The 57,671-nt window shown below is 61.6% G+C and carries 51 protein-coding genes (2 of these 51 only partly in view); 25 read left to right on the top strand and 26 right to left on the bottom strand.

Annotated features, from left to right (window positions below; translation table 11 throughout):
* A protein-coding gene (locus AC1DWA_RS11080) for a ClC family H(+)/Cl(-) exchange transporter (protein ID WP_477846041.1) crosses the window boundary here: on the top strand, positions 1–1,040 show its 3' portion. 283 nt of this gene lie to the left of the window's left edge; the window shows 1,040 of its 1,323 coding nt (coding positions 284–1,323); the start codon falls outside the window, past its left edge; the stop codon is at positions 1,038–1,040.
* A 124-nt stretch (positions 1,041–1,164) separates the two neighbouring features.
* Here the strand turns inward: AC1DWA_RS11080 and AC1DWA_RS11075 are convergent, their stop codons facing one another.
* From AC1DWA_RS11075 to AC1DWA_RS11065, 3 genes are all read right to left on the bottom strand, one after another.
* Positions 1,165–2,352: a 4-hydroxybenzoate 3-monooxygenase gene (locus tag AC1DWA_RS11075; RefSeq protein ID WP_477846030.1), complete on the bottom strand. Its 1,188-nt coding sequence runs from the start codon at positions 2,350–2,352 to the stop codon at positions 1,165–1,167.
* Positions 2,353–2,451: 99 nt separating this feature from the next.
* Positions 2,452–3,204 (bottom strand): IclR family transcriptional regulator, encoded by a 753-nt coding sequence (locus tag AC1DWA_RS11070; RefSeq protein ID WP_019745792.1) that lies wholly within the window; start codon positions 3,202–3,204, stop codon positions 2,452–2,454.
* 79 nt (positions 3,205–3,283) lie between these two features.
* On the bottom strand, positions 3,284–4,651 hold the full coding sequence (locus AC1DWA_RS11065; protein ID WP_019745793.1) for an NAD(P)/FAD-dependent oxidoreductase: 1,368 nt from the start codon (positions 4,649–4,651) through the stop codon (positions 3,284–3,286).
* Positions 4,652–4,774: 123 nt separating this feature from the next.
* On the opposite strand from AC1DWA_RS11065, the gene AC1DWA_RS11060 reads away from it, so the two are divergent.
* The 5 genes from AC1DWA_RS11060 to AC1DWA_RS11040 all read left to right on the top strand — a co-directional run bounded on the left by AC1DWA_RS11060 (position 4,775) and on the right by AC1DWA_RS11040 (position 9,928).
* A complete protein-coding gene (locus tag AC1DWA_RS11060; protein WP_019745794.1) occupies positions 4,775–5,665 on the top strand; it encodes a LysR family transcriptional regulator in 891 nt (296 codons plus the stop codon).
* Positions 5,666–5,757: 92 nt separating this feature from the next.
* Positions 5,758–7,221 carry a benzaldehyde dehydrogenase gene (locus AC1DWA_RS11055; RefSeq protein ID WP_477846029.1) on the top strand — a complete coding sequence of 488 codons (1,464 nt, stop codon included), beginning with the start codon at positions 5,758–5,760 and terminating at the stop codon, positions 7,219–7,221.
* Positions 7,222–7,353: 132 nt separating this feature from the next.
* Positions 7,354–8,871: an MFS transporter gene (locus AC1DWA_RS11050; RefSeq protein WP_029537174.1), complete on the top strand. Its 1,518-nt coding sequence runs from the start codon at positions 7,354–7,356 to the stop codon at positions 8,869–8,871.
* Between the two features lie 45 nt (positions 8,872–8,916).
* Positions 8,917–9,264 carry a hypothetical protein gene (locus tag AC1DWA_RS11045; protein WP_019745797.1) on the top strand — a complete coding sequence of 116 codons (348 nt, stop codon included), beginning with the start codon at positions 8,917–8,919 and terminating at the stop codon, positions 9,262–9,264.
* On the top strand, positions 9,257–9,928 hold the full coding sequence (locus AC1DWA_RS11040; protein ID WP_019745798.1) for a Dabb family protein: 672 nt from the start codon (positions 9,257–9,259) through the stop codon (positions 9,926–9,928). Before AC1DWA_RS11045 ends, AC1DWA_RS11040 begins: the two co-directional genes overlap by 8 nt.
* Here AC1DWA_RS11040 and AC1DWA_RS11035 read toward each other — a convergent pair.
* Together AC1DWA_RS11035 and AC1DWA_RS11030 are read right to left on the bottom strand one after the other, a co-directional pair.
* Positions 9,911–10,840 carry an alpha/beta hydrolase gene (locus AC1DWA_RS11035; protein WP_020971152.1) on the bottom strand — a complete coding sequence of 310 codons (930 nt, stop codon included), beginning with the start codon at positions 10,838–10,840 and terminating at the stop codon, positions 9,911–9,913. The genes AC1DWA_RS11040 and AC1DWA_RS11035 overlap by 18 nt on opposite strands.
* 176 nt (positions 10,841–11,016) lie before the next feature.
* Entirely contained in the window at positions 11,017–12,102 is a 1,086-nt protein-coding gene (locus tag AC1DWA_RS11030; RefSeq protein ID WP_019745800.1) for a TerC family protein, read from the bottom strand.
* 225 nt (positions 12,103–12,327) lie between these two features.
* Between AC1DWA_RS11030 and AC1DWA_RS11025 the strand changes: the two genes are divergently transcribed.
* The gene (locus AC1DWA_RS11025; protein ID WP_020909514.1) at positions 12,328–12,675 is read left to right on the top strand and encodes a hypothetical protein; all 348 of its coding nucleotides are present in this window, start codon (positions 12,328–12,330) and stop codon (positions 12,673–12,675) included.
* Between the two features lie 4 nt (positions 12,676–12,679).
* Here the strand turns inward: AC1DWA_RS11025 and AC1DWA_RS11020 are convergent, their stop codons facing one another.
* Positions 12,680–13,912, bottom strand: coding sequence for a PucR family transcriptional regulator (locus AC1DWA_RS11020; RefSeq protein ID WP_019745802.1), 1,233 nt, complete (start codon positions 13,910–13,912; stop codon positions 12,680–12,682).
* Positions 13,913–14,083: 171 nt separating this feature from the next.
* Between AC1DWA_RS11020 and AC1DWA_RS11015 the strand changes: the two genes are divergently transcribed.
* Positions 14,084–14,911 carry an SDR family oxidoreductase gene (locus AC1DWA_RS11015; RefSeq protein ID WP_477846028.1) on the top strand — a complete coding sequence of 276 codons (828 nt, stop codon included), beginning with the start codon at positions 14,084–14,086 and terminating at the stop codon, positions 14,909–14,911.
* Here the strand turns inward: AC1DWA_RS11015 and AC1DWA_RS11010 are convergent, their stop codons facing one another.
* From AC1DWA_RS11010 to AC1DWA_RS10995, 4 genes are read right to left on the bottom strand one after another with little or no spacing between them, the layout of a single operon-like run.
* Entirely contained in the window at positions 14,912–16,123 is a 1,212-nt protein-coding gene (locus AC1DWA_RS11010; RefSeq protein ID WP_021345888.1) for a PucR family transcriptional regulator, read from the bottom strand.
* Positions 16,124–16,178: 55 nt separating this feature from the next.
* Positions 16,179–17,309: a thiolase family protein gene (locus AC1DWA_RS11005; RefSeq protein ID WP_003942932.1), complete on the bottom strand. Its 1,131-nt coding sequence runs from the start codon at positions 17,307–17,309 to the stop codon at positions 16,179–16,181.
* The gene (locus AC1DWA_RS11000) at positions 17,302–17,685 is read right to left on the bottom strand and encodes a Zn-ribbon domain-containing OB-fold protein (protein WP_020971157.1); all 384 of its coding nucleotides are present in this window, start codon (positions 17,683–17,685) and stop codon (positions 17,302–17,304) included. Before AC1DWA_RS11000 ends, AC1DWA_RS11005 begins: the two co-directional genes overlap by 8 nt.
* 19 nt (positions 17,686–17,704) lie before the next feature.
* Entirely contained in the window at positions 17,705–19,282 is a 1,578-nt protein-coding gene (locus AC1DWA_RS10995) for an AMP-binding protein (protein ID WP_060937810.1), read from the bottom strand.
* A 375-nt stretch (positions 19,283–19,657) separates the two neighbouring features.
* On the opposite strand from AC1DWA_RS10995, the gene AC1DWA_RS10990 reads away from it, so the two are divergent.
* Entirely contained in the window at positions 19,658–21,007 is a 1,350-nt protein-coding gene (locus tag AC1DWA_RS10990) for an MFS transporter (protein ID WP_477846027.1), read from the top strand.
* Here AC1DWA_RS10990 and AC1DWA_RS10985 read toward each other — a convergent pair whose 3' ends face one another.
* The 5 genes from AC1DWA_RS10985 to AC1DWA_RS10965 are packed head-to-tail and all read right to left on the bottom strand — an operon-like array spanning position 21,008 to position 26,521.
* Positions 21,008–21,643: a TetR/AcrR family transcriptional regulator gene (locus AC1DWA_RS10985; RefSeq protein WP_031333860.1), complete on the bottom strand. Its 636-nt coding sequence runs from the start codon at positions 21,641–21,643 to the stop codon at positions 21,008–21,010.
* Positions 21,644–21,703: 60 nt separating this feature from the next.
* The gene (locus tag AC1DWA_RS10980) at positions 21,704–23,281 is read right to left on the bottom strand and encodes an acetyl-CoA hydrolase/transferase family protein (RefSeq protein WP_202022764.1); all 1,578 of its coding nucleotides are present in this window, start codon (positions 23,279–23,281) and stop codon (positions 21,704–21,706) included.
* 58 nt (positions 23,282–23,339) lie between these two features.
* Positions 23,340–24,983: an AMP-binding protein gene (locus AC1DWA_RS10975; RefSeq protein WP_021331694.1), complete on the bottom strand. Its 1,644-nt coding sequence runs from the start codon at positions 24,981–24,983 to the stop codon at positions 23,340–23,342.
* The gene (locus AC1DWA_RS10970; protein WP_241840798.1) at positions 24,980–25,876 is read right to left on the bottom strand and encodes a crotonase/enoyl-CoA hydratase family protein; all 897 of its coding nucleotides are present in this window, start codon (positions 25,874–25,876) and stop codon (positions 24,980–24,982) included. The genes AC1DWA_RS10975 and AC1DWA_RS10970 overlap by 4 nt, the downstream gene beginning before the upstream one ends.
* Before the next feature lie 45 nt (positions 25,877–25,921).
* The gene (locus tag AC1DWA_RS10965) at positions 25,922–26,521 is read right to left on the bottom strand and encodes a TetR/AcrR family transcriptional regulator (RefSeq protein WP_021331692.1); all 600 of its coding nucleotides are present in this window, start codon (positions 26,519–26,521) and stop codon (positions 25,922–25,924) included.
* Positions 26,522–26,638: 117 nt separating this feature from the next.
* Here AC1DWA_RS10965 and AC1DWA_RS10960 point away from each other — a divergent pair, with 117 nt between their 5' ends.
* The gene (locus AC1DWA_RS10960) at positions 26,639–27,280 is read left to right on the top strand and encodes a nucleoside/nucleotide kinase family protein (protein WP_020909520.1); all 642 of its coding nucleotides are present in this window, start codon (positions 26,639–26,641) and stop codon (positions 27,278–27,280) included.
* Positions 27,281–27,470: 190 nt separating this feature from the next.
* On the opposite strand, the gene AC1DWA_RS10955 is transcribed toward AC1DWA_RS10960, so the two are convergent.
* Positions 27,471–29,093: a N,N-dimethylformamidase beta subunit family domain-containing protein gene (locus AC1DWA_RS10955; protein WP_477846026.1), complete on the bottom strand. Its 1,623-nt coding sequence runs from the start codon at positions 29,091–29,093 to the stop codon at positions 27,471–27,473.
* 254 nt (positions 29,094–29,347) lie between these two features.
* Between AC1DWA_RS10955 and AC1DWA_RS10950 the strand changes: the two genes are divergently transcribed.
* From AC1DWA_RS10950 to AC1DWA_RS10940, 3 genes are all read left to right on the top strand, one after another.
* Positions 29,348–30,394 (top strand): LacI family DNA-binding transcriptional regulator, encoded by a 1,047-nt coding sequence (locus AC1DWA_RS10950; RefSeq protein WP_021331689.1) that lies wholly within the window; start codon positions 29,348–29,350, stop codon positions 30,392–30,394.
* A gap of 90 nt (positions 30,395–30,484) precedes the next feature.
* A complete protein-coding gene (locus AC1DWA_RS10945) occupies positions 30,485–31,351 on the top strand; it encodes an alpha/beta hydrolase family protein (protein ID WP_080910325.1) in 867 nt (288 codons plus the stop codon).
* A 336-nt stretch (positions 31,352–31,687) separates the two neighbouring features.
* Positions 31,688–32,053 carry an ANTAR domain-containing protein gene (locus tag AC1DWA_RS10940; protein ID WP_029537179.1) on the top strand — a complete coding sequence of 122 codons (366 nt, stop codon included), beginning with the start codon at positions 31,688–31,690 and terminating at the stop codon, positions 32,051–32,053.
* An 83-nt stretch (positions 32,054–32,136) separates the two neighbouring features.
* Here the strand turns inward: AC1DWA_RS10940 and AC1DWA_RS10935 are convergent, their stop codons facing one another.
* The gene (locus tag AC1DWA_RS10935) at positions 32,137–33,471 is read right to left on the bottom strand and encodes an MFS transporter (RefSeq protein WP_047888248.1); all 1,335 of its coding nucleotides are present in this window, start codon (positions 33,469–33,471) and stop codon (positions 32,137–32,139) included.
* The gene (locus tag AC1DWA_RS10930; protein WP_477846024.1) at positions 33,471–35,186 is read right to left on the bottom strand and encodes an amidohydrolase; all 1,716 of its coding nucleotides are present in this window, start codon (positions 35,184–35,186) and stop codon (positions 33,471–33,473) included. The genes AC1DWA_RS10935 and AC1DWA_RS10930 overlap by 1 nt, the downstream gene beginning before the upstream one ends.
* 224 nt (positions 35,187–35,410) lie before the next feature.
* On the opposite strand from AC1DWA_RS10930, the gene AC1DWA_RS10925 reads away from it, so the two are divergent.
* The 7 genes from AC1DWA_RS10925 (at position 35,411) to AC1DWA_RS10895 (ending at position 41,678) form a co-directional block, all read left to right on the top strand.
* Positions 35,411–36,313: an Lrp/AsnC family transcriptional regulator gene (locus tag AC1DWA_RS10925; RefSeq protein WP_092765532.1), complete on the top strand. Its 903-nt coding sequence runs from the start codon at positions 35,411–35,413 to the stop codon at positions 36,311–36,313.
* Positions 36,314–36,392: 79 nt separating this feature from the next.
* Entirely contained in the window at positions 36,393–37,049 is a 657-nt protein-coding gene (locus tag AC1DWA_RS10920; protein WP_021345902.1) for a FadR/GntR family transcriptional regulator, read from the top strand.
* Complete coding sequence (locus AC1DWA_RS10915) at positions 37,046–37,849, top strand: class I SAM-dependent methyltransferase (RefSeq protein ID WP_020909528.1); 804 nt, start codon at positions 37,046–37,048, stop codon at positions 37,847–37,849. The genes AC1DWA_RS10920 and AC1DWA_RS10915 overlap by 4 nt, the downstream gene beginning before the upstream one ends.
* 56 nt (positions 37,850–37,905) lie before the next feature.
* The gene (locus AC1DWA_RS10910) at positions 37,906–38,457 is read left to right on the top strand and encodes an acyl-CoA thioesterase (RefSeq protein ID WP_020909529.1); all 552 of its coding nucleotides are present in this window, start codon (positions 37,906–37,908) and stop codon (positions 38,455–38,457) included.
* A gap of 45 nt (positions 38,458–38,502) precedes the next feature.
* Positions 38,503–39,783 carry an NAD(P)/FAD-dependent oxidoreductase gene (locus tag AC1DWA_RS10905; RefSeq protein WP_084325879.1) on the top strand — a complete coding sequence of 427 codons (1,281 nt, stop codon included), beginning with the start codon at positions 38,503–38,505 and terminating at the stop codon, positions 39,781–39,783.
* Between the two features lie 69 nt (positions 39,784–39,852).
* Positions 39,853–40,176, top strand: a complete 324-nt coding sequence (locus AC1DWA_RS10900) for a DUF6292 family protein (RefSeq protein ID WP_019745820.1) — start codon at positions 39,853–39,855, stop codon at positions 40,174–40,176.
* A gap of 80 nt (positions 40,177–40,256) precedes the next feature.
* Positions 40,257–41,678: a DUF2252 domain-containing protein gene (locus tag AC1DWA_RS10895; protein WP_019745821.1), complete on the top strand. Its 1,422-nt coding sequence runs from the start codon at positions 40,257–40,259 to the stop codon at positions 41,676–41,678.
* A 4-nt stretch (positions 41,679–41,682) separates the two neighbouring features.
* Here the strand turns inward: AC1DWA_RS10895 and AC1DWA_RS10890 are convergent, their stop codons facing one another.
* Together AC1DWA_RS10890 and AC1DWA_RS10885 are read right to left on the bottom strand one after the other, a co-directional pair.
* Positions 41,683–41,940 (bottom strand): WhiB family transcriptional regulator, encoded by a 258-nt coding sequence (locus AC1DWA_RS10890; protein ID WP_269576725.1) that lies wholly within the window; start codon positions 41,938–41,940, stop codon positions 41,683–41,685.
* A 19-nt stretch (positions 41,941–41,959) separates the two neighbouring features.
* Positions 41,960–42,499: an HNH endonuclease gene (locus AC1DWA_RS10885; protein WP_031333862.1), complete on the bottom strand. Its 540-nt coding sequence runs from the start codon at positions 42,497–42,499 to the stop codon at positions 41,960–41,962.
* Positions 42,500–42,833: 334 nt separating this feature from the next.
* Between AC1DWA_RS10885 and AC1DWA_RS10880 the strand changes: the two genes are divergently transcribed.
* Entirely contained in the window at positions 42,834–43,844 is a 1,011-nt protein-coding gene (locus AC1DWA_RS10880; RefSeq protein ID WP_279163444.1) for a threonine aldolase family protein, read from the top strand.
* Position 43,845: 1 nt separating this feature from the next.
* On the opposite strand, the gene AC1DWA_RS10875 is transcribed toward AC1DWA_RS10880, so the two are convergent.
* Together AC1DWA_RS10875 and AC1DWA_RS10870 are read right to left on the bottom strand one after the other, a co-directional pair.
* The gene (locus tag AC1DWA_RS10875; protein ID WP_020971177.1) at positions 43,846–44,700 is read right to left on the bottom strand and encodes an LLM class flavin-dependent oxidoreductase; all 855 of its coding nucleotides are present in this window, start codon (positions 44,698–44,700) and stop codon (positions 43,846–43,848) included.
* Positions 44,697–45,560, bottom strand: a complete 864-nt coding sequence (locus tag AC1DWA_RS10870) for a patatin-like phospholipase family protein (protein ID WP_042953212.1) — start codon at positions 45,558–45,560, stop codon at positions 44,697–44,699. The genes AC1DWA_RS10875 and AC1DWA_RS10870 overlap by 4 nt, the downstream gene beginning before the upstream one ends.
* A gap of 54 nt (positions 45,561–45,614) precedes the next feature.
* On the opposite strand from AC1DWA_RS10870, the gene AC1DWA_RS10865 reads away from it, so the two are divergent.
* Both AC1DWA_RS10865 and AC1DWA_RS10860 read left to right on the top strand, forming a co-directional pair.
* Positions 45,615–47,300, top strand: coding sequence for a dihydroxyacetone kinase family protein (locus tag AC1DWA_RS10865; RefSeq protein WP_477846023.1), 1,686 nt, complete (start codon positions 45,615–45,617; stop codon positions 47,298–47,300).
* A 101-nt stretch (positions 47,301–47,401) separates the two neighbouring features.
* Positions 47,402–49,024 carry a long-chain fatty acid--CoA ligase gene (locus tag AC1DWA_RS10860; protein WP_019745828.1) on the top strand — a complete coding sequence of 541 codons (1,623 nt, stop codon included), beginning with the start codon at positions 47,402–47,404 and terminating at the stop codon, positions 49,022–49,024.
* Positions 49,025–49,111: 87 nt separating this feature from the next.
* On the opposite strand, the gene AC1DWA_RS10855 is transcribed toward AC1DWA_RS10860, so the two are convergent.
* Genes AC1DWA_RS10855 through AC1DWA_RS10845 form a run of 3 tightly spaced genes read right to left on the bottom strand, consistent with a single transcriptional unit; the run spans position 49,112 to position 51,734 of the window.
* Positions 49,112–49,738 carry a TetR/AcrR family transcriptional regulator gene (locus AC1DWA_RS10855; RefSeq protein WP_020909537.1) on the bottom strand — a complete coding sequence of 209 codons (627 nt, stop codon included), beginning with the start codon at positions 49,736–49,738 and terminating at the stop codon, positions 49,112–49,114.
* Positions 49,739–49,750: 12 nt separating this feature from the next.
* Positions 49,751–50,512, bottom strand: a complete 762-nt coding sequence (locus AC1DWA_RS10850) for a 3-hydroxyacyl-CoA dehydrogenase (RefSeq protein ID WP_172932727.1) — start codon at positions 50,510–50,512, stop codon at positions 49,751–49,753.
* A 28-nt stretch (positions 50,513–50,540) separates the two neighbouring features.
* Positions 50,541–51,734, bottom strand: a complete 1,194-nt coding sequence (locus AC1DWA_RS10845; RefSeq protein WP_477846022.1) for a thiolase family protein — start codon at positions 51,732–51,734, stop codon at positions 50,541–50,543.
* Between the two features lie 366 nt (positions 51,735–52,100).
* Here AC1DWA_RS10845 and lanKC point away from each other — a divergent pair, with 366 nt between their 5' ends.
* Positions 52,101–54,683 carry a class III lanthionine synthetase LanKC gene (lanKC, locus tag AC1DWA_RS10840; protein ID WP_477846021.1) on the top strand — a complete coding sequence of 861 codons (2,583 nt, stop codon included), beginning with the start codon at positions 52,101–52,103 and terminating at the stop codon, positions 54,681–54,683.
* Positions 54,684–55,313: 630 nt separating this feature from the next.
* On the opposite strand, the gene AC1DWA_RS10835 is transcribed toward lanKC, so the two are convergent.
* Positions 55,314–55,937, bottom strand: a complete 624-nt coding sequence (locus tag AC1DWA_RS10835; protein WP_283567252.1) for a hypothetical protein — start codon at positions 55,935–55,937, stop codon at positions 55,314–55,316.
* Between the two features lie 1,103 nt (positions 55,938–57,040).
* On the opposite strand from AC1DWA_RS10835, the gene AC1DWA_RS10830 reads away from it, so the two are divergent.
* On the top strand, positions 57,041–57,671 hold the 5' portion of the coding sequence (locus tag AC1DWA_RS10830; protein WP_477846020.1) for an HNH endonuclease signature motif containing protein. Its footprint extends 608 nt past the window's final position; only the first 631 of its 1,239 coding nucleotides appear in the window; its start codon is at positions 57,041–57,043; its stop codon lies beyond the right edge, outside the window.

Below are 57,671 nucleotides of genomic sequence, written 5' to 3'. Positions count from 1 at the left end.
ACGTCGAGGCGGTGTCCCGCGGCGAAGCGAAACCGCCGGGAATCAATCTCGTGCCTGCCAGATTCATCGGCGGCCTCTTGGCGATCGGCTCCGGTCTGGTTCTCGGCCGCGAGGGCCCCACCGTACACATGGGTGCGGCGATCGGGGCAGAAGCGGGACGGCGGGCCCGCCTTGCCGAACCGGACGTCGCCATGCTGCAAACATCCACGGCCGGAGCAGGACTCGCCGTCGCGTTCAACGCGCCGATCGCCGGGGCACTGTTCGTCTGCGAGGAGGTGACGCACTCATTTCGGCTGCGCACCGTGCTGCCAACACTTTTCGGTGTTTCGGTCGCGGTGGGCTGTGCACGACTTGTCATCGGTGACCAACCCGATTTCGAGGTCGGCACCGTCCCGACGCCTCAACTCGCACTCTTGCCACTGTTTGTCGTCTTCGGAATCCTCACGGGGCTACTCGGTATCGCCTACAACCGCTTGATTCTGGGTCTACTCGACGCCGTTGCACGACTCGACAGGATCCCGCCGACTGTCATCGGCGCAACGATCGGCGCCACCATCGGCCTGGCGCTGTTCCTCGACCCGCTGGCCAGTGGGGGCGGCGACGTTCTTGCACAGATGATCGTCGGCGGAAGGACCTTCGTACTGCCGATCCTGCTGCTGTACTTGGCGGTTCGGTTCTTCACTGGCCCGCTCTCGTATGCCGCTGGAACTCCCGGCGGACTGTTCGCTCCCTTACTCGCACTCGGCGCACTCTGGGGGTCGATCTTCACCGGACTGTCGAGCTTCGTGCCCGGAGTGGACGCCGGGCTCACGGTCACCATGGCCACCATCGGCATGGCTGCCTTCTTCGGCGCTGTAGTGCGCGCACCGTTCACCGGCATCGTGATCGTGGTCGAGATGACAGCGGTGACGTCGACGCTCGTCCCGATGCTCGCTGCCACTGCGGCAGCGGTATTCGTCGCCACCGCGGCAGGGTCGGCACCTATCTACGACAGTCTCCGAGAACGGATGTTGGAAACTCGACACCCACCTCTGCGATGATCACGATCGACATCGTGCGCGGCGCACATCCCTGTGGCGCCGCGCCCCGATCGGATGGCAACTGGTACACCATCAAGGCACCCCGCTCCACTGATTTACGCACCGCAAAATCTGCGACAGCTCTCTAGATCAAGGGCGTTCCGACGTAGTTCTCGGCGATCAGCGTTCGTCCGGCGACCGAACGCGTGACCATGTCCAACTCGGCCAGTTGACGGCGATGCCCGAAACCGCTGTCGCCTGGCAAGCGATGGAGCATCGACGACATCCACCACGAGAAGTGCTGCGTCCGCCACACACGCGGCAGCACCGTTTCGGTGTACCCGTCCAACATCTTTCGGTCGGACGAGGTGAAGAAACTGTCCATTGCCTTCGCCAGAGCGTAAACGTCGGCGATCGCGAGATTCATTCCCTTCGCACCGGTCGGCGGCACGGTGTGCGCCGCATCGCCGGCAAGAAACAGGTTGCCGTGCTGCATCGGTTCGCATACGAAGCTGCGGAACTGAAGGATCGATTTCTGAAAGATCCTGCCGTCCTTGATCTCTGCTCCGTCGCCGTCGACGCGCATGTGCAGCTCGTCCCAGATTCTATCGTCGGACCAGTTGTCCACGGAGTCGTCCGGATCGACCTGAAGATAATGACGCTGCACCTCGGGGGTCCGCGTGCTGATCAGTGCAAACCCACGCTCATGGTTGGCGTAGATCAATTCTTCCGATGACGGCGGAGCCTCGGCCAGGATGCCGAACCACGCGAAGGGATACTGGCGGAAATGATCCGTTCGGATCGACGGTTCGGGAATCAGCTTTCGCGTTTGCGTACGTGATCCGTCGCAACCGGCCACCAGGGCGCACTCGAGCTTCTGGTCGTTTCCGTCCGAGTCGACAAAAGTGATGCTCGGGCGATCCGATTCGTGATCGTGCACTTTCGCGTCGGACACTCCGAACCGAATGTCCCCGCCGTCAGCGAGACGTCGCGCGATCAGATCCTTGAGCACCTCGTGCTGCGGATACACCGTGACGGCGCGCCCGTCGGTCGATTCGTCGAACGCAATTCGGTGCCCTCGCCCGCCGAATCGCAGCTCGATTCCGTGATGTTCGAGGCCCTCCCGCTTCAGTCGATCACCGAGTCCGGTCTCGACCATGAGATCAACCGTGTTCTGTTCGAGCACGCCGGCACGAATGGTGCCTTCTACCTCTTCACGGGTGCGACATTCCAGGACTACCGAATCGATTCCCTTCAGATGCAACAGATGCGAGAGCATCAACCCGGCGGGACCACCACCGACGATTCCGACCTGGGTGCGCGAAGAAGACATACAGAGAACTCCTGAGGTGAGTGACGATTGAGACCACCATCGACCACGATCACTCCCCTGAACAGCTGTAATTTCACTCAGTGAAAGACCGAATACGAGCTATCCAAGTCCGCCGCCACCAAGCCCGCGTGAAATTCCACGGGCGGCCGCGACCAAGGCCGGCAGTAATGGAGCCGGATCCTGCTCCACCGGAACAACTGTCGAGACCGCTGCGACGACATTGCCGCCGGCTTCGCGGACCGGAGCGGCGACGGCAAGGGTTCCGACGTTCAGATACTCACGGCAGACGACAAATCCGGTGCGTCTGATCTCGTCGAGAGTTGCTCGCAAAATCCGCTCGGACGTAATGGTTTTGGGAGTGAACGACTCGAGACCGGCCTGGAGGACGTCGTCGAGAAGCTCGGTTCCGCCGTGCGCGAGGAGAATCAATCCACCGCTGGACGCGTGCAACGGCAATCTTCCCCCGGCCCGACCGACAACGGTGACAGCACTACGCGAGGACAAGCGCTCGAGGTACAGCGCCTCGGTACCCTCACGAACGACCAACTGCACATTCTCCCGGGTGACCTCGTACAGGTCCTCGAGGAACGGCAACGCCACCTGCCGCAGGCCGTGAGCGCCGGGAGCAAGAGCGCCGATCTCCCACAACCGCACTCCGACCTGGTACTTGCCGTCACTCCGACGCTCGAGTGCGCCCTCAGCCACCAACTGCCCACACAGCCGATGAACGGTGGGCAGAGGTAAACCGCTGCGACGACTGATCTCCGACTGCGTCAACCGCGGCGATTTCGCGTCGAAGGCACCGAGCACGATAAATGCCCGGCCGATCAACGAACGGTCGCCTGATGCCATTCACACAGTGTGACAGGGCAGTGCCACTAAGAATCCACTGTGACTGGCATCAGGCGAAACGTGTTCAGGCGGTGCGGAGCTACGCGGAGTGCGCCAATTCCGGTTCGCGTTCGGTCACCGGCGGCGCGGCCTCGATCTTCATCGGTTCCTGCGCGTAGTGGAAGTGCGGACGACGGTGACCGATGAACGAACCGAACCACGACATCACAGCGACGTACCGGTTGCGGAAGCCCACCAGATACATCACGTGCACGGCCAGCCACATGAACCAGGCGATCGTGCCCTTGAACTCGACCTTGCGGACGCGACATACAGCGCTGAATCGGCTGATGATCGACATGCTGCCCTTGTCGAAGTACTTGAAAGGCGTTCCGGCCTTGACCTTTCCGTTCACAGTCTTCGCGGCGTGACGGCCACCCTGCATCGCAACGGGCGACTGACCGGGCAGACCGTTGAGCGAAGTCATGTCGCCGATGGCAAAGACGTTGGCGAACCCGCCGACGGTCAAGTCCGGATTGATGAGCAGACGACCTGCGCGGTCACTCTCACAACCGGTTGCCTCTCCGAGCACTGCGGCGAAGTCGTTGGCGCGTACACCGGCCGACCAGATGACGGTCTCGGCGTCGATGCGCTTCTCTTCCTTGGTCTTTGCCGAAGAAACGGTGACACCGTGCTCGTCGATGGCGGTGACCATGGTGTTGAGGACTACCTCGACACCCGACTTCTCGAGCGAGGCCTGCGTGTACTCACTGAGCTTGCCGCCGAAGGCCGGAAGCGCAACGCCGGCGCCCTCGACCATGGTGACCGTGACCTCGTCGGCACTGATGTTGTTGATGGCCTTCGCAAAGTAGCGACGCGCCAGTTCCTTGATCTGTCCGGCGAGCTCGACGCCGGTCGCGCCGGCACCCACGACAACGAAGCTCAGCAGGTTACGGCGAACCAGCGCGTCGTTGGTGGTGTGCGCTTCCTCGAAGCAACGCAGGATCTGCTTACGCAGTACCTCGGCGTCCTCGACGGTCTTGAGCTTGTAGGTGACCTTTTCGAACTCGTCATGACCGAAGTACGCCTGCGTGGCACCGGTGGCTGCGATGAGCGAGCGGTACCCGAGCGTGTGGCGGGTGCCCGAGGCTTCGTAGACGACGGTGTTCTCTTCGGCGTTGACCTCGACGACGCGGCCGAGGCGGACGTCGGCGTTGGGGTACTTCTGCAGGATCGTGCGGATGGGCGGAGCAACTTCGCCGGCCGACAGGACACCCGTCGCCACCTGGTAGAGCAGCGGCTGGAAGAGGTGCTCGGTGGTGGCGGAGATGAGAACGAACGGCGTCTTGGACTTCGCGAGGGTCTTGGCCGCGGCGAGGGCTCCGAATCCCGAACCGACGATCACAACCTGAGTCTTCTCGTGTCCAGTCGCGTCGATGTCGGCGCGACCCGCAGCTGTTCTATCCACAACGAACTCCTCAACCAAATTGAAAGTATGACTATTACGGTATGGACTGATCATGGGTCGGGTCCAGCTAGCTGGAGTATTCGCAAGACTGTTATCTCGATTGCTCATAAGTAAGCTGTCCTCATGGACTTCCGCCAACTCAAGTACTTTCTCGTCGTGAGCGAGGAACTGAGCTTCAGTCGCGCCGCCGAACGCTGCTTCATCTCGCAGTCGGCGATCAGCCATCAGGTCGCACGGCTGGAGAAGGAGCTCGGGGCGACACTCTTCGAGCGCTCGACCCGGGCGGTTCGCCTGGCCCCGGCAGGATCGCGACTGGTTCCCATCGCGCAGCAAGTCCTCAGTCTCGAAACGATGGCGTACTCCGTCGCACGAGACCCGAGAGCCCGGATCCGAATCACGGGAAACATGAGCTTTGCCGCTCAGACGCTGGACGCCATCGCACACGTGCGCGAACTTCATCCGGACCTGGACGTCGAGTTCGTCATCAAGAGCTTTGCCCACCGCATGGATGCTGTGGCCTCCGGTGACGCGGACATCGCCCTGATTCGCGGCGGCGTCGACCGCCCCGGACTCGAACCCTTGGACCTCGGCGTCGAAGATCTGCTGGTCGTCATGTCGAGCCGACACCCCCTAGCCGGCCAGCAAAGCGTCGACCTCAATGATCTGGCCGCATATCCCCTGCTCCTGCCGCCGCGCCAAAGTCAGGTGCTCATTCACAAAGTCGTCGAGGACGCATTCCGCGAGATCGATCGACGCGTCCAACTGGGCCCCGCAATTCCGAGCGATCACACAGCCACGCTGGACGTGATCACCAACCCGCGCGCCTGGACCCTGCTCTATTCGATCACCGCAGGCGAATCTCCACGCGCCGGAATCAGCTTCATGCGAGAATCGCACGGCCGCTTGCGCATTCCCGTCTCGGGAGTGACCCGCAGCGGCGCTACCCACTCCGCCGAGTTCGCCGATCTGATCCAAGCACTCAAGGACGCCATGAATCCGTCTTTCACTGAGTGAAAGTGTGATGGCGATCGACCCCCTCACAGAGCAACGTGGTGGGCAACCATGTGATGCGGCGCGCGGTTGCATCCCTTTACCGAGGAGCAGCCATGACGCGTTTGCTGAGCGACCCTGTGTGGGAATCGAAGATCTTCGACGGCGAATGGGTTCGCGGTAGCGCCGACGATCGTATTGTCGTCGAGCCGGCCACCGGCAAGCAGTTGACGACGGTCGGCATGGCAACACCCGACGACGTGGCAGCCGCTGCAACAAAAGCTACTGCAGCTCAGAAGGATTGGGCGGCAAGACCATACACTGAACGAGCCGCCGTTCTACGCCGCGCCGGTCAACTGTTCGAGCAGTACGCCGACGAAATCGGCGAATGGGTAATCCGCGAGGCCGGCAGCATCCCAGCCAAGGCCGGGCTGGAAACCCATACTGCTGCCGAAGAGTGCTACAACGCAGCAGCTTTGGCCGCACACCCTGTCGGAGAGGTTCTGCGCTCGGAGCAACCTCGGCTGAGCTTCTCTCGTCGCGTACCCGTCGGAACCGTCGGCGTCATCGCGCCGTTCAACTTCCCCATCATTTTGTCGATCCGTGCAGTCGCTCCCGCACTGGCGCTGGGCAATTCGGTGATTCTCAAGCCTGACCCGCGCACGGCGATCTGCGGCGGTGTGGTTCTCGCTCGCATCTTCGAAGAAGCAGGCTTGCCCGCCGGAGTGTTCAGCATGCTGCCGGGCGGCGCTGACGCCGGTGAGGCAATCGTGGTTCATCCGAGCGTTCGCGTCATCGCATTCACCGGGTCGACCCGAGCCGGACGCGCGGTCGGCGAACTGGCGGGCCGCTATCTCAAGCGCGCTCATCTTGAACTCGGCGGCAACAATGCGCTGATCGTCATGGATGACGTCGACCTCGAAAAGGCCGCATCTGTCGGCGCTTTCGGATCGTTCATGCACCAGGGACAGATCTGCATGACCACCGGCCGCCAACTGGTCCACGAAAGTATCGCCGCCGACTACACCGCACTCCTTGCCGAACACGCCGACAAGCTTCCGGTAGGCGACCCGTTCACCGGTCAGGTCGCACTCGGACCCATCATCGACGCCAAACAACGCGACCACATCCACTCTCTGGTCACCGGAAGCATCGCGGCCGGAGCAAAACTGGCTGCCGGCGGCACCTACGAGGATCTCTTCTACCGGCCCACCGTGCTGGCCGACACCCCACTCGCCGCGCCGGCCTTCGCCGACGAGGTCTTCGGGCCGGTCGCACCGGTGACCCCCTTCGCCACCGTCGAACAAGCCGTCGCCATAGCCAACGATTCCGAGTACGGGTTGTCGCTGGGCATTCTGACCTCCGACGCGATGCGCGGACTCGAACTCGCCCAACAGATTCCCACCGGCCTGGTCCACATCAACGATCAGACGGTCGGCGACGAAGCCGTCATCCCGTTCGGCGGCATGGCGTCTTCGGGTAACGGCGGCCGTGTCGGCGGTATCGGTGCAAACCTCGATGCCTTCACGGAAACGCAATGGGTGACGGCGCAAAGTGCACTCCCGGTCTACCCCTTCTAGAACGAATTCACAGGGCATGTCCCACTCGGTCGCTGACCAGCATTGACGGGATCGATCTCGCGGACTTACCATCCAGAGAAAATTACTTCGCCACATTAAGCATTTTCTCTTGTTGTTCCCGAGAAGGACCCGTTGACGAACACAGTTACGACGAGCAGTGCCGCGAGCCCCAGCGCTACGCCAACTGCCACCGATTCCCCGGACCAGTCCGTAGCAAGATCGCCGCGCCGGGAGGCCGTGATCATCGGCGCTTTGAGCCTGGCAGCGATGATCGTCTCGATGATGCAGACGCTGCCGGTTCCGATCCTGGGACGGATTCAGTCCGACCTCGGAGCCTCGTCCGCCGGCGTCAGTTGGGTGACGACGGCGACCCTGCTTTCCGCTGCCGTCTTCACTCCCCTGCTGGGACGCTACGGCGATCAGCACGGCAAGAAGCGCACCTTGGTCGGCGTCCTCGTCGTCATGGTGATCGGTTCGATTGTCGCGGCGTTGGCGCACAATCTGCCACTGCTGATCCTCGGCCGTGTCCTCCAGGGAACAGCCACCGCGATCTTCCCGCTCGCACTCTCTGTCTTGCGCGAAGAGATACGACCACAGAAGCTTCCCGGCGCCATGGCCCTGGTCAGCGGAACTCTTGCATTCGGCAGTGGTCTCGCCCTCGTGGCCACCGGTCTGCTCACATCGGCTCCGGATGCCGACTACCGCAACGCCTTCTGGATGGCCACCGGATTCGCCGTGCTGGCCTTGATTGCCGTCGCCACGCTGGTCCCGCCCACCACGCACAAAAGCGGTGGGCGCGTGGACCTCATCGGTGCGCTGAGTCTGGGGGCGGCACTACTTCTGCTTCTTCTGGCGATTTCTCAAGGCCACCAATGGGGGTGGTTGTCGCCCTTGACCGTCGGTGTTTTCGTGGGCTCGATCGTGATGTTCGCAGTCTGGGTATGGATCGAGAAGATCGTCGACGAACCGCTTGTCGACATGCGGATGTTCGTCCACCGCCCGGTGATGATGGCAAATCTTGCCGGCGTCGTGGTGGGCTTCGGCATGTTCGCGAACTTCCTCGGGATCTCGTATCTCGCACAACTTCCCCGCGATCTCACCGGATACGGCTTCGACGCGAGCATTCTGCGTGCGTCGGTCGAATTCCTGCTGCCTGGCGCGATAGTTTCGCTGATCGCCGCCCCGATCGGCGGTCGTCTCATCAGGCTGCGTGGGCCGCGATTCGTTCTGGGACTCACTGCGATCCTGGGCGCGGTGCCGTTTGCGTGGCTCGCGTTCGACCACACCCACACCGCGTCGGTCATCGGTGCGGGCATGGTGATCGGCGCCGCCCTGAGCCTCGGCTATGCAGCCATGCCCGCCATCATCATGTCCAACGTCCCGCATCATCAGAGCGGCATCGCCAACGGCATCAACTCGATCTCACGTTCCACCGGCAGCGCCATCGGCAGCGCAGTAGTGACAACGATTCTGGCGTCGATGACAATCGCGAACCTCCCCGAAGGGGTTCCGGCGATGCCAAGCGAATCTGCCTTCACCGTCACGTTCGCGACCGCGGGCGTTGCCTTCGTTCTGGTGGGACTGGTGGGGTGGCTGGGGCTCCGACCGGCACGCTCCCCTTCCGCTTCCGAACAACCTCCCGCTGCGTGAGATCGGTAGTACCGCAGAGACTTAGACGGAACGTAGCCTGCGCACATGGCAGGTGAGACTCTCTACGTGATCGACCGGATCGTCACGAATCCCGGATGCGGGCAGAAGTTCGTCGACGAATGGCGTGCCGGCTACCTGCCGAACGCCCGGCGACGCAGCCTGACCCTCGACAACATACTTGTCAGTCCGCCGTTGTGGTCCGAGTACGAACCCAACGTCGTGACTATCACGTGGACCGTCGACGGAGCCTCCGGTTGGTGGGCAATGACTCGTCTGAGTCGCGGCGACACCACGCTTCGGCAGTGGTGGGATGCCATGGAACCACTCATCTGCGAACGTAGCCGCACCATGGCGGCTGCTGCCGACGACGTCGAGGCACTGGCCGATGTATAACGTCACGAGGGTTGTTTTTGCTGCCGACAGCACGGACTCGGACGGTTGGGCGAATGCGGTGAACACCATTGCGGCAGTGGCAGAATCGTCGGGCGCAGTTCGCCATCTCGTCACCGCTACTCTGCCCGGCGCCATCAACGGCGGAGATCTGATCGTTTATCTTCAGTTCGCGAATGAAGCCGCGTGGCGAGCCGTTAGCGATTCCGTCGACGCAGAACTTCACCACGATGCCATCGAACGCTTTCACGGCGCCGAGTACGTTTCCGGAACCGAGGGTCGCTCGCGCGCCACGGGCCCGAACGGGGTGTATCGAGCGTTGCTGATTCGCGTTGAACCCACTACCTCCGAGGACGAAATCGAACGCTTCGAAAGCGACTTGCTGAAGATGCCCGGGCATATCTCCTCGATCGCTGCCTGGCGACTCAGTCGGGTGAGTGCGGCGACCGGCGCAACACCTGCACGTGACGAAGCGCCGTGGACCCATGTGTGGGAGCAGGAGTTCACCGACCTCGAATCACTGCAGACCCAATACCTCGATCATCCGATCCACTGGAGCGTCGTTGATCGATGGTTCGATCCCGAATGCACCGAAGTCATTGTGCGGGAAAGAATCTGCCATACCTTCGGCGAACTGGGCGACGAGATCCTATCGAGCGGCGGCTGATACCTCGCGGATCATCGCCCAAACTTTCTGGCGTGCCGGCTCTGTGAGCGACAATGACGGAATAGTGAGGAACCCGTGAAACAACCCGTCGAAGCGATGATGCTGCACGGGGACGCCGGCCGAGGCAAGCAGTTTCGCGTACTCGTCACCGGACGAGCACGGCGGATCCAGCTCGGCTGTCACGACAACAGCCGCGGGAAGATCGGCGAACGACTCTGTCCGAGTGGGTATCACCCGCACGTCATCTCGGCGTTCGGGAGCATATTGGTCCCAGTACCACTTCATGGCCGTGGTCGTGTTGTAGTGGTCGGTACCGTAGAGACGGTAGGACTCGGTGTCGAAATCGTCGTCGATCACCGGATAGATGAGAACCTGCGCCGCAACCGCCGGCCCCCCACGATCGCGAGCGGCGATGGCTACTGTCGCAGCAAGATTGCCGCCCGCGCTGTCGCCGGCAAGGACTATCTTGCTCGGGTCTGCGCCGTACTGTGCCGCGTGTTTCGTCGCCCACTCCAATGCGGCGTAGACGTCGTCGTGTGCTGCCGGCGCGGGGTACTCAGGGGCCAGACGATAATCGACGGAGACGACGACGGCGCCAACCCCTTCCGCCATGGACCGGCAGAATTCGTCATGGCTGTCCAGGTCACAGAACACGAAGCCTCCGCCATGAGCGAAGACGACCAGCGGTCCGGCGTCGGAGGAAGTGTGCGGGCGGTAGACGCGGATCGCCAGATCTCCACCGGGGCCCTCGATTGCGAGATCTTCGACCGTACGCAAATCGGGAAGCCGCTCCAACGGGGCGCGTCGATTCCGAAGCAGAGCGCGCAACTCCGACGGCTCGAAGCTGGTGACATCCGGAAATGCGGCGTTGAGCGTGGCCAGCATGGTGATGACTTCCGCGTGAATTGTCATGTGCACTCCTGATCTCGGACGTCGGGCATCCGCCAAGGTAGATCGCGCGCGGCCGAGTGAGAACACACCTTCCCGATCAGTGGTCTGTTTGGTTACGAGAAGTCGTGAGAAACGAAAAGGGAGACCACACCTCGTTGTGTGGTCTCCCTTTTCGATTCGGTTCAGCCGATCAGGCGTCAGCTCCTACTGCGAGCATCCACCTTGTCGTCATCGTCGTCGTGCTCGCCGGCAGCAAGCGCGATGTCGGAAGACTCGACGCCCCCATTCGGGCCTGTCTTCTCGAGGTCGACCGGTGCATCACCGGACGCAACCTCTTCGGCCTCAGGCTCTTGCGGTAGCGGTTTCTTGAGGCTCAGGATGATCGAGCCTGCCAAGACCACGATGATCACCGCGAGGCTGACCAGCGAGGGGATCTCGGGGATCGACGTGCTGATCACCTTGTGGCTGGCCTGCATGATCAGCTTCACGCCGATGAAGGCGAGGATGATCGACAGACCCTTGGAGAGGTAGTGGAACTTCTCGAGCAGACCCGAGAGCAGGAAGTACAGGGCACGCAGACCCAGGATCGCAAACGCGTTACTGGAGTACACGATGAACGGGTCGTCGCTCACTGCCAGGACTGCCGGGACGCTGTCGACTGCGAACACGAGGTCGGCGGCTTCGATGGCGACGACGACGGCGAACAGCGGTGTTGCGACGCGCTTTCCGGCTTCCTTGACGAAGAACTTGGTTCCCGCGTATTCCTCGCGAACCGGCATGATCTTGCGCAGCAGGCGAACTGCCAGCGACGTACCCGGATCGAAGCTCTCGTCGTCGTCCTTGAGCAGCTTGTAAGCGCTGTAGAGCAGGATGGCGGCGAAGACGAACAGGACGGCCGTGAACTTGCTGACCACGGCAACGCCGGCAGCGAGGAAGATTCCGCGGAAGATCAGGGCGCCGATGACACCGAAGAACAGCACACGGTGCTGGTACTCACGGGGCACCTTGAAGTAACCGAAGATCAGGGCGAACACGAAGAGGTTGTCGACCGAGAGGCTCTTCTCCAACAGCCAGGCTGTTGTGAATTCGACGCCCGAGTTCACCCCCAAGGTCAGGGTGACAACCACCGCGAACACGAGAGACAAACCGACCCAGAGTGCACTCCACCAGGCCGCTTCCTTGAAGCCGATGACATGCGCGCCGCGGTGGGCGAGCAAGTCGATGAGCAACATGACGACGATGACTGCGGCGAACGCGGCCCACGCCCACATGGGAACGTTCATCGCTGACCACCTACCCGAATGGCACTGATGACTGCGGTCACGGGGAGCTCCTTCACTGGGTTCGGACGGCCGTCTCGCCGTCTTCTCCAGTGTTCCTTGCCGACTTCTATCCATCCCTGTCGAAATATCGACGACTTTTGTATCTAAAGTTGCCGAGATCATGCAATCAAAAGGTGTTGCATCCGAAACCGCCGTTGGAAGGCAACTTGTTCTAGCCTGGCAAACATGAGCACCTCGTTGTACTACTCCGCCGTCCGCTCCACACCGCTGACCGACGACGAGAAGGCCGAAGTCGACCGACTCATCGCCGTCCACAACGACGAATTTCCGTTCGACTACGAGGTCCTGGACCTCTACCCGTCGGATATCCCCAACACTCTGCTCAACGGCTCGACCAAGATCTCGAGCGATCCGACCGAGGTGATTCCGTCACTCGTCTACTGGTTCAACGCACTGACCGAACTCCGGCGAGCGGTGCCCGACGCCGACTGGGACGTTTCACTCGACGACACCCCCGCAGATTGGGATGACAACTCCGGCTACTCGCTCCCCGGACTCGATGACATGCAGTAGCGAATCACGGCGCCGGCGCGATGGTGGCTCCGTAGCTCTCCAGTGCGATGAGGGCCAACTCCGTCGGCAGCCGACGCTGGTCGACGCTGCGACCCAGTAGCTTTTCGGCCTGATCGAGTCGATACCGCACGGTGTTCTTGTGCAGGCCGAGGGCTGCGGCAGTAGCGGCCGCGGTGCAGTTGTTCTCGTAGTAGACCCGGACGGTGTCACGGATGCGCGTCGTGACGCCGTCCGCGCCGGCCAGGCCTTTCAGTTCCCGAGCCACCAACTCACGCAGTTCGCCCAGATCTTCGGTGAGCAGACAGGGAACCTGAACATCCTCGTAGACGGTGATACCCGGCGAGCCCCCGGAACGGACCGCCACGCGCTGCGCGGCGAGCGCCTCGCGATGACTGCGAGCGAATCCTTCCATTCCGTAACCGCTCGCTCCCACTGCAACGCGAAGATCCGAATGCCGGGCATCAACATGTGACGCCCACTCCTGGCCGTCGAAATGCGCGACCCACGACCACAGCTCACGCGCGCCCGAAGGCAAAGTCAGAACACGCTCGCCATTGGACTCGTCCACAAAGGTACGGGCGTACGAGTCCAACCGCGCCAATACGTCTGCAGCCGGGTCGGTGTCGTCCGTCCAGAGAACAAACGCCGTGTGGTGGCGCCGCATCGGATAGTCCAGGATCCGGGACGCTTCGTCGGAGTGAAGGGCTTCGCCCGCGACAATCGCGTGCACCGTCTCGGACCGACGCGCAAAAGCGCCGCGCGCCAAGCTCTCCCGCTCCTTCGCGTACGTCGCGACCAACAATTCGGTGGTCACTTCCAGCCATCTCATCGCCGAACCCCACACTCGAACGAGAAGTGCGCGTTTGAGTTCCGGACCGATCGGGAGTGCCTCTATCGACTCGTCGACGAAACCCAGCATCGCGAGGCGTCCGGCGCCGTAGATCTTGAGCAGGACCCGAAGATCCATACCGCGCCGAGCGACGGTGAGTGCAAGCGCAACCGACTCCGCCGGCGGCGTGACCTCTTGGGAACCGCCCGCGATCGCCGCCACGATGACGCGGAGCTGCGCCGCGGTGCTCGCATCCACATCGCGTCGTAGCTCCCGATCAGCCGCTACCTCGGGATTGGCCTCGGCAATGGCGTCGTCGATGCGTTGGACGAAACCGTCGATCACCTCCGGCTGGAGATAGATGGGTGCGAGATTCGCAATCCAGCCGTCCAACTCCGATGTTTCCATGGCGCCTCCCCGAATTGTGACTTAGTCATAAATCTATCGCCTTGGTTCGGCCAACAAGGCCTATCTACCCAACTTCAACTGGTCCACAATCACATCTCACTGCAGTTTCACGTCGCTGCAGATTTACGTCACTGCAATCCCATCCCTCTAGTTTTTGGAGACGCTCGCGATATGAACAAGCCTTTCGACGGTCAGGTAGTGGTCATCACCGGTGGCGCCAGGGGCATCGGATACGCCACCGCGAAACGGCTCATCAGCCTGGGCGCGAGGGTCGCGATCGGCGACATCGACGAAGCCACTCTCGCGCAGGCTGCAAAAGATTTGGGCATCCGTACGTTCGGGCGTCTCGACGTCACCGACCCCGCGTCGTTCTTCGACTTCCTCGACACCGTCGAAGGTGAACTCGGCCCGATCGACGTACTGGTCAACAATGCGGGCATCATGCCGGTCGGACGGATCGTCGACGAGGACGACACCGTGACCAGACGCATCATCGAGATCGACGTCCTCGGCGTGATCACGGGAACCAAACTCACACTGCGACGGATGCTTCCACGCGGACGTGGACACGTCATCAACATCGCTTCGCTTGCCGGCGAACTCCCGTGCCCCGGTCTGTCGACGTACTGCGGCGCCAAGCATGCGGTGTTGGGCTTCACCGATTCTGTCCGCAAGGAAGTTCGTGGCACCGGAGTGAACGTCTCGTCCGTACTGCCGACGCTCACCAACACCCAACTCACTTCCGGGACTTCGGGAATGAAGGGTTTCCGTGAGGTTCAGCCGGAGGAAATCGCCGAAGCAATCGTCGGCTTGATCACCAAACCTCGACCACGCGTGCGCATTACGCGAGTGTCCGGACTGCTTGTCCAGGCACAGGGTTTCGTGCCCCGACGGCCTTACGAGGCATTGAGCCGACTGTTCGGCGTCGAGACGCAGTTTCTCGGCGACGTCGACACCGCGGCCCGTGCTGCCTACGAGGAACGGGCGCGCACCAGCTGATCAGGCCAGCTCCGTGGCCGGCCAGTCGAGCAACTTCGCGCCCAACACGGCAGCGTGGAGCGCGAAGCTGTCGTTGGGGTCGTTGACGTTCTGGCCGGTGAGTTCACGGATACGGTCCAAGCGGTACGTGACCGCCCGGACCGACAAGTGCAGGTCTCGGGCGGTCTTTGCCGTATTGCCGCCGGCGGAGAAGTACGCGAGCAGGGTGTCGATCATCGGCCCAGCGCCGCCGCGCGCCTCGAGCAGCGGCGTGAGCAGGGTGTGGATCAGGTCGGTGACCGCCGGCCTGTCGTTGACCAGAACGCGGTAGACCAGCAGGTCACGAGCATCGATGATCGGTGCGGTCAACGACAGGCGCTGCGCCAGGTCCAGTGCGTCGAGCGCCTCCCGGTACGACGCCACGACGCCCGAAGCGGTGGTGCGAGGGCGCCCGACAGCGATCTGCCAGGTGCCGTCCAAAGCACGCCGCTGCAACTGAACTCGCCCGTCGTCATCGGTTCCCGGTCCGAGAGCCGACCGAATACCCGCCAGCACGTGATCAACGGCATCACGGTCCGGCGCCGCGAAAACGACGACCAGTTTGCCGCTCTTGCTGGCAACCAACGCGTCGGCGTCACCCTTGCTGCCGAGCACGGCACGTTCGACGGCCCGCACCAAGGGATTGTCGTCGGTGAACTCGCGCGTCGCGGTCACGACCGCGACGGCATGCGGACCGCTGAGATGGAGCCCGAATCCCGAAGCACGACCTAACAATCCGACGACATCGGCTCCACCGGTCAACAGGTCGTCGACGAACTCACGGCGTGCCGATACCTGCGAGCGGACCAGAGAACGCCTGGCCAACTGAAATCCTTCGGCCAGTTCGGCGACGGCATCGTCGACGGCGCGGAGCATGACTTCGCCGGCCGAGACGACGGCAGTCGGATCCGATTGTGCCGCAATAACAGCGGGGAGCTCACGCCACAGGCGCCAAGCCGAGGAGAGATAAAGATCGAGCAGGGCTCGCAGGGCGACACCCTGCTGCGCCGCTTCTTCACCGCGGGCACGGAAACGATGCAGCTGACGACGCTGCAGCGGCTTCCCCTCGCATACGGCGACACTGAGCACGTCCAGGAAATCACCCAGCAACTCGACGGGTAGGCCACCGGCGTCGTCCGCCCCTGCCGCGGCTACCCGGGAAAGCACTTCTGTGGGTACTCCGGTTGCGTTCACCCCCCGCATTCTTCCACCACGTTCCGAAGGCGGGGGGACTGTCGTACCGGAACCGCTAGTCTTCGCCGACCAGGATGTGCGCGTAACTCACTCCGCCGGCTCCGATCATCTGCGCGAATCCGATCCGCGCACCGTCGTGCTGACGGACCCCGGACTGCCCACGAATCTGCTGAGTGATCTCGACGAACTGGGACAGGCCGGTCGCTCCACCGGGATGCCCACGGCCGATCAGTCCACCGCTGGGGCTGACCGCGACACGGCCTCCGATGTGGAAATCGCCGTCTGCCATCGCGAACGACGCCTTCCCTTCCGCCGCCAACCCGAGATCCTCGATGTACTGCAGTTCTTCGACGCTGAAAGCCTCGTGAACCTCTACGACGTCGACGTTGTCGGGGCGAATGTCGGCTTGCTCGTAGGCACGGGCGGAGACCCGCTTGGTCACACCGAGATCAGGCATGAACGCGGCAGCCCCGTGCCACTTGTCTGTCTCCGCTACGGCGGCAGCCACTCGGACTGCCCGACTGGCGTTCGCGAGTTTTCTGCTGGTGATGACGACTGCCGCTGCGCCGTCACCGATCGGGCAGGATTCGACGCGCCGGAGCGGATCCACCAGCATCGGTGCAGCTTTCAACTCGTCCATCGTCAATGCTTTGTTACGCTGCGCCATGGGGTTTCGGCTTGCATTGAAGAGGTTCTTCTCCACCACCAGGAGGCTGGCGTCGGCCGATTCGCCGTGTCGATGCATGCGGGCCTGCTTCATCAACGCAAACGGAACAGCAGGAACTGCCATGCCGGATACAGAAATCAAGTCCGGTTCACGTTCCCCTTCGGCAGCGCGGCTCATCAAGAGAGCACCTAGGCTTCCGACTCCGACCACCGCGGCAGTTTCCACCTGCCCCGATGCCACAGCAGCGCGGGCCTGCTCGAAAGCCGCTGTGCCGGTGGCTGATGCGTTCTCTACCGCAACAGCAGGAATCCCGGTCCACGCCATTTCGTGCAGAACCAGCGGAGCGGTCGACATTCCGGTACCGACGGCACCGACCACGAGCAGGCCGACTTCAGCCCAGTCCAGTCCGGAATCCCCGAGGGCCGCGTTCAACGCCTGTCCACCCTGAACATGTGGCGGTGTCGTCGTTTTGGAAACGAACGGCGTCATTCCGACGCCCGAGATGTATACCTCACGCATCGCGCGACTCCTTTTCGAAACCGTATGTCGTGAACAGTGAGTCTTCCGTGCCCGCACTCCGGGGAACAACGGAAACCACATCACCGATTCGAACGGGATCGGCACTGACTCCCAGAATTTCGATGTCGGCGTCACCGATACGCACCTGCGCGATGGTCACGGGAGGTTGCGCTCCGGCAATCGGAAATGCTGCAGTGCAATGCGATAAGACGGTACCGGACTCGGCCAGTTCGATCTGGGTCGCCGGGGCGTAGCACTTGGCGCAACGCTCACGGCAAGGGAAGCTGATGTTCTCGCACCGACTGCACTGCGAAGCCAGCAGTCTGATGCTCGTGCCTTCACATCGCAGGGCGGCATCGTCGAATGAAGGGTGCATTATTCGTCAGTCCTGTTCTTCAGACTCGTCGAGCCTGATCAGCCCAGTAGAGTTCTCGGAGATCCTTCTTGAGGACCTTCCCGTTGACGCTGCGCGGGAGTCGTTCGACGAAGTCGATTCGCTTGGGACTACGAACACCTCCGAGCTTGTTGCGGCACAGAGCAATCAGCTCGTCGGCACCTACTTCTGCGCCCTCGTTGAGCTCGACGACAGCGGTGACGGCCTCGCCCCATTCCGGGTCCGGAATGCCGATGACGGCACAGTCCTGCACAGCGGGGTGCGACCAGATCACCTGCTCGACCTCAGCTGGGAAGACGTTGAATCCGCCCGAGATGATCATGTCTTTCTTGCGGTCGGTGAGCGTCAGAAACCCTTCGTTGTCGAGGTATCCGATGTCGCCGGTGTGAAGCCAACCGTCACGTATGGTGTCGCCGGTCGCCTCGGGGTTGTTGTAGTACCCCTTCATGACCAGGTCTCCGCGTACGCAGATTTCGCCACGCTCACCGCTCGGAAGCGCGTTGTCTTCGTCGTCGCGGATTTCGACTCTGATCAACGGCGACGGCCGACCACAAGACAGCAATCGGGCGTCGTCGGCGATCTCGCCGTCGACAAAGTGCTGCTCGGGGCGCAGGAAACTGATGGAGCCGGGAGCTTCCGTCTGGCCGAAGCATTCGATCATCACCGGACCCAGAACCTTCAAGCACTTGCGCAGCTTCTCGGCCGACATCGGGGCAGAACCATAGAGGAAGTACCGCAGCGACGTGAGATCGTAGTTCGCCAGATCCGGATGTTCGATCAACCGGTAGATCACGGTGGGAGGCAGGAACAGGTCGGTGACGTTGTATCGGTCGATCGACTCGAGCAGGGTCTCCGGATCCGGCCGCTTCAACACGACGACGGCGCCGCCGCGGGCAGTTGCCGGCAGGGTCAGCATTCCGGCGGAGTGCGTCATGGGGGCAGCCGCGAGGTTGACCACCTTCTCGTCGGCGCGATAGTGCATGGCAAGCATCAGCTGCGCAACACACATCGAGAAGCTGCGGTGGGTGTTCATCACGCCCTTGGGAGCGCCTGTCGTACCGCCGGTCGGCGAAATCATCGCCACGGAATCCTGCGGAACGTCGACCCTCGGATGCGTCGACGGAGAATCGCCGAGCCAGTCCGTCAAAGCGCGGGCGTAGTCACGAACACACTCGGCGGCGTCCGCTTCTCCTTCGAGGCGGATGTACTGGATGCGGTCGCCGACTGCAGCGTGAATCTCGTCTACAGCTGCTGCAAGCGCAGGGTGATAGAAGAGAATCTCGCAATCGAACTGGTTGACGAATCCGATGCTGTCCGTGATCGGACTGTTCGGATTGAGAGGCACCCAGGTTCCACCGGCACGCCAGGCAGCGATGACGCATAACCACGCCGCTGGATCATTGGGAGAGAGAACGCCGATCTTCGTTTCCGGCTTCATTCCGTCTCGCAGCAACGCGTTCGCGACACGACAGGACAGCGAACCTGCTTCTTCGAACGTCCAGTCGACGTCGCCGTGACGATATGCGATGGCAGCGGGATCGACGCTCCACCCTTGGTCGAAGAAATCGGAGAGGGCCATGGGAAACCATTCCTTCCTTCCTGCGGGCCGCAGCGTCCCAGGAAGTTGTCAGTAACTGTTTACATCTCGGCGAAACGTAAGCTCCCCCGGCCGACCTGTCAACCATCGACAACTGCAAAACTGTTGCACAACAACAGAATAGAGCTAACAGTCGAACAGACTCAGCAGAATCATCCCGTCTCGTACACTAAACCATACGCCATTAGGTTTACCGAAGGCGCATGCGTTGACCATTTAACCGAACTGCGTTAGATTAACCGATGTGACTTGAGGCACATCGATTCAGTGTCGACTCGAAAACTGCTGCTGGTGAACATCACCCGAGCGCACAAGCCAAGTCACACCCGCAACCACCCCTTCCGACTAAGGAACACGATGGCTTCAGCACGCGAACTGATCGATGCGTCTCCACTCAGCAGACTCCAAATACGGGTAATCCTTCTGTGCACGCTGGTCAACATGGCCGAGGGATACGACATCCTTTCGATGTCACTCGCCATACTGCCGATCACGGACGACTGGGGAATATCCGGCACCCAGTCCGGCATGCTTTTCAGCGCCGGCCTCATCGGCATGGCGGTCGGCTCGATCGCCTTGGGACCGGTCGGCGACCGATACGGGCGCCGCCCCCTGCTGATCGGTTCGCTGGTCGTCATCACAGTCGGTCTTCTACTGTCCGCAGCGAGCGGCGACGTCACACAACTTGCGCTTGCGCGTCTGCTGGCCGGCGTCGGTATGGGCGGCATCATCCCGAGTTCGCCGATCATCGTCGGCGAGTACGCACCTGCACGCAAGCGCTCGACGCTCATCGCGCTGTTCGCGATCGGCATTCCACTCGGGGGTGTACTCGGCGGCGCCGGAGCAGCGGTGCTGATGTCGACGTACGGCTGGCACTCCGCATTCCTGCTCGGCGCGGTCGTCACGGCAACAATGGCGGGTGTGGCCTATTTCGGAATCCCAGAATCGCCGGACTTCCTCGCCGCCAAGGGAACCGAGTCGTCGCGAAAGAAGCTGGACGAACTGATTTCCAAGATGAAACTGACCGGAGTCCCGGTCACGGGTAATCACACGACACCTGTGCGGCGGTCACCGAACGTCTCCGGATCGGCTCACCTGAAGTCCTGGGCCCTGGCGACGACATGCATCGTCTTCGGCCTGGTCAACATCGCATACTTCTTCGGCAATACCTGGACACCGAAACTTCTCAAGCTTGCCGGCATGTCCAACAACGCCGGAATCAGTGGTGGACTGATGTTCTCGCTCGGCGGCGCGCTCGGAACGCTGGTCTTCGCCGGCCTGGCCCTTCGATTCGCCTCGATGTGGATCACCATGGGCTTCATCCTCGCCGGCTCGCTACTGTTCGGCGTCCTCGCTCTGGTCTCGACTCAACTCAGCCCCGCGCTGGTGGCGTCAGCTCTGCTCGGGCTGTGTATGACCGCGGCCTACACCGGCCTGTATGTCATGGTGCCGATCCTCTTCCGCCCCGAAGCACGTGTCTCCGCTCTCGGAATCGCAGCGGGACTCGGCCGCATCGGAAGTATCGTGACGCCGTTGGGGATCGGTCTACTCGTCGACCGATCCTGGACGACGGAATCCATCTTCTTCCTCTTCGTCGTACCGACCCTGCTCGCCGCCGCAACGATCGCATACGCGCAGGTTCGCAATACCAAGGAATCAGTCGCCCTTGCCGTCGACGGCGAAAAGGCATCTGTACCTGCCGCTTGATCAGATCGAGTTATCCACCTGGTCGGCGTGAAGAACCCCGTAGAGGAAACTTCGCATCATCTGTTCGTACAACTGCCTGGGCGTACGTTGATTCGACTTCAGCGCGGCGTCGAGGACCGGGTGGGCAATTCGATCTACGTTGGCAAAAACGGCGGAACGCTTGGCCTCGGGCCTCATCGCCTCAGTGAGGGTGACACCCAAGGTCAGCTTCTCGAGGCCGTCGAGGATCTGAACATGCAGCCGCACAGGAACTCCCGAACCCTCGAGGTAATCTGCTGCAGCCTCGAACATGTCAGTCACGAGGTCTCGCGGAAGAAACTGCAACATCACCGGCGCGGCATTGCGGTGACGCAGAATCACATCCCGAAAGTTCAAGCCGTACGCGACAACCCAGTCCTGCCAATCACCTGACGCGGGCTGACGCGGAATCCTGGTCTCGAACACGATTGCTCGCGCAACCTCCGTCAAAATCTCGTTCTTGTCGGAGAAATGGTGATACAACGACGGAGCTTTGACGTCGAGGTACTTAGCCAGACGCGGAAGGCTGAAAGCGTCCAAGCCCTCGGCATCGATAATCGAGATTGCTGCGGCAACTGCGGTGGTTCGGCTGATCAACGGTTTCGACGGTCGAGCCATGTCGCTCTTCACTCCTGATTTGCTCGGCGTCCGAAGATCGTACAAGCACCGATCGGAAGGTCAGGACAAGCGCATCGAACCCGTGTCGATGTACCGCTGATGGAACGAGAATGCCTCGCCCAGGATGTGCGGCGTCTGCCCCGCGCCCGGCTGAGCGTCGGCGCGAGCGATGTAATCGCGGAGCAGTGGCCGGAACTCCGGGTGAGCACAGTTGTCGACGATCAGGCGCGCGCGTCGCCGCGGAGACAGACCGCGCAGATCGGCCAACCCCTGCTCGGTGACCAACACCTGAGTGTCGTGCTCGGTGTGGTCGACGTGCGGAACCATCGGAACGATCGCCGAGATCTCACCCCCGCGGGCCGTCGACGGGCTCAGGAACATGGACACGTAGCCGTTACGAGCGAAGTCTCCCGAGCCGCCGATTCCGTTCATGATCTTCGTCCCCATGACGTGCGTCGAGTTCACGTTGCCGTAGATGTCGGCCTCGAGCATGCCGTTCATGGCGATGATTCCGAGTCTGCGCACCACCTCTGGGTGGTTGCTGATTTCCTGCGGACGGAGCGTGATGTGGTTGCGGTAGAAGTCGATGTTCGCGGTCAGTTCTTCGATGCCCTCGTCGGTGAGCGCCAAGGCCGTCGACGACGCATGCGCGACGGTTCCGTCCTTGATCAGCTTGAGCATCCCGTCCTGGATGACCTCGGAGTAGCAGGTCAGGCCGCGGTACGGCCCCCGATCGAGACCGCCGAGCACCGCGTTGGCAACATTGCCGATGCCTGCCTGCAGCGGAAGCAAGGTATCCGCCGGCATCCGTCCGGCGCGCACCTCGAAGTCGAAGAATTCCAGGACGTGGCCGGCGATCGCCTCACTGACGGCGTCGGGTGCAGTGAGAGGGCTCGCGCTGTCTCGGCAGTCGGTCTCGACAACGGCGACAACCTTCGCGGGATCCACTCGGAATGTCGTCTGGCCGATCCGGTCTTCGACGCGGGTGATCTCGAGAGGCTTCCGATGCGGCGGCAACGCGGTGCCGTAGTAGACGTCGTGGATGCCTTCCATCGCCTCGGGCACCCAGGAGTTGACTTCGAGAATGACCTTGTCTGCGACGTCGAGCCACGTCTTGTTATTGCCGATCGACGCGGAGGGAATCAGTTCACCTGATTCGGTGATACCGGCGACTTCGACGACCGCGACGTCGACGTTGCCGTAGTAGCCCTCCCACACCTGCTGAGCAACGTGGGAGAGATGGATGTCGACGTAGTCCATGCGACCGTCGTTGATGCGGCGACGCGCGGTGGCCTCGGACTGATACGGCATACGCAGCGCGATTCCGTCGACCTCGGCGAGCAGCCTTTCGGTCTCGGTGGACACCGAAGCACCGGTCAGGAGATTGATCGTGAAGTTCGATCCGTTGCCGCGGGTGTGGTGAATGCGCTCGGCCAGTGCCGGAATGATCACCTTGGGAGTACCGGCGCTTGCGAAACCGCTGATCGCGACCGTGTCGCCGGGGTGAATGAACTTCACAGCGTCGGACGCGGCCATCACCTTCGACGCAAAGGCTGTGGCGCGAATGCGGCTGGAGGTGGCTTTATGTCCGGTTTCACCGAAGGTTGAACTCACGCCACCAGGATAAACAGGGCACATCGGAGCGATTTACGGGGATAACCCAGACAGAATCGCTCCGACGTGCTATGCGCTCGGGTCAGCTGACGACGCCGTAGGCGCCCTCGCCGACCAGGCTTGCAATTCGATATTTCTGAATCTTGCCCGAGCCGGTCAGAGGAAATGCTTCTGCACTGAACCACTCCTTGGGTGCTTTGTGGCGTGCCAGTCGCTCGGTGCAGAACTCGACCAGTTCGGCTGCGGTCGGCTGGTCGGACTCGTCTTTCCACCTGATGACGGCAACCACCCGCTCGCCCCACACCTCGTCGGGCACACCCACGACCGCCACATCGAGGATCTTCGGATGCGTGAAGATCACGGACTCGACCTCTCGCGGATAGATGTTCTCCCCGCCGCGGATGATCATGTCCTTGAGCCGGCCGGTCACCCGGACGTATCCACGGTGATCCATCGTCCCCAAGTCGCCGGTATGCAACCAACCGTCCTTGTCCACGGTGGCGGCCGAAGCCTCCGGGTTGCGGAAGTATTCGGTCATGACGAGGTACCCGCGCGCGCAGATCTCACCTTGTTCGCCGAGTGGCACGCTGTCCCCGGTCACCACGTCGGAAATCTTCACCTCGACCTGCGGCAACGCGAGACCGACCGTCTCCGATTTGTCTTCAGGGGTGTCGGCGGGGCTGGTCTGCGTGATCACGGGGCTCGCCTCGGTTTGTCCGTAAACGATGCTGAACCCCGCACCGAAGGCCGATTCCACCGTGCTCACGAGTTCGGGCGGGACCGACGACCCACCCGACACGACCACCGAACAGGCCGAGAAATCGCGGCTCGCGAAGCTGGCGTCGTTGATCATCGCGATCAGCATCGTCGGAACTCCACTGACCACGTCGGCCCGAAAGCGTTCCGCCGCATCGAGAACCGCAGTCGGATCGAAATACTGGATCAGACCGATGGACATTCTTCGCTGTGCGGCGCCGAGGACCAGGATGCCGCACCCAGCGGTGTGGAAGAGCGGCATCGCCGAGACCACCGAACCCCGTTCGGGGAATTGACCTCTCCGACTGACGAAATCGGCATTGTTGACCAGTCCTCGGTGATGCAGCAGCGCACCTTTGGGAACTCCGGTGGTTCCCGACGTGTACTGGATCTGCGCATTGTCGTCAGGAGAGACTTCCGGCAGTGCGCCCCGTTCGCCGGCCCAACCTCGAACCTGACGATCCCAGTCCTCGAAGTTCACTGCCAGAACTTCTGCTCCCGCAATCGAAATCGCCTCGGATGCCACCGCCGCCATGTCACCGCCGCGAAACTTTCCGGTGTGGAACAACCCGCGGGACTGGGACTGCGACAAGACGTACGCCAACTCCTCGGCGCCCAACGCCGGATTGGCAGTCACCAGAACCATTCCGGCGAGCGCGGCGCCGTACTGCAGAATCATCCACTCCGGAATGTTCGGAGCCCAGACCGTTATCCGGTCGCCGCGGTCGAACTGCGACAAGAGGTAGTGCGCGCACCCCTCCGCTTCACCCAGGAGTTCCGCAAAGGTCCAGGTGCGATCCGTCTCGGAGGCACCGGACAACGAATGCGATTGCGTCGGAACCACTTCTCGGATTGCAATCAGGTTCGGCGAGTCCGCGGCGCACTCTCGGAGCAGCCCGCCGACCGTTTGTTCCACTATCGGGTCCGACACGTCCGCGGGGAAGTACGACGTTTCGAGAACACTGCTCATCTCACATCCACTTTCTTTTCGGAAGGGGTGTCGGATTCGGGAAGCGGCCCGCCTCCGTCTGGAATCTTGCGGCCGGAATCGCGGTACTGCACCGCGGCGTGAAATCCGTCGCGTTCGGCAAAATCCTTGAACCAGCGCCCTTCCGGCGAGTGACGCGTAATTCCGTCGAACAGGGTTGCCAGTACCTGGGTGCCCTGCAACCCCATGTTGTCGTACGCCTGATTGATCATCATCTTCTGCATTGCCAATTGATTGAGCGGGACACCGGCGATGCGATCCGCCAACGCCTCCACCGCAGCGTCCAGTTCGTCGGCCGGCACCGATTCGAGCGCCAATCCCCAATCGGCGGCGGTGACACCGTCAATGGTGTCTCCCGTCAACAACATTCGCTTGGCGCGTTGCGCCCCGAGGCGGTACACCCACATAGCTGTGGTCGGGCAACCCCAGACGCGAGCAGGCGGGTATCCGATGCGGGCGTCGTCAGCCATGATCAGCATGTCGCAGGACAGCGCAATATCGCTTCCGCCTGCGACTGCATGACCCTGAACTTTGCAGATGGTCGGCTTGAGCGATCGCCAGAGGGTGAAGAAGTCATCGGTGTTCTGCTTCATGCCCCGAAAGTCCTTGATGGGGTCCCACACCGGGCCTTGATTCCACTTTCCGTCGAGATCTCCTTCGGCGAACTTCTTGAGGTCGTACCCGGCGCAAAACGCCTTGCCTGCGCCTTGCAAGATGATCACGCGAACGTCGTCGTCGTCATTGGCCGCCGCAACTGCATTTCGGATGTCCGACGGCATCCGATCGTCGATTGCGTTGAGCCGATCGGGGCGGTTCAGGGTGATGTACGCCTTACCACCAGAGGTCTCGTATTTCAGGGTCGCAAAATCTGTCATCATCGGTCCTGTCGATCGAGCGCATCTCGAACGAAACGAGTTGCGCTAGTTCTGGGTGAGCAGCAGGCGAACGACGCCCGCCCATTGACTGATCGAACGACGCGCAGAGGCATCGCTCTTGTGTACCGCCCGGGACAACGCCAAACCACGGAGCATCAGCACGGTTAGATCTGCAATTTGCGAATAGTTCTCGGAAGCAACAATTTCAGGCCCGAACGCGTCATGGACAACTCGCTGCAAATCCCGCCCGGCGACGCGCTCCGATTCGCGGAGAACCTCCGCCAACACCGGATCCGTCCGAGCCGCCGACCACAGTTCGAGTTCCGCTTGGAACGGCGGCTGAGTCAACGCCGAATACAAAGCGGAGATCGAATTCTCGATCGTATCCACCGACGGGTCTTGTCGAGACATCGCCGACCTCACCGCCGCCTCGTTCCGCACGACGATATTCGACACCAACGCGGCAGTGAGCTCCTGCATATTCGGAAAGTGGTGCAGGAGAGCGCCCCGACTGACTCCGGCAGCCGTTTGAACCGACTGCGTCGTCAACGACGAATACCCGTCCGCTATCAGTAAATCCGTTGCCGCATCGAGAATCCGGTGGCGCGTGGCTTCGCGCTGCGCGTCACGCAGGGTCACGGTCACACCTCCAGTCTCTCGAGTGGCATGGCTCACAGTTTCACAGTCCATTCAGACTGTCAACGGTTGAAGACCTCCGGCGTACCCTCGATCCACCGGACCTCGGACTGATCGGAGCAACAAGTGAGAACCTCACCGCCGACCGTCTCGCTGACGCTCGATCAACTTGCCTCACGCGCCGCTTCACTGATCACCGACAACGGCCGATACATCCTCGGCATCGCGGGAGCCCCTGGAGCCGGGAAATCGACGGCTTCACAGGCAATTGCGCAGAAACTGGACTCACTGTGCACCGTCGTCGAGATGGACGGCTTTCACCTTGCCAATCGGGAACTCGACCGACTCGGCAGGCGTGGACAAAAAGGCGCTCCGGAAACTTTCGACGCCGACGGATACGCGGCGCTTCTACACCGCCTCCGATCGGCAGACTCCATTGTGTACGCACCCGTCTTCGATCGCGAGATCGACGAATCAATCGGCAGCGCAACCGCTGTCGAGCCTCGAACACCGTTGATCGTCACCGAGGGAAACTACCTCCTCCTACCAAACGGCAGCTGGCCACAAGTACGAGCGGCGATCGACACCGTCTGGTACCTCGAGGTTCCGGAGGCGACACGCACGCAGCGGTTGGTGAAACGCCACAGCCGCTTCGGGAGGAGTTCCGAAGCGGCCGCGGACTGGGTGAGGCGGGTGGATCAACCGAACGCCGACGTAATCGCAGCGGCCAGGTCACGTGCGGATCTGATCGTGGAGATCCGCACGTGACTGCCAAAGTTCGGCAGCTCCCCACACTCACCCGTCATCCAACTGAACGGCGAAGACTACGGTAGTTTGGATTAAAAACCCTGGTCAAGTCGATTTCAGATCTCCATACATACGTACGTATGGATCCTCTTTCGCCATCATCCTCGGGGCAACAAACTCTACCGCTGGTCGTCGCCGTCAGTTTGTCTCCTCAGTGAAACTCGACAGTTGCGCAGCAAACAGATTCAGTACGTTTGCGGGTTATTCGTTCGGTGAAAGGATCCCGGTGAATCAGTCCACTGACCCACTCGGTCGTCCCGGCATTGAAAACGGTTCCGAGACCGCGCTGATGTGTCGCCACCATTCCCGAACCGTATTCGAACTCGCGCAGATGCTCGGGGAGTTCTCTCCCATAGGCACTTTCGAAGATTCCCGACAACTCGGCGAAGGGCACACCAATCGGAGCGGTGCCGTTCCAGTTGTCCCGTGACCCCGATACTGCCGGCGCCATTGCGATGATTTCCAGATCCTCTGGTGCACCGTCGACACCGGTGGCGTACGGCAGACCCTTCCTGAACGTGTAGTCCGCACCGTCCATTGCGAAAGCAGCAATACAGACCGGCGCGATTCCGAAGTTGTCACCGTAATACAGGTCGGTTCCGTTCAATGCCCAATGATCGGGCCGGTATACGGTAAAGCCGCCGGATGACCTCGGAGCTGTTGCACCGTAACGGTTGTACACCCCCGCCATCGCGGTCAAACCCATCGTCCACGCGCCCGGCCGATCAATCTCGGGGGAATCCCATGCCGTGGTGACGCGGGTGGGGTCTACTTCTCGTATGGGATCGTCGAAGGGGTTCTTGTAACAAATCTGCGCGTCACCTTCGATGCGTACCTGCCACAGGAAGTTCCCGCCGAATCGCGCCAGGCCGCCTCCTCCTTCGACAAATGCGTCGAGACGATCACGCATTTCCCACGACCAGTACTCGTCGTGACCGACGACGACTGCACACGAATATCCGCGCAGCGCTGAAGGATCCTCATGTAGGTCGTGCTGGGTGATGTGGTGTACGAGAAACGCTTGCTCCTCCGCCCACACCGTGAACGGGCGTTCGTACGTCGCCCAGAATGCGTCGGCGTGATGGCGCGAGTATCCGTTCACCCAGGCCCATTCGTACGGCGGGTGCCGCGGAACCCATCCGATTCCCGGCATATCGGTGTGAATGTTTCGCGCTGCACCTTCGGGTTTGCGCAACATCCCGCGCGCGATGGGACGCTGCGTCGACGAAATCGGTGTCGCCACGTCGCCGAAACCGTCCGGGGCACCACGGAAATTGTTGGCTCCGCCCCAGTCGTTGTAGGCCAACATCGTGCTCGTGGTGTGGATGAGGACCATGTCAGCGTGCTCGGGTTCACGTGCCTTGACAATGAAGAAGCCCTCACGTTCGACGACCACACCTTCGTGGCGCATTCGAACCAGGATCAGGTACATCCCCGAAGCCCAATTCGGTGCAACGGTGAAGGCAACGGATTCCGACCAATCACACCCGTTCGCATAGGCGTCGTCGGGCGTCGACTGTTGTTTGCCTGGTAGCCCGATGTACTTGACGATGCTCTGTGGGCGCGCGCCGTCACGGACCACCTCGATGTCGTATTCGTCAGCGGTGGTGTGCACGCGCACCGAGACGGTATCGCCGGCGAAGTAGGAGAACTTGTCTGCGTAGACCCAGATCTCGGGTGCTCCCGGAATCATTCCCGGCCGTTCGACCAAACCACCAGTGGCCGACCACGCGGCAGCAGCACCCGCGCGACGTGGACGGGTTTTCTCTCTCATGGGTAACTCCGTGGATCGTCGTATTTAGGCGCATGGACTGTGAATGAGGGTGCCCGAGGTCGACCGAATTTCACTCGAAGTTGTCCCGGTGTTCTACGAGAGTGCCGAAACGTTTCGGCATAGTCAATAGCTCTGATGAAACGATTCGGCGCAATTCCTTCGACTGAACAATCGTCCGCCAGGTTCCCCCTGCCGAAACGATTGGGCGTTACTCTTGAGTAGAAACCGCCCAGCAACTAGAGGACGCGACCCCGATGATCACGCCGAACGTCCCGACGCTTCGCGATGTCGCGACAGCCGCCGGCGTCGCCGTGTCCACAGTTTCCTACGCACTCAACGGCAAGGGCAGAGTCGACTCTGCCACCCGGGCGCGTGTTCAAGAGGTTGCGGATCGCTTGGGTTACCGAGCCAATCGGTCGGCACAAAACCTTCGCTCGGGTCGAACCGCCACCCTCGGGTTGATGCTCCCGGCCCCGGACGAGCCTTCCTCGGCCGAGTGCCTCAACTTCGACTGGTACGGCCGTGTGGCGACCGCCGCCACACAGGCAGCGTTCCACGCCGATCACTCACTCCTGTTGTTGCCGTCGATGAAAGACCCGAACGGACTGCGTCGCATCGAGATGGACGGTGTGATCGTCGTCGACCCGATGATGCACGACCCTCGCGTCGACATCTTGAAGAAACTCGGAATACCTTCTGTCGTAGTGGGTCCCGGCAACCCTGAGCAATTCGGATGGAGTATTTCGCCGGATCTCTTCGCCACGACCGAAACGCTCTTGAACCACCTCACCGAACAGGGCGCAACGGATATCCTTGTCCTCAATCCCGGAATGGATTCGGCATGGACTCGCGCAACGACCATCGCTTACCTCGAATGGTGCCGCATCCACGGCGTGTCGCCCCGAGCCACGGACGACCTGGCGTCGTTCGAGGGCGTCAATTCCGTCGAACAACTCGTCTCCGCGGCATACGGGGCGACTCACAAAGCACTGACATCCGAGAATCCCCCTGACGCGATCCTCTCGGTCATCCTCGGTTGCGCCCCCGCCGCTGCACGAGCGGCGCTCGATCTCGGCCTGTCAATTCCCGGAAGTATCTTGATCGCCCAGGACAGTGACGAGCCCGCTCTACTGATCTCCGATCCCCCGATCACCGCCGTCGACTTCTTCCCCGAAGAACAAGCAGCTTTGGCGGTGGATGCACTGCTCGCCCTGATCGACGGTGACGAACCCTCTGCGCCGACCCACACCCGTAGCGAACTACGAATACGAGCAAGCACCGCAAATTCGCTCACCCCATGAATTCACTCGGCACCGATAGACTGATTTCCTGACAATCGTCCGTCGCAGACCGAGAGGAATCAAGCCATCGCGCACCGCTCCCGCGACCGCTTGGCCAGGTACCTCGCCGTAGCGCTCGTCTGCATCTTCACGCTCGTGATCTCGGTCGCCAGCGCCACCGGTCTCGACCGCGATGTCCCTGCGGTACGCATCGCTTACGCCGCTGCCGCAGATACTTTCGGCGATCTGTATCTTCCACCCGGATCGGACGGCGACCTGCCAGTCGTCGTATTGATCCACGGCGGCGGCTGGGCGCAGAAGAGCAATCTGGAGTACGCGGGCGCGTGGGCAAAAACGCTGACCCCCTACGGAATTGCGGTCTGGAACATCGAATACAGACGTATAGGTGGGCAGGGCGGTTGGCCGACTACTCTCTCCGATACCGTTGCGGCGACCAACGCGCTTGCCGGCATCGTTCAGGAAAAGGCCTCCGGGCGACTGGATTTGGGTCGCGTGCACATCGCCGGATACTCCGCGGGCGGACAACTGGCCGCGTGGGTCGCGTCGCGACCACAACAGGACACGGATGCTCCCGCGCCTGACCTCACCGTGCCGATTCGTTCGGCGACGATCATGGCCGGCGTCTTCGACATGACACTCGCCGCAACCGCGGGCAAAGATCGATTTGTTCGAAATCTTCTGGGCGGCATGCCGGTCGATCACCCTGACCGTTACCGCATCGCGTCACCGATCGAACATCTCCCCACCGGGCTCCCCGTCACGGCGATCCACGGACTCGGCGACAAGGTCGTGTCGGTCGAACAGAGCCGGCGCTATGCCCGTGCCGCACGAGCAGCAGGCGACGTGGTCGATCTGATCGAACTACCCGGCGTCGGCCACGGCGACTTCGGAAACCCGACAACCAACGCCTGGGCTATCACCAAGCAAGCAATAATCGATCACGTAAACACTCCTTGAGCAGGTGAAACCGCCTACTGTGAGCATGATCGCCCGCAAAAGGATTAGCTGAAACCAACTCCATGACGTACGGTGGGGTTATCAGAGGGCAGCCGTCAGTCAGGCAGCCGGTCGCTTCGCCCGGAACGACAGTTCCAATATTCGTTCCAGGGGCAGACTTCCAGTTCGGTGCAAATCCGCGCCTTTGATCACTACGCACTTTCATCAGTCCCGCAGATTGTTGACCAGGCCGAAGGCTCCGACAGAGTCCGCCGCCAATCGCGTACCGACTGCACCAGTATCAACATGCGCTACACACCGCACGGGTCCAAAACCCTTGCGGTTCAAAGGAATACCTTGTACAACACCATGATTCACCCCGACGACACGAACAACCAGACGAACAGTGTCCCGACAAACGGACTACGGATCCCGACCAATTCGGGCCGTCTCCGCGAACGGGCTCTCGAAATTGTCTGCACGCTCTACCGCTGCAGCACCGACGAAGCCGCCGACCTGCTGGTACGACATTCTCAGACCAACAACCTCAAGGTCACCAGCCTGATCAAGGCGCTTGTCGCCTTGATCGACGAGGACACCTCCGGCACCGGCTACGGAAGCAACAACGCGCTGGCGTCTCACTTCTGGCTTCGCGAGATCAGGAATCTCAGCCAGGCCCACCGACGCAGCGATCACTTTCACCGCCATCTCGTCGGCGCGTAACAGTCGCTGAACGACAACTGACCTGAAACGACAGCTGGGGCAGTACACGGAAATCGTGTACTGCCCCAGCTTCGTTTCGGCAGTCAGGCGGAAGCCGATTCCTTGTTCAGGTCCTGCCGGACGTCGTCGGTATCCGTCGCCTCGTCCACATGCTGCGGAGCGAAGAGCAGGCAGACGATGCTCAGGATGCACATGCCGATCAGCAGTGCGATGACCGGCCAGATGCTGCCCGTTGCCTTGTACATCAGCGTCGAGATCAGCGGAGACAATCCGCCGAAGATCGCGCCGGCACCCTGGTACGCCAACGAGATACTTGTGTAACGAGCCTGCGGCTTGAACATCTGCGAGAGAACGGCGGCGATCGGACCATACGTGGCAGCAAGCACCAGTCGCATGACCGCAAACGTCAGGAAGATCAGGAACACGGATCCGGACTTCAGCACCAGGAACTGCGGCGCTGCGAGTATTGCGACCGCAGCAAGACCCCAGATGACCACGCGGACGCGCCCCACCTTGTCGCCGAGCCACGCAACTCCCAGGGTCGCGATCAACTCGACCACTGCAGCGACACTGAGCGCGTTGAGAATCAGCGTCTCCGACAAGCCGACGTCGGGGTCGGTTGCGTATGCCGTGATGAAGGTCGTCACGAGGTAGTAGCCGCCGACTGCGACCGGCAGAATGCCGATACCAAGGATGATCGGACGCCAGTTGGTCACCAGCGCGTACTTGAGCGGCAGCATCTCCGGAACGTCCGCGGACTTCACCTCGGACTCGAAGACCGGGGACTCCTCGACCTTCAGGCGAACGACCAAGCCGACCAGAATCAGCAGTGCCGAGCAGAGGAACGGCAGACGCCAAGCCCACTCGCGCAGAGCGTCGTCGCCGAAGGTGGAGAGAATGCTGAAGAAACCGGTGGCAAGAAGGGCGCCGGCCGGGTTGCCCAGCTGAGCGAATCCGCCGTAGAAGGTCTTCTTGTCCTCGGGAGCATGCTCGACGGCCATCAGGACTGCGCCACCCCATTCGCCGCCAACGGCGAAGCCCTGGACGAAGCGGAGCACGACCAGCAGTAGCGGCGCCCAGAACCCGATCGACGCGTACGTGGGCAACATGCCGATGAGGAATGTTCCTGCACCCATCAGCGTCAGGGTGACAACAAGAGCGGTGCGTCGGCCCATCTTGTCACCGACATGGCCGAACACGATTCCACCAAGGGGGCGGGCGAAAAACCCGACGGCGTACGTCGCGAACGCCGCCGCAACGCCGGTCAGGCGATCGGTTCCGGGCGGGAAGAAGATGTCACCGAACACCAGGGCGGCTGCCGTGGCATAGACGTAGAAGTCGTACCACTCGATGGTTGTACCGACGAAGGCTGCAAATCCCGCCTTGCGGGCCTTCACGATCTGTTGCTCTCGGTTCATTACTTTTCCTCGGTGGTCGAAGTGCTCGACAATAGGTGGTTATGACCTGAATGTGCGAGTTCGCCGTCGATCCAGGTCTCCCGGACCTCGATCTGCGCAATCGCGTCGGCCGGAACCTCGAGGAGATCCGCGCCCAGAATCACGAAGTCGGCCCGCTTGCCGACCGAGATGCTGCCAAGTTCCGCTTCACGGCCCAGCGCACGCGCGCCGTTGAGCGTGTGAGCCTGCAGTGCCTGGTCGGCGGAGATGCGGAGTGCATCGGAGCCGAGCTGATGGCCCTGACGTGTCACACGAGTGACGGCTGCCTGAATTGCCTCGAGCGGCTTGGGCTCTGCGACCGGGGCGTCGGAGCTGATGGTCACGGGAACATCGGCAGCGATGAACTCCCCGAGCGGGTTGAACCGCTCGCCCGGAGTGCCGATCGCCGCGGTGACGCCCTCACCCCAGTTGTAGTAATGCTGCGGCTGGTTCACCGGGTAGACACCGGCCAGGTTCATCCGGGCGATCTGCTCGGCCGTCGGGAGTCCGCAGTGCTCGATGCGGTGACGCGCGTCGGCGTCGGGGTGAGCCTTCTGCGCTGCTTCGATGGCGTCGAGCACCATGTCGATGGCGGTCGGCGACTGCGCGTGCGTGGCGGTCTGCAGACCCACGGAGTGTGCCTTGGCAATGAGCTCCGAGTAGTCCGCCGGCTCATGGTAGAGCTGCCCGGTGCGGCACGGGTCGCCCACGTAGCCGTCGGGGAAGTATGCGGTCCAGCCGCCGAGAGTGCCGTCGGCGTAGAACTTGATGCCGCCGAACGCGAGCCGCGAATTGCCGAAGGCGCCATGCATTCCCGTGTCGATGACGTGATCGAGGAGATGGCTGAGCATGTACATGCTGACGCGCGTCTTGAGCTGATCCTGCTCGGCCAGACGCAGGTACATGTCGAATTCACGACGCGTCACCTGGCAGTCACCGATGGTGGTGACGCCGCCGGCCAGGAACTTGTCCTGAGCGACCGACAGCTGGCGAAGGTGCTCTTCCGGCTCGTCCTCGAGATGGAAGTTGGGTCCGTGATGGCCGACCTTCACACCGTTGACACCGGTGAGGATGTTGCACGCGGCGTCGGACAGCTCGCCCGTCAACTCGCCGTCTGTGTCTCGGAAGAACTCGCCACCGGCCGGGTTCTCAGTGCTCGCATCGATGCCGTGCTTGTCGAAAGTGAAGGAGTTGACGACGCCGCCGTGACCGCTCGCGTTCATGAGGTAGACCTCGCGATCAGTGGCAACCTGATCGAGCTCTTCCTTGAGCGGATGACGCCCTTCGATCAGGTTGCGGTGCTCATAGCCGTATCCGCGAATCGGGACACCTGCAGGAGCTGTGAGTGCCGCTTCCTGAAGCAGGGCAATGATTCCGGGAATCGAGTGCGCCTTCTCCGGCCCGCAGTCCACCCAGCTGAGCATCTGTCCGTACATCAACGGGTGTGCGTGCGGATCGACGAATCCGGGGACGACGGTGGCGCCGTCGAGTTCGACCACCGCGGTCGTGCGAGTGCTCAGGCGTCGCGCCTCCGTGCGGCATTCCTCGAGTGTCCCCACCGCGGCAAAGCGGTTTCCGAACACCAGGAACGCTTTGGCTCCCGCCGTGCTGTCGTCAACGGTGTGGATCTTGGCGCCGGTGAAGATCGTGGCGGTGGCGTCGAGCGGCGAGGCTTCGTGCGTGTGCAACTTGCGCATGGTGGTCCTTCGTCGAGATGGTGGTGCAGGTCACTGCGTGTTGAGCGAAAACTACGCCCTGACCTGGAGCTATGCAATGCATCAAAGTTTCAGACCAGGTGGTACACAACTTTTTTGTACAAGTTTTCGAGCATTTCTGCACTTATCCACATCATCTATGCCCACATGCGACTGTTCTAATAGGAAGCTCATACAGAAAAATCTCTGGAAAAGTTGGGGCATCCATGACGGTCGATCTCGATTCCAAGCTCATCGCTGCTCTTCAACGCAATGGGCGAGCGACGTACCGCGAACTGTCCGTGGCCGTCGATGCCCCACGCGCGGCAGTGTCCACCAGGGTGCAGGCACTACTCGACTCGGGAACGGTGTCCGTGGTTGCCGTCGCACACCCCGAACTTCTCGGCCTGAAGGCACTCGCACACGTGTCGATCGCCGTGTCCGGACCGATGACCCCGGTACTGGACGCGTTGATCGAATCCGAGGCTGCCGTCTACATCTCGGCAGTCAGCGGGCAGTACAACGTGATCGCGGAACTTCGGGTGTCCAGCCACGACGATCTGTACCGCGCTATCGCCGAACTCCGCTCACAGCGTGGCGTCAGATCCGTGAGCACGCTGGTCTACGTCGACGTCATCAAGGGAATCTTCATGCCCGAGACCGCTTTACAAGCCGACATCCGACTCGATTCGACGGACGTCACCTTGATCGAACTGCTCGAACGCAACGGGCGCATGCCATTTCTCGAGCTGGCCGAACACACCGGCCTGTCGCCGAGCGCTGTGCGCAATCGCGTCAATCACCTGATCGCGAGCACGGCACTGCGCGTCGGCGCTGTCGTCAAGCGGCGAGGTGGTGGCCGGACGCTGGCGATGGGCATCGGCGTCAATCTGGGCTCACGGGACGACAACGCGGTATCGGAGATCGAGTCCCTGCCCGGAATCGAATTCCTCGCGCGGACCCTGGGACGGTACGACGTGATCGCGACGGTCGCCGCCAACTCGTCCAACGACCTCCATGGCCTGTCCGAGCGAATCCGGGGCATCGACGGTGTCAGCGGCTTGGAATCGTGGGCGCATCTCGAGGTTTTCAAGGAGCACTACGCCCGCAGCCTGGACGTACGCGGATAATTCCCAAGTCATTGACCCACTCGTGAGAGCACGCTAACCTCGGACAAAGTCATTGACTCACTTACCCGAGGTGGCACACATGTCCGACTCCGGACGCAAGGTAGACATCGTCGCTGCGGCAATCGAGGACGCGATATCGACCGGCCGATGGCCCGTCGGATCAAAACTCCCGCCGGAGACCGCACTGGTCGAGGAATTGGGAGTCGCCCGAAACACCATGCGCGAAGCGGTACGGGCGCTTGCACACGCCGGAGTTCTGTCCGTTCGTCACGGTGGCGGCGTGTACGTCATGGCGGCGTCGCCGGTCGAAGGACTACTCGGGCGCAGGCTCGCCAGAGGTGACATTCTCGACGTACTGAGCTTGCGACGCGGACTCGAGGTCGAAGCCGCGCGACTTGCAGCGCAGCGCCACACCCCCGAAGATCTCGCGCGGATACATGCAGCCTGGAATGCCCACCCCGGTCACGTCGGCGGCTTCACTGTCGAAGCCGGCATGGCCCTGCACCTTTCGATCGTCGAGGCGTCCCACAATTCCGCACTGATCGACGTCTACCGGGGAGTCCTTGCCGCCGTGACGGATTCACTGTCCGCCGTCAGTGTCGGTCCAGGTTTCCACGTCGACGAGCACCGACCCTTGATCGCTGCCATCGAGGAACGCAACCCCGACGAATCAGCGCGCGCGGCGGGCGCAGCGCTCGATACGGTCATCGACGCAGTCGAAAGGAGCTTGGCGTGAATCAGGGAAACTGGAACGGTACGACGTATTCGCCTCTTGCCGAGCAACTCTCACCGGCATCGACGGAGGCACTGCGCTCGATCGGGCATGTGAGCACGGTGTACGACGTCTGCGCCGGAACCGGGAACTTTGCGCTCCCGGCGGCTCAGTCAGGCATGACGGTCCACGCACTCGACCTCTCCGCCAGCCAGCTCGAGGTCGCACGCAAACGCTGGATTCCCTACCCCGGCACTACCCAACCCACCTTCACGATCGGCGATGCGCAGTCTTTACCCTGGCCGAATTCGAGTGCCGACGCCTGCGTCAGCATCTTCGGGATCATCTTCTGCCCCGACCCCTCGATTGCCCTCGCAGAGATGATGCGGGTGACCCGGCCAGGCGGAAAGATCTGCGTCGCGACGTGGTCGGAGAACGGGTGGGCAGCAGCACTCCGCCGGGAGGCCGCCTCGGCGTGGAATGGCATCACACCACTACCGACGACATGGTCGAGCTCGAGCGAATTCGAGAAGGCAGCAGCCGGATTGGAGTCGGTGAGCTCGGCCTCCCACCTGCTCGAGTGGCAACTACCAGCCGGATCGGATCCCGTCGAGGAACTGTGCGACCAGGCACCGGCGTTGAAGAACTTTCGCGAGGCCGTTCGAAGCACAGGGAATTGGGCTTCGATGTCAGCGCACCTCCGCTCGACGCTCGAGCCCTATCTCAGGTCGAGTGCGCCAGGCCCCGTCGCCACCAGCGAATACATCCTCCACGTTGGCACTGTCCCGAACTCTGACACCGCGTTCTTCCGAACGCGCGGGTAACCCTCTTTGCCGGATACGGTCTCTTCACCGTCCACCGACCCGAAGAGGCCCGCTCGATGTCCGAATCGAACTCCCTGCCCGAATTGAAGCAAGCATCGCAGCAAGCATCGAAACAAACGTTGTCCATGACCGTCCTCATGACGCCGGACATGTCCAATTTTTCGGGCAACGTTCACGGCGGAACGATTCTGAAGTTTCTCGACCAGGTCGCCTATGCGTGCGCGAGTCGATACGCCCAGACGTACGTCGTGACCCTGTCGGTGGATCGTGTGGTGTTCCGCGAACCGGTGCATGTCGGAGAACTCGTCACGTTCAGCGCTTCCGTCAATTACACCGGGCGCACCTCGATGGAAATCGGAATACGCGTCGAAACCGAAGACATTCTTCTCGGAAAATCTCGACACACCAATAGTTGCTACTTCACGATGGTCGCAATGGGCAGCGACGGAAAACCGGCCGAGGTACCCCAACTGCGGCCGACCGGAACAATCGCGAGGCAGCGATTCGAGGCCGGTCGTCGGCGTCGTGAACTGCGCAGAGAGAACGAGCTTCGTGAACAGTCCATCCGGGCTGCAGTTCGGGACTTAACGCCCGAACACGATGACTAAATCCAGTCAAATTTAAGTTATAACCTTATGCATTAAACTGATCGAGTGACTTCGAAGGCACGGGAAAACTATGACGTTGTAATTGTCGGCGCGAGCATCGCAGGATGCGCGGCCGCAATCATGTACGCCCAGCAAGGTCTGCGGATAGCGCTTCTCGACGCTCGCTCCGACATCCGGGCGCACAAAGTCCTGTGCACTCACCACCTACAACCCTGCGGTGCCCCGATCTTGCAACGACTCGGCGCCACGGAAAAACTGCTCGCCCTGGGAATGGTGGAAACCGTTCCGAAATTCTGGACCCCGTGGGGAATGATCACCCCTGATGCTGAAGAGAACTCACCGCCGCCTGGATTCAACGTCCGAAGGGAAACTCTCGACCCCCTCCTGCGCCAACTCGCGAACGACTACCAGAACGTCGACCTTCTTCTCGGACATCGTGTTTCCGGACTACTGACCAAGAACGGCACTACTGCAGGCGTCTACGGCACCGAACAGGGTTCGGCCTTCACTGTCGAAGCACGATTGACCGTCGGAGCAGACGGCAAGGATTCGACCGTCGCACGATCCGCGCGTTGCGACTCGGTGAGTGCGTCCAACGGGCGCTTCAGCTACTTCGCTCAACTCTCCGGACTCGAACGACCCGACGGAGAATCTTCATTGTCGTGGTTCATGGATCCCGACGTCGCCTACCTGCTCCCCAACGACGGCGGGATCAGCGTGCTGGTCGTCTTCCCTGCCCTCGACAAGCTCGGCCCGTTCACTGACGACCTGTCTACTGCTTTCCTCGCGTACGCCAACGCATTACCCGGCGCTCCGCCTGTTCGCCGAGAGCACATCGTCGGGAAGATCGTTGGTACCAAACACTTCTCCACAACCCTCACCGACCCGGTAGGTAACGGGTTCGCACTCATCGGCGACGCCGCGGCAACCAACGACCCGTTATGGGGCATCGGATGCTCGTGGGCACTGGAGACCGCTCAGATGCTGGTCGACGCGACCGCCCAAATGCTGACGGAGACGACGTCACACACACTCGACTCGCATCGGAACGTGAACGCTGCCTTGGCCGAATACCGCAGTGCCAGAGCGAGTATGACGAAACACATCGATTACATGAGCGGTTACGCCGGTGGGCGAAAGTTCACCGCGATCGAACGTCTGCTCATCTCCGCGGCCACACATGACCACGACGAAGCCCAAAGGTTCTACTTGTTCGGTTCCCGGTTGATACCCGCCGAGCAGTATCTCTCGACTCGCTCGGTCGCGCGGGCAGCACAAAAACATCTCAGACACCGTCTGCGTCGTAGATCTGTGGCCGGGACGTAATCTGCCAAGCGTTTTTTCGGCGCCGGCAACGGGGAACCCTCCGATCGCAACCGAGCCGGAGGAGCGACCATGCGTGCACACATCGCCATTCCGAGTGAATCGACTTGTCACAGGTACGTAGTCGCCGTCGCCAGCTCCACCTTCGCCGAATCGGTCATCTGGTGCGACGGCCCCGCGTTCGACGCAGTACTCGTTCTGGGCAGCGAGATTCCGCAGCACAGTGGCCACCGAGCCGTACTCGCCTGGAATCACTACTTCGGGTGGGCGCTCGGCGTGGAAACGACACCGGATACGTCGTTCGCCGTTGTCGAATGCCTCGGTATCGGGAGAATGCCGGACCCGGAACTGTGCGCCGACCGCGCTGTCGAGTTGATTGCCCAGGCGGGTAGTTAAGGAACTCGTCGCGCGGCGCGCAATCCAGCGGGCATAGGATCGAGCGCGAGTTTCGCACGCCCGACGAAAGAGAGCCCGACATGGACCCGGTGAACAGGCCTGCCGGTCAGCTGGCTCTCGAGAACGAACCGGACGGCAGGGCGACTTTGCGGGCGCGTCAGACGCCCCGCAGTGAGCGTCGCAAAATCGGGAAGGGCCTGCGCAAGCGAGTAGCACGATCGTCGCTCGGTGACTGGACGCCCCCGCCCAACCGACGCGATCCGGTCGATCAGGTCAACACGGCACACGAGGGAAGACTCGACTGGTTGGTTCCGATTCGTGTGGGACGCATGGTCGCTTCACCGTACGGTTTCCTGCGCGGTACCGCCGGCTTGATGGCAGAGGACATGGCGCAGCTCCCGTCCACCGGCATCACTCCCGTCATCTGCGGGGATGCGCACGTCGGAAACTTCGGGTTCTACGGGTCCCCGGAACGCGAACTTGTCATAGACCTCAACGATTTCGACGAAGCACATCCGGGCCCCTGGGAATGGGACCTGAGAAGGTTGGCTGCGAGCATCTGGGTGGCCGGGCGGCAGAACGGTCTCACCGAAGCTCAATGCGAAACAGCGACAACCTCGTGTGTGTCCGCATATCGCCTCCACTTGGCAAAGCTTTCCGAGCGTCCACTGTTCGATCGCTCCTTCGACCGGGTCGATCTCGACGGACTGACCGACCACGTCACTGATCCCGGGTTGCTGGCCGAGATCCGACGCGCCGCGGAGCGCGCCCGACGGCGTACGAGCGATCACGCGGTTCCCCGGTTCACTGTCGAGGATCACGGACGGCGCCAGTTGGTCGAGAACCCGCCGCTCACAACACGACTCACGCCGCAGGACACCGACTTCCTCCTGGAGGGTCTGGACGAGTATCTCGAAACCCTTGCACCACACTGGCGCCGAGTCGTCTCGGGATACAACGTCATCGACGTTGCGCACCGAGTTGTCGGAGTCGGAAGCGTCGCTCTGCGTGCGTATGTCGCCCTGTGCGAAGGGAGCATCCCGGACGACGTCATCTTCTTGCAGCTCAAGCAGGCTCGCCGATCCGTCGTCGCCCCCTTCGTGCACGGTGACTCGGCCTGGCACGACCATCAAGGACGACGCGTCGCGGAATACCAGCAGGCTCTCCAGACAGTCAGTGATCCACTGCTCGGGTGGTGCACCGTGGACGACCGCCAGTACTACGTCCGTCAGTTCCGGAACATGAAAGGTTCTGTGGACCTGAACAATATCGATGCAGCAGCCTTGACCGACTATGTCGCGATCTGCGGTCGCCTACTGGCCAAGGGACATGCACGAACCAGTGGCGCGTCACTGATTTCCGGTTACCTGGGAACCTCGGACACGGTCGACACCGCCCTCACCCGGTTTGCTCGGCTCTATGCCGATCAAACCGAACGTGACCACGACGCTCTGTGCCGGGCGGTATCGGCCGGTACGATCGCCGCGGAGCCGGGAATCTGATCCCTCACGCCGCGACGATCCTGCCCTGCTCGAACTTCACTCCTCCCCAGATTCCGGTCTGGCCAGTGGCAGAGGCGAATTCGCGACACGATTCCGCAATCGGGCACCTGTTGCACACGTCGGTCGCGTAGTCGTATCCTTCGGACGGAAAGGGAAACCAGCGGTCCGGCTCGGGGTCTCCTCGACATTCCGCCTGCCACCAGGTTCGGTCGTCCGAGATCGGCAGAAGCTCAACCAGATTCGAGATTTCGTCAGCGCACATCACTTACTCCTTTCGACCGTCACGTCCGACTCAATTCACGCCAGATCTTCTGCTGCACTTTCTCGATGCGTCGAGGTGCCTTCGGTTCCCACAGCAGCCGCATGCCGGCCTCAGCCGGTGTGCGATCCGCTTTGCGCTGATTGCAGGAACTGCAGCACGCCACCAGATTCCCCCACGTGTTGGGCCCGTTGCGGCTTCGCGGCTGGACGTGGTCGATGGTCGTTGCTCTGGCGGCGCAGTACGCACATTGACGACCGTCCCGGTCGAAGATGCCGGCGAAGGTCGCTCGGCTGGAATCGGTGACCGTAACCCGGTGGGCGACATACACGTACTCGGCAAGCAGGATCGTCCGAGGCAGTGGGATCTCGACGTGCTTGGAGCGCACCGGAAATATCGGGATCACGTCTTCGGTGGACTGCGCGGAACCGGTGGCGATCAGGACGACCGCACGATCGGCGCTCACTTCACCGAGGTACTCGTACGTTGCGTTGAGTACCCGGACGGACCGGTTCATCCAACTGTGAGAAGCGGCGGTAGATGCGCGGTTCGGGTTCCGCATGAGACGTCTCAGTTCATGTCGAGGAGTGGAACTCCTGGACGTGAAGACGGGTCAGGAGCAAATGCAAGAAACGGGGAACGGCATATATCCAGCGCCACTCTGTTCCCCGAATGCAGGAAGGGAAATGCCGCGGGGTGAGTGCCCGCGCAGGTGCAACGCTTGCTTCGAGTCGCGCATGCCTGTCCCTTCCACTTCTTGTTCGTTTCACCGACGATTGCCGGCGCCCATCATCACACGGAAGGCATCCTCAGCGATATTGATTTATCAGGCCGGAATAGCCGTCCAGCAAAGGCCGCGGTTTGACGCCGGAACACGCGGCTTGATCGAATGAGCCATGACTTCGTCGTACATCGACCTACGCTCGGACACCGTCACCAAGCCTGATGCGGAGATGCGGAAGGCGATGGCTGACGCCGAGGTCGGTGACGACGTCCTCGATCACGACCCGACCATGGCGGCGCTCGAGGAAGAGGTCGCACATACTCTGGGCTTTCCGGCGGCCTTGTGGGTACCGAGCGGATCGATGGGCAACCTGATTGCGCTGATGCTGCACCTTCGCCGCGGCGATCAGTTCCTCGCACCGGAACACTCTCACGTCTTGGGGTCAGAGTTGGGCACCGCTGCTTGGCTCGCACAGGGAATGCCGATGGCGCTGCCGCACGACGGCGGACCCGGACGTCCCAGTCCCGAGACCGTCGTGAAGGCGGCGGGCTCCCCCGGCCCGTACTTCACGTTGAACACCACGCTGCTCTGTCTCGAGAACACCCACAATTTCGCCGGCGGCGCCGTCATGAATCCGACGGAGTGGACGAAACTGGTCGACGGGGCGAGATCACGCGGCTTGAAGATTCATCTCGACGGCGCCCGCCTCTGGAATGCCGCTGCTGCACTCGATGTTTCGCCCACCGAACTGACTTCCGGCGCCGATACCGTCCAGGTGTGCCTGAGCAAGGGACTCGGTGCGCCGGTCGGCTCGATTCTGGCCGCATCACCTGAATTGATCACCGAAGCCCGAAGGATCCGCAAGATGCTCGGCGGCGGCGTTCGTCAGGGCGGGGTGCTTGCCGCAGCCGGCATCGTCGCGCTTCGCTCACAAGCTCGCCTGTCCGACGATCACGACAATGCGCAACGCCTGGCGTCGGGCCTTCGTGAACGCGGTTGGGCTGTCGACGAACCCGCAACCAACATCGTTCTCGCCGCCACAGCCGATCCGTCGGCCACCGTTGCTCAGCTCGCCGCTGTCGACGTCGGTGCAGTCACCGTCGCCGGGAAGGTTCGGTTCGTGACACATCGAGACGTGAGCACTGCCGACATCGACGAGGTTCTGTCCCGACTAGCCGCCTGAGCTACACCATCAGCGGTTGAACCTCCTGCGCGACAAGGCGAATGAACTCGCGGACGTCCGGCTCGTCAACGGTCGGTTGGAGTACCACGGTGGTTGCACCCGCGTCCACCCATCGCACTGCTGCGGCCGCAACGTCGGCCGCGGTCCCCACGGCAATCGCTTCCTCCGGCGACTCGCACCCTGACGCTGCGGCCTCGGCAAGGGCGCGCTCACGACCGCTGGAACCAAATGCACAGATGACGTAAACGACCACCTCGAGATCCTGCGCTCCGATATGAGCGATCGCCCGGCGAACGCCTTCCGGGGTCGTCCCACCCGAGAGCACGGTGCCCTGCGCCAACTCACCACTGAGCGCCAAAGTCTTTGGCCCCGTGGCACCGACGAGCAACTGCGGCACCTTCTCGGGCGGCCACGCCAGCTTGACGTCCGTGAGATTCACGTATCGACCGGATACCGTCACCGACTCACCGCGCAGTAATCGCTCGAGTGCTCCGAACTGCTCCCGGAGGAGGGTCAACGGCGATTCGACCTTGGCGCCGATCTGCCGCATCCAACTCTGAACGCCGTGGCCGAAGCCAACCCGCAGTCGATCCGGATGAACTCTGGCCAGCGCCGAAATCTCCATCGCCGTGATCGCGGTGTTGCGCATCGGCGTCGGCAGCACACCGATCGCCACTCCCAGGCGCGTGGTTTCGGCCAATACAGTTGCAGCAGTGGCTATTCCTCCACCGAAGAAGCAGTCCTCCCACAGCCAGACCTCATCGATACCGACTTCGTCGGCATACCCCGCATGCCGAACCAGATCTTCCGGGGATTGCTCCGGACGCAGGACCACGGCAATCCGTGCGGCGCTCATGCCGTCACCAGAAACGCAGCGATCTCGTCAGCTGTTCGGCGACCCTGTTCGCGTCCGAGTTCAGCTGCCGGGCGCCTTGTCGCCGGCGAGAGGGAGTTGGTTCCGATCGCTTCCACGACGGCGTCGTCGGCGAAGATCGCCAGTACCCGTGACTGCGTCATCGCGTCGATTTCCTCTCGTAGGCTGCCGCCCAGCAGATTCGGGGCGGGATCGGCAGCAGGTGAAAGAACCACGACCACATCGCAGTCGGCAGCCAAATGAACATTCGAGCCACTTGCCATTCCGCCGTCCATGTACCGGTCGCCCTCGATCATGACTACCGGCCACACCCCTGGTACGGCGCAACTTGCTCCGACTGCGTCGATCAGTTCTACGCCGTCAGCACTGCCGAACACCCTCAACTCACCGGTTTGTGCGTTGATCGCCGGGATGCGCAACTCCCGCTCGGGCCACAACCGATTGGGCAGCCTTGCCTCGATGACCGCACGACGCACGGCGGGTTCGACGGTGTCGGCGGCCATCGCTGCCTCGCCGAGCGCACGAAGTTGTTCGGACCGATCCGCGGAGCCCGCGATCGCGTCGACGAACATCTGACCGAGGACCTCGACATCTACCTCCGGATCGATCTCACCGGTCGCAGCGGCCGTTTGTGCGTCGAAAAGCTCCTGAAGTGTCGCGCCGCCCGCAATCTGAGCAGTCACGGTGGAACCTGCAGAAGTGCCGATCAATACGTCCGCTGCCAGCAGCGCTGCGGCAGCGTCCGGCGATTTGTCCTGAACGCCCAACAGAAAACCGGTTTCCCAGGCGATTCCCGCAACGCCGCCACCGGCAAGTACCAACCCCAATTTCACGCCGTCCACCTCTCGTCGATCACGATCCGTGCCCGAAGTCGACGTTAGACCTACTCTGAAGTGATGTTCATGCGCAGCGCAAAGACATTTGTTCCCGACGCACTCCGCGGGTTGATCGCATCCACCGACGACATCGCGTGGAACCCCGATCCCGGATACCTCACTCGTGCACAGCCCCTTCCGCGCGGGCGAGTCGCGCTCGTCTCCGGCGGCGGCTCGGGTCACGAACCCATGCACGCCGGATTCATCGGCGAAGGAATGCTCACGGCCGTCTGTCCCGGGTTGATCTTCAGCTCACCCAACGCACTGCAGATCCATGAAGGATCCAAAGCTGCCGACGCCGGTGGCGGCGTCCTGCACATCGTGAAGAACTACACCGGCGACGTGATGAATTTCGGTATCGCACGGGAACTACTCCGCGAGGACAAGATCGACACGGACGTCGTCTTGGTCGACGACGACGTCGTGACCGAACGCGCAGACGGTAGCGGCCCGGGGCGACGCGGCACTGCGGCAACGATCGTGGTGGAGAAGGTCTGCGGCGCGTCGGCCGCCCGCGGTGACGACCTGGCCGAGGTGACCCGGATCGGACAACACGTCGCGCACTCGGCTCGCAGCATGGCCGTCGCTCTTCGCCCATGCACCTTGCCGGGGGCTGACGAGCCGTCGTTCGACCTACCGGACGGGCAGATGGAACTTGGTATCGGAATCCACGGCGAACGCGGCACAGAACGCGTGGACGCCCTGCCCGCACCGGAATTGGTGCGACGGCTGACGGATCCGATCATCGAGTCCCTGAGTCTCGCCGAAGGTGATCACGTCATTGCGGTCGTCAACGGGCTGGGAGCCACCCACCCAATGGAGCTGCAACTACTGTTCGCCGAACTCGGAGATTATCTGGCCGACCAGGGAATTCACATCGAGCGGACGCTGATCGGAACATTCGTCACTGCATTGAACATGGCCGGAGCATCCATCACCCTTGTTCGCACAAACAAAGAAATCCTCGAATTATGGGACGCGCCAACAAAAGCGCCCGCCTGGCCGAATGCTATGGCACGTGAGTACAGCGGCATGGGCAAGCGTGAATCATTCGGTCCCACATTCACACCCGACACCTCACGCACTGCCGAAAGCAGCTTCGTCGGCGGCTGGATTGCGGACTGGGCCGCGAAGGTACTGGAGCAGGAACCTGCCCTGACCGATCTCGACCGACGAGCAGGAGACGGCGACTTCGGGACCAACATGGTGGCCGCACTGGATCAGCTCGATATCTCGGCGATCCGTGACACCTATTCCACTGCAACGATATTCGATGCAGTCTCCCAGGCGTACCTCGGTCACGCCGGCGGTACGTCCGGCGCGTTGTTCGGCATCTGGTTCCGGCATTTCTTCCGCGTCGCCGCAGACTCGGGAGACTCCGAACTCGACCTCGGCGCGATCGCGACTGCAGCACGGGCGGGGCTCGACAACATCACCTCGCTCGGCGGCGCACGCGTCGGCGACAAGACGATGGTCGACGCGATAGTTCCGGCGGTCGAGTCGTTGGAGCAATCCGTGAACTCGGGAGCCGATCGGGACGCTGCTCTGGCCAGCGCAGCGGCAGCGGCGGCGGCCGGCGCGGAGTCGACCGAAACCATGCTCGCGAACCGCGGACGTGCAAGTTATGTGGGCGAAGCCGCTCGCGGAGTGGTCGATCCGGGAGCGCTACTCATAGCGTGGTTTTTCGCTAGTGCAGTGGGTCACTAGCGAGCACTTCGCAGCTGTGACTAATCTGGCAGCCACAGCACATCGTTTGTGAGGGCCCGTGGGCAAAAGCACCGGTCTCACACACCACACAGGAGCAGCCCATGCTGAGCACCATGCAAGACGCCCCCCTCTCCATTGCTCAACTTCTCCGCCACGGTGCCTCCGTTCACGGCGCTTCCGAGGTTGTCACGTGGACCGAGTCCGGCCCGCGCCGTGTGTCATACGCAGACGTCGGCAAGCGCTGCGCACAGCTTGCGCACGCCCTGCGCGGACTCGGTGTCGAGGGTGACGAGCGAGTCGCCACGTTCATGTGGAACAACTCCGAGCACCTCGAGGCGTACCTGACGATCCCCTCGATGGGTGCTGTGCTCCACACGCTGAACATTCGCCTGTTCCCCGAGCAGTTGATCCACGTCGCCAATCACGCCGAGGACCGCGTGATCATCGTCGATCCGTCCCTGATTCCGCTTCTCTCTCCGCAGCTTCCGTCGCTGACAACCGTCAAGCACATCATCGTCACCGGTTCCTCCACTGCGGGACTCGAAGCTCCCGAGGGCGTGCAGGTTCACACATACGAGGGCTTGATCGCCGATCAGCCAACCGAGTTCGACTGGCCCGAGGTCGACGAACTCAGTGCTGCCGCAATGTGTTACACGTCCGGCACCACGGGCGACCCCAAGGGCGTCGTCTATTCCCACCGCTCGATCTACCTGCACTCCATGCAGGTCTGCATGAGCGACGGCCCCAACCTCGCGCAGGGCGATCGTGCACTCGCGGTGGTGCCTCAGTTCCACGCCATGTCGTGGGGACTTCCCTACGCTGCGTTCATGATCGGCGCCTCGCTGATCATGCCCGATCGCTTCCTCCAGCCTGCTCCGTTGGCTGCGATCATCGCCAGCGAGAAGCCGACGTTCGCCGCGGCCGTACCCACCATCTGGCAGGGCCTGCACCTCTACCTCGAGCAGAACCCACAGGACATCTCCTCGATGCGTGAGGTTCTGATCGGCGGCTCCGCTGTACCGCCTGCCCTCATGCACGCATTCGAAGCCGACCACAACGTCTCCGTCCTGCACGCCTGGGGCATGACCGAAACCTCCCCACTCGGATCCGTTGCCCGCCCGCCGGCCGGTGTCACCGGCGACGCGATGTGGAAGTACCGCTACTCTCAGGGCCGCTTCCCGGCATCCGTCGAGGCACGTCTCATCGACGACGACGGCAAAGTTGTTGCACACGACGGCGTTTCCGTCGGCGAGCTCGAAGTGCGCGGCCCCTGGATCACCGGGTCGTACTACGGCGTCGATGCGGAAGACAAGTTCAACGACGGCTGGCTCAAGACCGGTGACGTCGGATCCATCACGGCCGACGGCTTCCTGAGCCTGTCAGACCGCTCCAAGGACATCATCAAGTCCGGCGGCGAATGGATCTCATCGGTCGACCTCGAGAACGCCGTCATGGGTCACCCTGACGTCACCGAAGCTGCCGTCATCGGCGTGCCGGACGAGAAGTGGGACGAGCGCCCGTTGGTCGCGGTTGTTCTGCGCGCCGGATCCGAGACCACGATGTCCGAACTCCAGCAATATCTTTCGGACAAGGTAGCCAAGTGGCAGCTCCCCGAGAACTGGGCTGTGGTTCAGGAAGTTCCGAAGACGAGCGTCGGCAAGTTCGACAAGAAGCGCCTGAGGGCCGACTACCACGAAGGCGGACTCGAAGTCACTCGCCTCTGACACGGAGTGAGTGCTGAAGCATGAATACTGAAGGTGGGCAACAGGTTTTCAATCTGTTGCCCACCTTCGTTTAACGAGCAATGCACTTTACGGACGATAACCGACCGTGTGAAAAGCGATGTCGACGTACTTCTGCGCCAATTGCGTCGGCGACATCGGCCCGCCGGTCTGGAACCAACGCGGCAGTGACTGCGCCATACCGAGTATGGCCCGGACGGTCTCCTCGGTGTCGGTGACCGCGAAATCTCCCGATGCCACACCGTCGTCGACGATCCTGCGCATGAGCAACTCGAGCCGCTTACGACTGGCGGCGTATCGACTTCGGCTTTCCGGTGAGACATGCCGAATCTCGGTGTCCAACGCAGCATGCCGCGACCGGTGGGTCATGTAGAGAACAATTGCCTCCACCACCAAGGCGAAGCGTCGTACCGGATTTTCGCCGGCTTCCACCTCTGCCGCTTCGGTTCTGGTATTCAGCTCACTCATCGAGATCTCGAACAGAGCGACGAGGACTGCCTCTTTGTTCGCGTGGTGATAGTAGAGCGCGGGAACGGTTACCCCGACACGGTTGGCAATCTGCCGCACCGTCGTGCCGTGGTAACCGTTCTCGTCGAACAGCTCGAGCGAAGCCATCAGGATGTCGGTCATCACCAGCGGCGGGAAAGTCCTCCAGTCCACTGCCACCGAATTCACGGGCTCCACCTCGCCAGTCATGAATAGCCGAAATTACCGCGGTGCCATACGGATTGCACCGTCGAGGCGGATCGTCTCACCGTTGAGCATAGGGTTGGAGACGATATGCGCAGCAAGCGCGCCGTACTCGCTGGGATCGCCCAGGCGAGAGGGGTGAGGCACCTGCTGACCCAGCGACGCCTGGGCTGCTTCAGGCAGTCCGGCCAGCAACGGGGTCTTGAACAGCCCGGGAGCGATGGTGTTGACGCGGATCAGCAGCGACGCGAGGTCACGGGCGATGGGGAGCGTCATACCGACGACGCCACCCTTCGACGCGGAGTACGCAGCCTGCCCGATCTGACCGTCATAGGCTGCGACGGAGGCGGTGTTGATGATGACGCCGCGTTCACCGTCGATGGGTTCGGTCTTCGAAATACGTTCCGCAGCAAGACGAAGAACGTTGAAGGTGCCGATCAAGTTGACGTCGATGACCTTCTTGAACGCGTCGAGCGGGAAAGCACCCTTCTTGCTGACAGTCTTGACTGCGTTGCCGATTCCGGCGCAGTTGACTGCCACGCGCAGGGGTCCGAGGGACTCGGCCACGTCGAGTGCAGCGGTGACCGCAGCCTCGTCGGTGACGTCTGCAGCCGCGAAGCGGACCCGGTCGCCAAGTTCCTTGGCGATGGCTTCACCGTTGGACGACGGAAGGTCGACGATGACGACGCTGGCACCGTCGGCAAGAAGGGCTTTGGTCGTAGCCAGGCCGAGGCCGGATGCTCCACCGGTGACGACGGCGACGCTGTCGTTGACGATCATGAGAGTTCCTTTCGAAAGGTTATGTGTTTCAGATGCGTTCGATGATGGTGGCGTTGGCCATGCCGGCGCCCTCGCACATGGTCTGCAATCCGTAGCGTCCGCCGGTGGCCTCGAGGTGGTTGACCATCGTGGTCAACAGTCGAGTACCCGAGGACCCCAGGGCATGGCCGAGTGCAATCGCGCCGCCCCACGGGTTGAGCTTTGCCGGGTCGGCGCCGAACTCGTGAGCCCAGGCGAGTGGAACGGGAGCGAAGGCCTCGTTGACCTCGTAGGTGTCGATGTCGTCGATGCTCAGACCCGCGCGAGCGAGCACCTTGTGGGTGGCTGGGATGGGTGCGGTGAGCATGAAGATCGGGTCGTCGCCCGCAACGGAGAAGGAGTGGAAGCGTGCTCGCGGGGTCAGCCCCAGCTTCGACGCCATTTCTTCGCTCATGATCAGTGCTGCGGACGCGCCGTCGGTGAGCGGCGACGAGTTACCGGGAGTGATCGACCACTGCGCTTCGGGGAAGCGCTGCGCGTACTTCTCCGAGTAGAACGACGGCTTCAAGCCGGCGAGTCCCTCGGCGGTAGTAGACGCGCGAACCGTCTCGTCGACGGTATGCGAGACGGTCTCACCGGCGGCGTTGGTCACGGAGATCGGCAGAATCTCCTTGTCGAAGAGCCCCTGCGCCGCAGCCTCTGCTGCCCGCTGGTGGGACTGCGCAGCGAATGCGTCGAGAGCCTCGCGGTCAAGCTTCCACTTCGCGGTGATCAACTCCGCGGAGATGCCCTGATTGACCAGGCCTTCGGGGTAGCGAGCCGCGATGCCCGGACCGGAAGCATCCTTCCCCATCGTCGCGGTACCCATCGGGACACGACTCATGGATTCGACGCCTGCCGCGATCACGATGTCGTAGGCCCCGGCGATCACGCCTTGAGCCGCAAAGTGCGCAGCTTGCTGACTTGATCCGCACTGGCGATCGATCGTGGTGGCGGGTACCGACTCGGGGAACCCTGCCGACAGGACCGCGCTGCGGGTGATGTTGAGCGCCTGCTCACCGGCCTGGCCGACGCAACCGCCGATCACGTCGTCCACCAAGGCGGGGTCGAGGCCGTTTCGATCGACGATGGAACGTAGAACGTGCGCTATCAGTTCGACAGGGTGCGTCCCGGACAGTGCTCCGCCCGGCTTTCCCTTGCCAGACGCGATCCGGACTACATCGACGATCACTGCCTTGGTCATCTTCGTTCCCTTCGAGGACGTGCATTGCTGGGGCGGTCCGGCACCCGAGTTCGTGGCACCGGATGCCGAACCGAGATCGTGAGAGCACCCTGACTTAGCGCTCGCTAAACAATTACCACCGAGTCGGACCGTCCGTCAAGAGAGGGCTACCGAACTCGAAGCCGATGTGGGCAGATGAAAAGTTGGGCGATCAGGAACCCCTGACCCACGCCCTTCATTAGTACTTTCGAATGATAGGTTTTCAATCTTCGCCCGAAATGTCCGGAATCGGATAACCTTCCGCCACAAGCAATCCAAGCCACAGGGGATTCGGGGCGTGGCACCAATCGATGACAAACCGCAGGGGGACTGACCCGGAGGTAGAGCGTGGACCTGCGATACGTTGCATTCACACGTGCCGACTCGCATTTCTACGACCGAATCAGAACGGTCACTCGACCTGACACACTGACTGACCAGCACTTTAAGCCTGCAAAGTCGGTGGGCTGGTCACTCTGGCGGCGCGGTCCCCAAAGCGGACCGTGGAACTACTTCCAACCGCCTGACAGCGTGCTGCCAGAACAGGGATGGAAGATTCACTGCTCCGCTACCCAAGCCAACGCGCAGGAGCTGCTCGATACCGTCTCCGCGTATTGCGGCCACAATCTGGTGCCTTTCAAATTTCTTCGGACGGCAGCAGACCTCATGTTCTCCAACAGCAAGCAGGCCAATCGAACATCCAGCGGAAAATTCATCACGATCTATCCGGCGGATAGCGTTGCCACACAACGTGTCATCACCGAACTGGACGAGCTTGTCAGGGCTGCCGACGGGCCATACATCCTCAGCGATGTGCGATGGAACCGGGGACCACTCTACTTACGGTACGGCGCGTACCTGCCCATGCAGACCAACGATTCATTCGGCGATCGCGTCCCGGCAATACGGCGCCCCGACGGATCGCTCGAACCCGATCTGCGCGGCACTTCCTTCAGAACTCCAGACTGGGTACAAATCCCGGACTTCGTTCGCGCGCAGCAAGACAAGCTGAAATCACGCGACGCCTTCCCCTATTCGATCACTGAAGCCCTGCACTTCAGCAACAGCGGGGGGATCTACTCCGCGCTGGACGACGCCGGCATCAATCTCGTCATCAAAGAGGGTCGGCCCTTCACCGCCCCGGACGCCAACGGCCGGTACGCAATCGACCGCATTTGCAACGAGTACGACACGCTGACTCACCTTGCCGGCAACCCGTACTCACCTTCCGCGCTCAACTTGTTCGAGCGCGAAGGACACCACTTTCTTGTCACCGAGCGCGCACCCGGCGCTCCCCTGAATCAGGAGATTGCGCTCCGCTATCCGCTGATACGCGCGGATCAGACACTCAGCTCCCGAACGGAATACAGAACCTGGGCGCTCGGTATTGCACAACAGCTGACTACCGCAGTCGAGAGCTTCCACAACGCCGGAATCGTTCATGCCGATCTTCACCCCGGCAACGTGATGTGCTCACCGTCGGGTATTCGGATCATCGATTTCGAGATGGCCCACAGCATCGACGAGCAACCGCCCCGGTCCACCGGGGCTCCCGGGTACACCGCACCGCAACAGTTGACAGGAATCGAGGCAGATCGATACTCCTTGGGATGCATCGAGCTGGGACTCTTTGTCCCACTTACTACATTGCTCCCCCTCGACCGCAACAAGATTCCCGAACTCATCGGCTACGCGGTGTCTCGATTCGATCTTCCTCGTGCCTTCTGTGCCTCGCTCTATTCGATGCTCGACGCACAGCCGCCGGAACCGGCGGATCACCCGCATCGTTGGGACACGTCGTCGAGGGAAACCTTGCAACGTATGGACGCTCGATTGCGCTGCGGCATCCTCACCACACTTGATCTCTCCCGCGCTGATCGACTCTTTCCCGGTGACATCGCCCAGTTCGAAGTGAACGGTTACGGCATTGCTCACGGCTCGTGCGGAAACCTACTCGCCGATAATCTTCCCACCGACACCTTGGAGACAGTTCTGGAATGGACTGAACATCAAGTTGATTCGGATACGCAACCACGGTTCGGTTTCTTCGACGGGCTCGCAGGTGCGGTGCATACCTTTCGGCAGCTAGGACGACACTCGACTGCCGACAGATGGGTCGAGACTTTGCGTGGAGTCCCACTCGACGATCTCGACTCCAGCCTCTTCGGCGGCCTTTCCGGAATCGGGTGCCTTCTACTCGAGGAATCGGAGTCATGTCCGGCGGCATCGTCAACTCTCGCTCTCGTCACCGAAACTCTGCGGGATCGCCTTCCGGCTGCTCGCGCACACGTCCGCTTCACCGACGGAACATCTTGGGCGACAACGGGTCGCGGAGGCTTGATGAGAGGGCCGAGCGGGCAAGCGCTGTTCTGGACTCGCCACTACGAACGGACCGGTGATCCTCGATCGCTGGAACACGCGCGACAGCTTGTCGACATCGACCTGTCCGTGATGCAGATGTGCCCTGACGGTTCGATGCAGCTGAGAGAGGAGCGCCGGACAATGCCGTACCTCGGATCGGGATCCGTCGGCGTGGGCCTGGTACTTCTTCAACTTGTTCGACATGTCGACGAGCCGCGCTACGCGTCTGCGCTACTTGCCATATCCCGCGCTGCCGCCGTCGAATTCACTGCCCAAGCCGGACTACTCAACGGGCGAGCCGGGCTGATTCTCTTCCTCGGCGAACTCTCCAAGAGTCCATATGCCGGCGCCGATTGTGAGCAGACGCTTGCCCAGCAGTTGCAGCTTCTGGGCTTACACAGCCTCAATCACGCAGGAGGACTGCACTTTCCAGGTGAACAGAACCTGAGACTCTCGACAGACTGGGCAACCGGATCTGCAGGAATACTGGCGTCGCTCCGACATACCGGATCGGCAACTGCCCGACAGTCGTTTCCACTGATGTGCGCGTCGAACTGCCACATCGCCTAATTGTTCGGAAGTTATCACCCACGGCAGATTGGAGCACAGAAGTACCAGGCGAAAAACCCTGGAATTGAATCAACACCGCAAGCAAACTCGATCGATCAAATCCATCGGCAAGAACGCCGATCAACAAAGGAAATGACAATGGACGCTATTCTCTCCCTTCAAGATCTGTCAGTCGCCGCCGGCAACGTCGGAGACGCAGGCCAGCTCGAGCAGAACGCGGCAATCAGTTCGCTCAGTTTCTTCTGCCTCTGACCTCAGGCCGATACCTCGGAGAAGGTCCGGGGTATCGGCTTTCGGAATCCGTGCGGATCACCAGACGAACAGTATTGTTTCATCATGAGACGCATCCGCACTTCACCGAGCTGTATTTGCCGATGATGTGCGCGACCTGGCGGCAATGCCGAGGGCAGATCGGGCGGCCAGCGGCGGTGATATTCCTCCTGATCCTGACAGCCGCGTTTTCAGGTTGGTTCGTTCAGCGTTCGGCGAGAGTTGGGACTTCGGGGACATCTGCTCACGCTGGTACGACGGAGGTGGCAGTTGCCGCACCGACACCGCCTTGACCTTCACGACGCTTTTCGTACTCCTACTTCCCTTCGCCTCCGGAATGCTGGTCGGGTGGTTTGAGTTTCAATAGCTGTCAACGACAAGATGAGGGAATCGGTACCATCCGCCCCCGATGTCTTCCAACTGGAGCTGATTGAAGGTCTTGTCGGACACGCCATCGGGTGCGTACACCCAGCCGGGATTGTCCAAGATGGCCAATCCATCTCGTGCGTCATGGAAATAGACGTGGCCTTCACTGCTGACGTTGGCATAGGAGATATCGAATCTGCCGATTCGTAGATCACGATGATACCCATCGGAATAGGGATCGTCAGGTTCTTGAAGTAGTTGCTGTGCAACGGTTTCGAAGTCTGCCCGATACTGATCGAAATGTGGCTGCCCCGCGGCCGCGATCCCGAGTGCGATCACCACGAGAACCGGAACAGCGACATCGGACCACAACCATCGGCGTCGCTGCCACCAGCACACTCCGAGCAGCACGATTGCAACAGTCGCGGTGAGGACCCAGAGAACGACCGCACCGGCGATCGAGAGTGCACTATCCGCAGGTTCGGGCCAGGTGAGATGGCATTTCGCTGCGACATACATCGCCGACGCCGACGCTGCGATAAGTGCGTTTACCAATGCAACCCAACGAAGAGCACCGGACCTTCTCGTTGCCTGCGAGTTCGACACTGCCTGATCCATTCGATGAGAATAGCGAGCTGTTTGTCGCGGACTAGCAGTAACCACTTCCCCGATCTCACGATCGATTGTTTCTCGGCACGGAGAAAGTGTCCACGGTGCTATCTTTGCTGCCTATGGGAGGCAGGGCTGCGAGGATGGTCGATTGAACTACCGATGTCAGGAGAGTTCGGCGACTCCCAAAGTCGACAGGTCAATTTTGAGCACGGCTGGATTCGGTGGATCGCAGCAACGAACACCATCGTCACCTCATGATGACGTGACTGTTGGGGGAAAGTCGTGAAAATGCGATTATTACGAGTGAGTCAAGCGGCTATGGCGGTATCACTGATCGCAGTAGCCATTGTCTACTTGTTGGACGTATTTTCTTTGCGACTCCAACATCAACCCAGTTGGTGCATCGATCATTATGGAATCCCGTCACGATTCAATTATCTCCTTCCTGAGCGTGCAGAGAGGGTGGGGGTAGGAATTACAGACTTCTGGGGATGGTTCCCTCCAGGTATGAGCTGTACATTCACTGATGGAGTGACCAAAGAAAGCGAAACGGTAGCACCGGCCGCGGACAGGTCGTACATCGTCGTCGTTCTTGTGGTGCTGATCGTCATCTCGGCTGCCGGCATATTTTTCGGCCGCCGGAAGCGCTGAACACTGGCGCTGACTCGGGACAACAGCGGCGCACTCGACATCAGACCGATGAGTAACAAATCGGTGTCCGTCGTGTCCGGCGCTTCCACTACTCGTCGATCTTCGCGAATCCACCAGCCTTGTTCGAGGGCATTTCTTGCGGGTCCTGGTGGTCTTCGTTCCCATCACGCTGGCGATGACACTCCTGGGCCTGGTGCTCGGCTGGACCCATGCGCTTGCCGGGGACAGGCGGCAACATGATCGACGCCGATTACACAATGTGCTGGGGCTCAGACAATTCCGACGTGATGCTGTTGTGCTCCGGGTTGATGGTGGCGCTCGCACTCGTCGGCGCACGTGGACTACGTCGGTGACCCGCCTATAACCGACTGTCCGAAATGTCGAAATCAATTTGATAGCAGCAATTTTCGATCCAACATTCTCTTGTGTTCGAAACTTTGTTCGATTAAACTTTCGGCATGGACAGTCGGGAAGCGTGGCAACTGGATGGCGAGGACCTCAAGAGTGAGGTTCTCGATCTGGTGCGTGCCCGGCACGAGTTGCAGTCGCGGATGGTGTTGCTGATCGTGGAGATGTTTTCCCGGGAGGTTCTCGGTGGGAAGGGTTTTCGGGCGATCGCACAGTGGTTGCACGGTTCGACGAATCTGGAGATCGGTGAGTGCAGTCTGCTGGTCGGGTTGGCGCGGTTGTTGATGCTCGAACCTGTTGTGGGCGATGCGTTTCATCGCGGTGATGTTGATGCGTTGAAGGCGCGTCAGGTGGCGTCGTTTTGTCTGCATCCACCGAAGAACATGACCCTGGCGGATGTGGACAAGGCTCGCGGGATTTTGTTGTCGTTGGCGTCGAAGAACATCGCGGATTGTGATGCGGTGCGGGCTGCGATTCGGCGGATCGAGAAGCAGTACGGCAAGCGTGAGGACGGGGTCCCGGTCGGCGAGGATTCGGAGCGGAATGAGTTCTACGCCTCGAAAGGCTTGTACGGCAGAGTGACTGTGAAGGGTGATCTGGATGCTGTGAACGGGGCCCGTCTGATCACGTTGTTGTCGAGTTTGTCGGCGCCGACGCCTGAGAAGGACGGCGTCAAAGACA

The sequence above is a fragment of the Rhodococcus sp. P4_F3_2 genome (assembly GCF_056401335.1).
This window is presented reverse-complemented; position numbering and strand designations above follow the sequence as displayed.

Excerpts from the sequence above, each read along its gene's own strand:
- AC1DWA_RS11020 (WP_019745802.1), bottom strand. The coding sequence starts at position 13,912 with ATGGAAACATCGGAGTTGGACGGCTGGATTGCGAATCTCGCACCCATC.
- AC1DWA_RS10990 (WP_477846027.1), top strand. The coding sequence starts at position 19,658 with ATGGCTTCAGCACGCGAACTGATCGATGCGTCTCCACTCAGCAGACTC.
- AC1DWA_RS10865 (WP_477846023.1), top strand. The coding sequence starts at position 45,615 with ATGTTCATGCGCAGCGCAAAGACATTTGTTCCCGACGCACTCCGCGGG.
- AC1DWA_RS11015 (WP_477846028.1), top strand. The coding sequence starts at position 14,084 with ATGAACAAGCCTTTCGACGGTCAGGTAGTGGTCATCACCGGTGGCGCC.
- AC1DWA_RS11040 (WP_019745798.1), top strand. The coding sequence starts at position 9,257 with ATGTATAACGTCACGAGGGTTGTTTTTGCTGCCGACAGCACGGACTCG.
- AC1DWA_RS11070 (WP_019745792.1), bottom strand. The coding sequence starts at position 3,204 with ATGGCATCAGGCGACCGTTCGTTGATCGGCCGGGCATTTATCGTGCTC.
- AC1DWA_RS10925 (WP_092765532.1), top strand. The coding sequence starts at position 35,411 with ATGACGGTCGATCTCGATTCCAAGCTCATCGCTGCTCTTCAACGCAAT.
- AC1DWA_RS11055 (WP_477846029.1), top strand. The coding sequence starts at position 5,758 with ATGACGCGTTTGCTGAGCGACCCTGTGTGGGAATCGAAGATCTTCGAC.
- AC1DWA_RS10955 (WP_477846026.1), bottom strand. The coding sequence starts at position 29,093 with ATGAGAGAGAAAACCCGTCCACGTCGCGCGGGTGCTGCTGCCGCGTGG.
- AC1DWA_RS10920 (WP_021345902.1), top strand. The coding sequence starts at position 36,393 with ATGTCCGACTCCGGACGCAAGGTAGACATCGTCGCTGCGGCAATCGAG.
- AC1DWA_RS10860 (WP_019745828.1), top strand. The coding sequence starts at position 47,402 with ATGCTGAGCACCATGCAAGACGCCCCCCTCTCCATTGCTCAACTTCTC.
- AC1DWA_RS10900 (WP_019745820.1), top strand. The coding sequence starts at position 39,853 with ATGCGTGCACACATCGCCATTCCGAGTGAATCGACTTGTCACAGGTAC.
- AC1DWA_RS10875 (WP_020971177.1), bottom strand. The coding sequence starts at position 44,700 with ATGAGCGCCGCACGGATTGCCGTGGTCCTGCGTCCGGAGCAATCCCCG.
- AC1DWA_RS11030 (WP_019745800.1), bottom strand. The coding sequence starts at position 12,102 with ATGAACGTTCCCATGTGGGCGTGGGCCGCGTTCGCCGCAGTCATCGTC.
- AC1DWA_RS10850 (WP_172932727.1), bottom strand. The coding sequence starts at position 50,512 with ATGATCGTCAACGACAGCGTCGCCGTCGTCACCGGTGGAGCATCCGGC.
- AC1DWA_RS10995 (WP_060937810.1), bottom strand. The coding sequence starts at position 19,282 with ATGGCCCTCTCCGATTTCTTCGACCAAGGGTGGAGCGTCGATCCCGCT.
- AC1DWA_RS11025 (WP_020909514.1), top strand. The coding sequence starts at position 12,328 with ATGAGCACCTCGTTGTACTACTCCGCCGTCCGCTCCACACCGCTGACC.
- AC1DWA_RS11000 (WP_020971157.1), bottom strand. The coding sequence starts at position 17,685 with ATGCACCCTTCATTCGACGATGCCGCCCTGCGATGTGAAGGCACGAGC.
- AC1DWA_RS10950 (WP_021331689.1), top strand. The coding sequence starts at position 29,348 with ATGATCACGCCGAACGTCCCGACGCTTCGCGATGTCGCGACAGCCGCC.
- AC1DWA_RS10890 (WP_269576725.1), bottom strand. The coding sequence starts at position 41,940 with ATGTGCGCTGACGAAATCTCGAATCTGGTTGAGCTTCTGCCGATCTCG.
- AC1DWA_RS10855 (WP_020909537.1), bottom strand. The coding sequence starts at position 49,738 with ATGACTGGCGAGGTGGAGCCCGTGAATTCGGTGGCAGTGGACTGGAGG.
- AC1DWA_RS11075 (WP_477846030.1), bottom strand. The coding sequence starts at position 2,352 with ATGTCTTCTTCGCGCACCCAGGTCGGAATCGTCGGTGGTGGTCCCGCC.
- AC1DWA_RS11005 (WP_003942932.1), bottom strand. The coding sequence starts at position 17,309 with ATGCGTGAGGTATACATCTCGGGCGTCGGAATGACGCCGTTCGTTTCC.
- AC1DWA_RS11060 (WP_019745794.1), top strand. The coding sequence starts at position 4,775 with ATGGACTTCCGCCAACTCAAGTACTTTCTCGTCGTGAGCGAGGAACTG.
- AC1DWA_RS10980 (WP_202022764.1), bottom strand. The coding sequence starts at position 23,281 with ATGTGCCCTGTTTATCCTGGTGGCGTGAGTTCAACCTTCGGTGAAACC.
- AC1DWA_RS10975 (WP_021331694.1), bottom strand. The coding sequence starts at position 24,983 with ATGAGCAGTGTTCTCGAAACGTCGTACTTCCCCGCGGACGTGTCGGAC.
- AC1DWA_RS10985 (WP_031333860.1), bottom strand. The coding sequence starts at position 21,643 with ATGGCTCGACCGTCGAAACCGTTGATCAGCCGAACCACCGCAGTTGCC.
- AC1DWA_RS10910 (WP_020909529.1), top strand. The coding sequence starts at position 37,906 with ATGTCCGAATCGAACTCCCTGCCCGAATTGAAGCAAGCATCGCAGCAA.
- AC1DWA_RS10835 (WP_283567252.1), bottom strand. The coding sequence starts at position 55,937 with ATGGATCAGGCAGTGTCGAACTCGCAGGCAACGAGAAGGTCCGGTGCT.
- AC1DWA_RS10880 (WP_279163444.1), top strand. The coding sequence starts at position 42,834 with ATGACTTCGTCGTACATCGACCTACGCTCGGACACCGTCACCAAGCCT.
- AC1DWA_RS10895 (WP_019745821.1), top strand. The coding sequence starts at position 40,257 with ATGGACCCGGTGAACAGGCCTGCCGGTCAGCTGGCTCTCGAGAACGAA.
- AC1DWA_RS11045 (WP_019745797.1), top strand. The coding sequence starts at position 8,917 with ATGGCAGGTGAGACTCTCTACGTGATCGACCGGATCGTCACGAATCCC.
- AC1DWA_RS11035 (WP_020971152.1), bottom strand. The coding sequence starts at position 10,840 with ATGACAATTCACGCGGAAGTCATCACCATGCTGGCCACGCTCAACGCC.
- AC1DWA_RS10930 (WP_477846024.1), bottom strand. The coding sequence starts at position 35,186 with ATGCGCAAGTTGCACACGCACGAAGCCTCGCCGCTCGACGCCACCGCC.
- AC1DWA_RS10935 (WP_047888248.1), bottom strand. The coding sequence starts at position 33,471 with ATGAACCGAGAGCAACAGATCGTGAAGGCCCGCAAGGCGGGATTTGCA.
- AC1DWA_RS10885 (WP_031333862.1), bottom strand. The coding sequence starts at position 42,499 with ATGCGGAACCCGAACCGCGCATCTACCGCCGCTTCTCACAGTTGGATG.
- AC1DWA_RS10970 (WP_241840798.1), bottom strand. The coding sequence starts at position 25,876 with ATGACAGATTTTGCGACCCTGAAATACGAGACCTCTGGTGGTAAGGCG.
- AC1DWA_RS10845 (WP_477846022.1), bottom strand. The coding sequence starts at position 51,734 with ATGACCAAGGCAGTGATCGTCGATGTAGTCCGGATCGCGTCTGGCAAG.